29 protein-coding genes and 1 other RNA gene are annotated in these 44,155 nt (G+C 44.8%); 13 read left to right on the forward strand and 17 right to left on the reverse strand.

Translation table 11 applies throughout. The features are described from left to right. Positions 1-100: 100 nt before the first annotated feature. The gene (gene istB / locus ACYVAA_RS13095) at positions 101-757 is read left to right on the forward strand and encodes an ATP-binding protein (protein ID WP_460542380.1); all 657 of its coding nucleotides are present in this window, start codon (positions 101-103) and stop codon (positions 755-757) included. A 675-nt stretch (positions 758-1,432) separates the two neighbouring features. Here istB and ACYVAA_RS13100 read toward each other — a convergent pair. Then, positions 1,433-1,690 (reverse strand): helix-turn-helix domain-containing protein, encoded by a 258-nt coding sequence (locus tag ACYVAA_RS13100; RefSeq protein WP_460542382.1) that lies wholly within the window; start codon positions 1,688-1,690, stop codon positions 1,433-1,435. 361 nt (positions 1,691-2,051) lie between these two features. On the opposite strand from ACYVAA_RS13100, the gene ACYVAA_RS13105 reads away from it, so the two are divergent. The 4 genes from ACYVAA_RS13105 to ACYVAA_RS13120 all read left to right on the forward strand — a co-directional run bounded on the left by ACYVAA_RS13105 (position 2,052) and on the right by ACYVAA_RS13120 (position 10,377). Continuing rightward, complete coding sequence (locus tag ACYVAA_RS13105) at positions 2,052-2,204, forward strand: hypothetical protein (RefSeq protein WP_460542384.1); 153 nt, start codon at positions 2,052-2,054, stop codon at positions 2,202-2,204. A 634-nt stretch (positions 2,205-2,838) separates the two neighbouring features. Beyond that, a complete protein-coding gene (locus ACYVAA_RS13110) occupies positions 2,839-4,428 on the forward strand; it encodes a TlpA family protein disulfide reductase (protein WP_460542386.1) in 1,590 nt (529 codons plus the stop codon). Beyond that, on the forward strand, positions 4,425-7,598 hold the full coding sequence (locus ACYVAA_RS13115; protein ID WP_460542388.1) for a SusC/RagA family TonB-linked outer membrane protein: 3,174 nt from the start codon (positions 4,425-4,427) through the stop codon (positions 7,596-7,598). The genes ACYVAA_RS13110 and ACYVAA_RS13115 overlap by 4 nt, the downstream gene beginning before the upstream one ends. A gap of 1,393 nt (positions 7,599-8,991) precedes the next feature. Then, the gene (locus ACYVAA_RS13120) at positions 8,992-10,377 is read left to right on the forward strand and encodes a RagB/SusD family nutrient uptake outer membrane protein (protein WP_460542390.1); all 1,386 of its coding nucleotides are present in this window, start codon (positions 8,992-8,994) and stop codon (positions 10,375-10,377) included. Between the two features lie 817 nt (positions 10,378-11,194). Here the strand turns inward: ACYVAA_RS13120 and ACYVAA_RS13125 are convergent. Beyond that, positions 11,195-11,479: a DUF6520 family protein gene (locus ACYVAA_RS13125; RefSeq protein ID WP_460542392.1), complete on the reverse strand. Its 285-nt coding sequence runs from the start codon at positions 11,477-11,479 to the stop codon at positions 11,195-11,197. Positions 11,480-11,685: 206 nt separating this feature from the next. Next, a complete protein-coding gene (locus ACYVAA_RS13130; RefSeq protein WP_460542394.1) occupies positions 11,686-12,156 on the reverse strand; it encodes a MauE/DoxX family redox-associated membrane protein in 471 nt (156 codons plus the stop codon). 615 nt (positions 12,157-12,771) lie between these two features. Between ACYVAA_RS13130 and ACYVAA_RS13135 the strand changes: the two genes are divergently transcribed. The 6 genes from ACYVAA_RS13135 (at position 12,772) to ACYVAA_RS13160 (ending at position 16,892) form a co-directional block, all read left to right on the forward strand. Beyond that, positions 12,772-13,524 (forward strand): hypothetical protein, encoded by a 753-nt coding sequence (locus tag ACYVAA_RS13135; RefSeq protein WP_460542396.1) that lies wholly within the window; start codon positions 12,772-12,774, stop codon positions 13,522-13,524. After that, a complete protein-coding gene (locus tag ACYVAA_RS13140) occupies positions 13,521-13,970 on the forward strand; it encodes a DUF5675 family protein (RefSeq protein ID WP_460542398.1) in 450 nt (149 codons plus the stop codon). The genes ACYVAA_RS13135 and ACYVAA_RS13140 overlap by 4 nt, the downstream gene beginning before the upstream one ends. Continuing rightward, positions 13,958-14,173: a hypothetical protein gene (locus ACYVAA_RS13145; RefSeq protein WP_460542400.1), complete on the forward strand. Its 216-nt coding sequence runs from the start codon at positions 13,958-13,960 to the stop codon at positions 14,171-14,173. The genes ACYVAA_RS13140 and ACYVAA_RS13145 overlap by 13 nt, the downstream gene beginning before the upstream one ends. Before the next feature lie 343 nt (positions 14,174-14,516). Continuing rightward, a complete protein-coding gene (locus ACYVAA_RS13150; protein WP_460542402.1) occupies positions 14,517-14,714 on the forward strand; it encodes a hypothetical protein in 198 nt (65 codons plus the stop codon). A 371-nt stretch (positions 14,715-15,085) separates the two neighbouring features. Further along, positions 15,086-16,162, forward strand: a complete 1,077-nt coding sequence (locus ACYVAA_RS13155) for a LytS family sensor histidine kinase (protein WP_460542404.1) — start codon at positions 15,086-15,088, stop codon at positions 16,160-16,162. Continuing rightward, positions 16,152-16,892 (forward strand): LytR/AlgR family response regulator transcription factor, encoded by a 741-nt coding sequence (locus ACYVAA_RS13160; RefSeq protein ID WP_460542406.1) that lies wholly within the window; start codon positions 16,152-16,154, stop codon positions 16,890-16,892. The genes ACYVAA_RS13155 and ACYVAA_RS13160 overlap by 11 nt, the downstream gene beginning before the upstream one ends. A gap of 810 nt (positions 16,893-17,702) precedes the next feature. On the opposite strand, the gene ACYVAA_RS13165 is transcribed toward ACYVAA_RS13160, so the two are convergent. Both ACYVAA_RS13165 and ACYVAA_RS13170 read right to left on the reverse strand, forming a co-directional pair. Next, positions 17,703-20,342 carry a thiopeptide-type bacteriocin biosynthesis protein gene (locus ACYVAA_RS13165; protein ID WP_460542408.1) on the reverse strand — a complete coding sequence of 880 codons (2,640 nt, stop codon included), beginning with the start codon at positions 20,340-20,342 and terminating at the stop codon, positions 17,703-17,705. Between the two features lie 236 nt (positions 20,343-20,578). Beyond that, positions 20,579-21,406, reverse strand: coding sequence for an AraC family transcriptional regulator (locus ACYVAA_RS13170; protein ID WP_460542411.1), 828 nt, complete (start codon positions 21,404-21,406; stop codon positions 20,579-20,581). Between the two features lie 400 nt (positions 21,407-21,806). Here ACYVAA_RS13170 and ACYVAA_RS13175 point away from each other — a divergent pair, with 400 nt between their 5' ends. Both ACYVAA_RS13175 and xylA read left to right on the forward strand, forming a co-directional pair. Continuing rightward, complete coding sequence (locus ACYVAA_RS13175) at positions 21,807-23,297, forward strand: xylulokinase (protein WP_460542413.1); 1,491 nt, start codon at positions 21,807-21,809, stop codon at positions 23,295-23,297. A gap of 521 nt (positions 23,298-23,818) precedes the next feature. Then, a complete protein-coding gene (xylA, locus tag ACYVAA_RS13180; RefSeq protein WP_460542415.1) occupies positions 23,819-25,132 on the forward strand; it encodes a xylose isomerase in 1,314 nt (437 codons plus the stop codon). Positions 25,133-25,227: 95 nt separating this feature from the next. Here xylA and ACYVAA_RS13185 read toward each other — a convergent pair whose 3' ends face one another. From ACYVAA_RS13185 to gatA, 12 genes are all read right to left on the reverse strand, one after another. Further along, complete coding sequence (locus tag ACYVAA_RS13185; protein WP_460542417.1) at positions 25,228-25,926, reverse strand: terpene synthase family protein; 699 nt, start codon at positions 25,924-25,926, stop codon at positions 25,228-25,230. Positions 25,927-26,089: 163 nt separating this feature from the next. After that, positions 26,090-26,497, reverse strand: a transfer-messenger RNA (tmRNA) gene (ssrA, locus tag ACYVAA_RS13190). Between the two features lie 122 nt (positions 26,498-26,619). Further along, positions 26,620-27,297 (reverse strand): energy transducer TonB, encoded by a 678-nt coding sequence (locus tag ACYVAA_RS13195; protein ID WP_460542419.1) that lies wholly within the window; start codon positions 27,295-27,297, stop codon positions 26,620-26,622. Positions 27,298-28,526: 1,229 nt separating this feature from the next. Then, positions 28,527-29,201, reverse strand: a complete 675-nt coding sequence (locus tag ACYVAA_RS13200; RefSeq protein WP_460542421.1) for an energy transducer TonB — start codon at positions 29,199-29,201, stop codon at positions 28,527-28,529. 77 nt (positions 29,202-29,278) lie between these two features. Continuing rightward, positions 29,279-29,671: a VanZ family protein gene (locus ACYVAA_RS13205; RefSeq protein WP_460542423.1), complete on the reverse strand. Its 393-nt coding sequence runs from the start codon at positions 29,669-29,671 to the stop codon at positions 29,279-29,281. Then, positions 29,664-30,038, reverse strand: coding sequence for a glycine cleavage system protein H (gene gcvH, locus ACYVAA_RS13210; RefSeq protein ID WP_460542425.1), 375 nt, complete (start codon positions 30,036-30,038; stop codon positions 29,664-29,666). Before gcvH ends, ACYVAA_RS13205 begins: the two co-directional genes overlap by 8 nt. 59 nt (positions 30,039-30,097) lie before the next feature. Beyond that, on the reverse strand, positions 30,098-37,162 hold the full coding sequence (sov, locus tag ACYVAA_RS13215) for a T9SS outer membrane translocon Sov/SprA (protein ID WP_460542427.1): 7,065 nt from the start codon (positions 37,160-37,162) through the stop codon (positions 30,098-30,100). Positions 37,163-37,243: 81 nt separating this feature from the next. Then, positions 37,244-37,843: a Holliday junction branch migration protein RuvA gene (gene ruvA, locus ACYVAA_RS13220; protein ID WP_460542429.1), complete on the reverse strand. Its 600-nt coding sequence runs from the start codon at positions 37,841-37,843 to the stop codon at positions 37,244-37,246. Further along, a complete protein-coding gene (locus tag ACYVAA_RS13225) occupies positions 37,836-40,112 on the reverse strand; it encodes an NADP-dependent malic enzyme (RefSeq protein ID WP_460542431.1) in 2,277 nt (758 codons plus the stop codon). Before ACYVAA_RS13225 ends, ruvA begins: the two co-directional genes overlap by 8 nt. A gap of 34 nt (positions 40,113-40,146) precedes the next feature. Then, complete coding sequence (locus ACYVAA_RS13230) at positions 40,147-41,229, reverse strand: DUF4837 family protein (protein ID WP_460542433.1); 1,083 nt, start codon at positions 41,227-41,229, stop codon at positions 40,147-40,149. A 94-nt stretch (positions 41,230-41,323) separates the two neighbouring features. After that, positions 41,324-42,715, reverse strand: a complete 1,392-nt coding sequence (locus tag ACYVAA_RS13235; RefSeq protein WP_460542435.1) for a lytic transglycosylase domain-containing protein — start codon at positions 42,713-42,715, stop codon at positions 41,324-41,326. A gap of 12 nt (positions 42,716-42,727) precedes the next feature. Beyond that, positions 42,728-44,128, reverse strand: a complete 1,401-nt coding sequence (gene gatA, locus ACYVAA_RS13240) for an Asp-tRNA(Asn)/Glu-tRNA(Gln) amidotransferase subunit GatA (RefSeq protein ID WP_460542437.1) — start codon at positions 44,126-44,128, stop codon at positions 42,728-42,730. Positions 44,129-44,155: the final 27 nt, after the last annotated feature.

Raw genomic sequence — 44,155 nt, forward strand, 5'->3', positions numbered from 1 at the left:
TTAAACTTGATCTTTCAAAGGTGGCACGGTTCGAACCGAAATCCGAACTGGAAATGGCACGGTTTAAACCGAAAGGCCTGGCACAGTTTGACCGAAAAGGGTGGCACAATTCAAACCGTTATATCCAGACGAACTGTTGGCCTTTCTGGTGGACAGCGAATGGGAGTACAGGCAGAACAAAAGCATAGACAACCTCATACGGCAGGCCGGCTTTAAACAGGCCGCTGCGGCCACCGATATTGATTACCATACCTCCCGTAACCTGGACAGGGGACTGTTTGAGAGGTTGCTCGGACTGGCCTTCATCAAAAACCGGACGAACATCATCCTTACCGGGGCCACCGGATCCGGAAAAAGTTACCTGGCCCAGTGCATCGGGGTCAGGGCCTGCCAGCACAGGTATAGGACGCTTTATTACAATACGGCCAGGTTTTTTGATGCGGTAAGACTGGCCAAGCTGGAAGGCTCCTACCATAAACTGCTCAAAAAGCTCGAAAAAACCCATGTGCTCATCTTGGACGACTTTGGCCTGGCCCCGATGGATGGACAGGCCAGGATGGCCCTTATGGACATCATGGAAGACCGCTATGAGAAAAGTTCAACGATCATTGCATCACAGATACCGGTCAGCCAATGGCATGGAACCATTGGTGATGACAGCATTGCAGATGCCGTGCTCGACCGGCTCGTGTACTCCTCACATAGGATAGAACTGGAGGGAGAATCCATGAGAAGCAAAAAGAAGTTGGACAATTAAATTTTAACCCTATTATTGCACTTGGAAAGTGGCCCAATGATTCCCGGAATCCGTGGCCCAGTATGCGCCGGAAACACTGGCCCAGCATCGCCGGAATAGACATTAGGACATGTGAAGCGAATACTAACATGAACAACCGATTGCACAATCCTTTAGGAACATAAAATTTGAACTTCATTCCCTTGAATTAACACATTAAGCGGCTAGTACGATGGAACTTCTAAAATTATGCCCCGCCTAAAAACTTTTTTATGCAGGCCAACAACCCAATTTAAAGATAATCCCACTTTTTCCTTTAATTTATCGAATGAGTGTTTAATGATCAATAGTTTATTGTTGTTATTATGTCATTAGCTGTCGTTATTATACCATTTATTGTTCTGCTTTGGCAAAGGTGCTTTTCATCCCGTCGTGTAGTTCTTATCATTAGCCTTCCGGAATAATTTTCTCAATACCGATTGGGGTATTATTTAACAAAACCAAATAAAGAAGCCCTCTAATCGGAGGGCTTTCTTAATTTGTTGAATAGGGTTTAAACAACTTATCTTAATTTCTTAGCTTCCTTAATTTAAGAAATTTGAAAGATTAAATCCACTGTCTATACAAATTTGGTCGGTTTAAAAGGGGATTAAGTGATCTTTCAAGAAGTAATGATTGCATTACACATTTTTAAGTCTATCTTTCTATATCTCCAAAATCAATCCCAAAATCAATATCAATGATTTTTTTTGGGTTTACTCCATATGCTTTAGATAATTCAATAATTGTAGAGAATTGAATATCCTTTTTTCCTTCTTCATATTTTTTTATGTCAGCAAAATCAAGATCACATCTGAGAGCTAGTTCTCTGTAGCTTCTTTTAGATTCTTTTTTTAGAACACTTAATCTTTCTCCCAATAATTTTAACAACCGCTCCTTTTCTTCAGGTTTCATTTTTTCTTAACTGATGAAAAAGAAATATGTGAGAAAAAAGAATAAATTTTGTTGGTCTAAAAACCAACAATTCAATATTTATTTCTATATTTGTAATAAGTGAAATTTCAAAATTAGAAATGGACCTATAATTTTGCGAATGAAATAAAATCATTTTTGATGCATTCGCACTTTGCGTCTCTTAACTGAAAACCGCCAAATTCTTTTAGGAACGAGACAATAAGTGGGGAAATGCTCACGCCTTTGGCGTGGGCTACTCGCTTGCTCGTTCCAAGGTGCTTGGCGGTACCTCAGTTAGAGTGGGAAAGAGGGCCTGCGCCTTGTTTTTTACCTTGAGACGTTCCATGAAAACTTAAATGCTATGGAACAGAAAACAAAACATTTTTCAGCGTTTGACCATTCGATGGTGAAACCGATCAGTAAGGAACAGAAATCATCCATTTTTGTCCCCTACCAATCCGGTATCACCATCTTCGACCTGGTCTTCCGCCGCAAACCGAAGAATCCTATATAATAGTATTTAGTATTGAGTCGTGAGCATTGAGCTTTTGATTACAGAAGCTATAGGGATACTTGCTACTGAATACGGACTATATACCGATACCGAATTTCCTAAAATACTATCGAACCTAAAATCGGTATCCATTTTTACGAAAAGCTGTAGTTAGATCAAACGAGCTCATTACTCATGACTAGCTACTCAAGACTTCAAAATTCGGAGGCTGCATTCGCCTGGGGGACGCCGCTCGCGTCTGGTAGGGCAGCCTGGCCTGGGGCTTTAAGCACTGGGGTTTAATCAATTTCTTATAAATGTAGAAGGAGAAGGAGTAGCTAGTATTGAGTCGTGAGCCTGCCTGGCGTCAGACAGGTATTGAGACTTGATTTCGTTTACGAGGCCGAAAGTCCTCCGGTTGCTGAGCTTGTCGAAGCATTAGGAGGTAAATAACGGCTTCGGAAAGCGGGATTGCTTCACATCTGGCCCTTTGGCCCTTCGACAGGCTCAGGGACCGACGGGACCAAATGTTCGCTATGACGGAGAATAGGACGTTCTCGTCTCCGTAAACCAGTCTTTAATCTAGCGTCTTTAGTCTCTTCGGTTGCTGAGCCTGTCGAAGCACCGAAAACTCTCTACAAAGACCTTAATAACTATGAAAGCGTTAACAAAAAACTGCTTCCTGGCACTGCTATGCCTTTTCGGAAGCGAAACCCATTCCCAAGTTGCTTCACCTCCTGCCACGGAGGGGCCGGAAAATGCTCCGGCCCCCGTGGTGGTGTATTTCGAGGTGAACTCACCTGCGCCCATCGACACCTTTACGGTAAGCTTCGGTGCCCATTACCTGGACGGCTTTGCCCGGCTGCCAGAACCGGACACAGAGAAAATAGTTTCCCAGAGTGGTTCCGTCTATGGCGGCAATGCAGGCAAGGAATACATTACCTACCGCAGTCCTGCCTTTTCGGATGTCGGCTACCTGACCATCAATGGGGGCAAAGGCACCTTTATGGAAAGGGCACTGGTCTCCCCGGGGGACAGCGTCGCCATCAGGGTGGACCTGGAAAACGGCCATACCTTCTTTTCGGGCCCGGATGCACGGAAGTACCGCTGCCAGTACGAACTGCATTTGGCCCATAGGGCATACATGGCACAGGTGCCCCCCGTGATGTATACCGGCGATACCACAGCCCATTTTGAAGAGGGAAACAACCGTCAGGATTACCGCATGGCCATGGAAAACAGCATCCCCATGTTGCTGCCCATGCAGGTGGTGTCCTATGGTGACGGCTCCATCCCCTATATCCGCTCGGTCCTTGGGCTGGAGGTAAAAGACCATCCCGGATACCAGGTGCTGCGTGCCTATTCGGAGGTACTGGACAGGGATTTTATGGCCAGCATGGAAAAGGAACTGGAAGGGAGGATCTATGGGGAAAAGGTACAGGCTTTTATGCGCTCCTTTCGGCATACGGAGGCATTCAGGGCCCTCTATCAGGAGACCATTGCTTCCCTTCCCCTTGACCGGAACGGGGACGTTTTACGGAGTTCCCCCCATTACCTCGATTACCTCTTTGACCGCTGTACGCTCAGGGCCATTCTGGAAGGCATTCCCATCTATCAGGTCTATGGGGAATACAGTGCAGCGGTACGGGACCGGCTGATCGGAAAATACCTGGTCAGGTTCTACCGGCAGCTGTCCTCCCCGGAAGAGAAATTCACCCAGGGCCTGGCCACGGTGGAGACCCCATGGGTATTGGAGACGATTTCGGGGCTCTATCAGGCGCAAAAGGTGGGCGCCCCTTTTCTGGAAACCGGGTTTATCGGCACTGACGGCAAACCGGTAGCTTCCGAAAGCTTCAAAGGAAAAGTGGTACTGCTGGACTTCTGGTTTACCGGCTGCAGTGCCAGCTCCAAGATGCACCACAATTACCTCCGGCCAGCCACAGAGGCCATCGGCAGGACAGGGGATTTTGAACTGGTCTCCATCTCCAGGGACAGGGACAAGGCCAAGTGGCTCCAGAGTATCCGTGAAGGGAAATATACCGATGAGGCATACACCAACCTGTGGACGGGAGGTCCCGACCACGAGGTGCTGGAATTTTACAATATCCATGCCTTCCCCACCCTGATGCTGCTGGACCGGGAGGGTAAAATCCGCAAAGTCGGCAACTTCCCCGAGGATCCCCAAGAGCTTGCAGAGCTCATCGACCAACTTATTGCAGAACCCTATCAGACCACAACACCATGAAACAACTTCTACTGATTATTATAGTATACTATGGGCTTTTCAGTTCCCTGTATGCCCAGACAGCCTATCCGGTAAAGGGGCAGGTGCTGGAAGCCATCAGGGAAGTGCCCCTGGCCGGGGCCCTCGTCAGGGTGGCCGGTACCGAAACCGCTACCGTGACCGATGAAAACGGAAACTACCGCTTGCAGTTGCTCGGAGGCAAGCATCGCCTGGAGATCAGTTACCTGGGCTTCCGCCCGCAGACCGTGGATATTTCCGTTCCCATGGATAAAGAACCTGTCACCATATTGGTGGAGGAAGGCCTTTCCATGGCTGCCGTGGAGGTGGTGTCCACCGGATACCGGCAGCTGCCCCGGGAGCGCTCCACGGGGTCCTTTGTACAGCTCGACGAAAAGCTCCTGAACCGCAGGGTGAGTACCGACCTGATGGACAGGATAGAGGACCTTGCGCCGGGCGTACTCTTTAACCGTGATGCCCGCTCGGGGAGTGATCCCATCAGTATCCGGGGAAGGAGCACCCTGTTTGCCAATACCCAGCCCCTGGTGGTGGTCGACGGCTTTCCCTATGATGGACCTTTGCAGCATATAAACCCAAATGATGTGGAAAGCATCACCCTCCTAAAAGATGCCGCGGCCGCCTCCATCTGGGGTGCCCGTGCCGGAAACGGGGTCATCGTGGTCACTACAAAAAAAGGAGCTTATGGAAGGGCTATTGCCGTCAGCCTGACCAGCAATGTGGCCCTGATTGAAAAGCCCGACCTTTTCTATGAACCCCAGATGGACATCGGGGAATTCATCGGGGTGGAGAGGGCCCTCTATGACAAGGGCTTTTACCATTCCCGCATCAACAGCGCTTCGAAACCTCCCCTTTCCCCGGTGGTGGAAGCCTTGTATGCCGCTGAGACAGGGGTGATCAGCCAACAGGAAGCCGAAACACGGATGGCCGGGTATAAAAACAGTGACATCCGAAGGGACATGGAAAGGTACTTTCTCCGTCCGGCCCTCCATCAGCAGTACAGCCTGGGTCTCTCCGGAGGGGACCGGGCCCACCGCTATGCCTTTTCGGTGGGCTGGGACAAAAACAGCGCCCCGGTCAGGGAAAACGGCAATGAACGCTTTACAATGAAGGGGGATATGGGCTGGAAACTCTGGAAAGACAGGCTGGAGGTCAGTACAGGCATGTACTTAACGGGATCGTCCGGGCAGAACGGAACGGGACTGCCTTCCGGCTCCCCTTATGAGAGCCTGGTCGATGGTCAGGGAAGGCCCATGGCCCTGATCAGGGATTACAGTCTCCGTTTTGTGGAAGAGGCAGAAGCAGCCGGGCTGCCCAACTGGCAATATGTTCCCTTGGATGAAATCGGCCTGGTTGCTGATCTGTCCCGGGCCACTGACCTAAGGCTGAATACGGATACCAAAGTGACCATTGCCCGGAATTGGAAAGCGTCCCTCTCCTACCAGTACTGGCAGAACCGCAGCGAAGCGAGGACCGGCTATCCGCTGGAATCTTATTTTGCCCGCAACCTGATCAACCGCTACGCACAGCTCAATGGGGAGGGCAACTGGGAGTACCCCGTGCCGGTGGGCGGCATACTGGACCTTGGTAATGGCCGGGATGACAGCCATACCTTCCGTGCCAGGACGGATTATAATAATGCCTGGGGCAAACACCGGCTGGATGCCCTGGCAGGTTTCGAATTACGGGACTGGGAAGGCATCGCCGATCAGAGACGCTACTATGGCTACGATGATGATAGGGGGCTGAGCGTTCCGGTAAACCTGGTGGACCGCTTCCGGCTGTACCATAACAATTCGCTGAATACCATCCCCGGCAATGACGGGCACAGCGGCCTGACCGACCGTTTTGTTTCCAGTTTTGCCAATGCCGCCTATTCCTTTGACAATAGGCTGTACCTGACGGGAAGTGTGCGTAAGGACGCCTCCAATCTCTTTGGCGTGGACGCCAACCTCAAGGGAGTTCCCCTGTGGTCTGGGGGAGCAGGCTGGACCATCAGTGAAGAAGGTTTTTACGGGGCAGCCTGGATGCCCTACCTCAAGCTGAGGACGACCTTCGGGTACAATGGCAACGTGGACAAGTCCCTGAGTTCACTGACCACGGCTTCCTATTTTATTTCAAGGAGCTCGGCCCCCGTCCCGGGAATCCGTAATGCCACCATCATCAATCCCCCCAACCCTTCCCTTAAATGGGAAAGGATAGGTATCTGGAACACAGGCCTTGATTTCAGTTCCAAACACGACCGGATAGCAGGAAGCCTGGAATATTACATCAAACACGGCAAAGACCTGATCGGGGAGACACAGTTTCCGCCTTCCTCGGGAGTGACTTCCTTTACCGGTAATTTTGCCGAAACCCGGACCTCGGGCATCGACCTGACCCTTTCTTCCCTGAACCTGGACGGGTCCTTGACCTGGCGGACCAACCTTGTCTTCAGTCACCTGAAAGAAGAGGTCACCGCTTATGGCATTCCCTCCACCACGGGACAGTACCTGGGGCTGGGAACCGCCCCTATGGAGGGAAAGCCCCTGTTTTCCATTTACAGCATGCGCTGGGGAGGCCTTGATCCGGATACCGGGGATCCCCTGGGCTATGTGGACGGCGAACTGAGCGACAATTACAATTCCCTGCGGACGGGCACCGTTCCGGAGGAACTGGTATACCATGGCCCTGCCCGGCCCACCACCTTTGGTGCCCTGAGGAATGATCTGGAATGGAACGGTTTTTCCCTGTCCCTGAACATGAGCTTTAGGATGGGCTATTATTACCGCAGGCAGTCTGTCAACTACTTCGACCTGCTAAACGGCAGGATTACCCACAGCGACTATGCCCTGAGGTGGCAACAGCCCGGTGACGAACGCCATACGGATATTCCTTCTATACCTACCTCTTCCAATTCCTCGAGGAATTACTTCTACCAGTTTTCCGAACCGTTGGTGGAGAAAGGAGACCATATCAGGCTGCAGGATATCCGTCTGGGCTACCGGCTGGATAAGGGGAAATACCCGTCCCTACCTTTCCGGACGGCGGAACTCTATACCTATATCAACAATGTCGGCATGATCTGGAAGGCCAGCGATGATCCATTGGATCCCGATTACAGAACAGGCAGGCCTTTGGGGAGCATTGCAGCAGGAGTAAGGGTGGACTTCTGATGATGGAAAAATGCCGTTTTATCCTTTTCCCCGTCACGGTTCGGGCGACCACAGGGAGTCCGTGGAAGTCTCACCTTTTACAGGTGAAATTGCCCCCTACTACCCTCCCCCTTGCCTTTTGACAGGCTCAAGGACCAAGGGTGAGGAATGGATTGCGATTACAAGATCATAAAGTCCTCTCCGTTGCTGAGCTTGTCGAAGTATAAGGAGGATTTAGGAGGTGAAAAAACACTTTCGGAAAGGGAGAGTGCTTTGCCCGGCTTACCGGGATCTCCTGCCTGCTACAGGTAGGCAATGACGGACAAAGTTTAATTTCGATTCGGTAAACAAGTCTAGTGTCCAGTGTCTTACGTCTAAAATCTTTACAAAGTATCGAAGACCATGACATTCTCGCCTGTCAGGCTGAGCGGAGGCGAAGCCCCTGTGACCAAGTCTCAATACTAACTACTCAATACATAATACTAAAGAAAACAGCTTCGTCCATCAAATCAATTTATGTTCAACTTAAATCAATTATTCAAACTCGGTTATCTATAAGGTGATGGGCGGAGCTTGTTTTTGAGGGTATTAAGTATCAAGAAAAAGATGAAAGAACAAAGATCAAAGGTATTCCGTTACTGCGATTCTCGGGATATAGAGGTCCCTGAGCTCCGGTTGCCGAACTTGTCGAGGTATCAAAGGGGCGACCTGCACCAAGAAGAAGCAGTCTCTTATTCAGAAACCGGGAATGACTTTCCTCCGGAAGGTGGCCGCTTAGGTTGACATTCGTTCTCAAATCTGTAATCCAGTCTTTTGTCTAGAGTCTAGTGTCTAAACAGAGAAAGAAGACCAAACATTCTCGCCTGTCAGGCTGAGCGGAGTCGAAGCCTCTGTGACCAAGTCTCAATACTAACTACTAACTACTCAATACTATCAACAAGTCCCTTACCGCACACTTTCTTCATATGTAATCATACATCATTTCAAGCCGCGGGAAATGTTTCCAGACGGGAAACCGGGACTTTTTTAGTAGCACGTAGCACGATGACAGTATCAAGATAGAATAAAGGCCTGCTCCGAGGTATCTCGGAGAGAAAAGAACAAAGACTGGAGTTCGAAGACGAAAATACCTATTTCTACGTCATACGATCCGCCCTGTCGGATGCTGGGCAGGCTTGGCGGAGAAGTAATCTTACCTTCAACAGGCGAGATTACATCATTTTGACCATTTGGCACTTCGATGCTTCGACCCTTCGACCCTTCGACAGGCTCAGGGACCGAAGCTCAGGGACCGAGGCTCAGGGACCGAAGCCCAGCAACCAAATTGGCCTTCATTCACAATGACGGATTCGAGGGCGGTTTCGCTCCCGAAACCAGTCTTTTGTCTAATGTCTAACATCTAAAATCTAAAAAAATGAAACATAACCTCAAACCCACTCTTACCATCATGATCATTTCCCTATCCTTTTTGGCCTCCTCCTGCCAGGAGTTTTTGGATGTCAAGCCCCGTAAAGATATAGTGGTCCCCAGGACCCTGGAAGATGTTCAGGCCCTGCTGGACAATACCAATACCTTTAATAACAGCCCTTCTATAGGGCTTTGGGCTTCAGATGATCTGGTGACCAATGACCAGGGCTTTATGGGGTTCAGGGAAGATTGGGTACGCATGGCCCATACCTGGGACAACCAGATCTTTTCCAATCCTGAAGACGGACAGGCCTGGAACAAGCCCTATCAGCAGATTTTATATGCCAATATCGCTTTGGAGACCTTGGCCGGTATGGAGATAAGCGAGGCTGAAGAAGAACAGGCTGCGCGGATAAGAGGCACAGCCCTCTATTATAGGGCCAGTGCCTATTTTGTATTGTGTCAGCTGTTTGCTCCTGCCTATGGGACAGAAAATGCCTTGGGCGTCCCCTTAAAACGGGAGACGGATGTAAATCGATGGGAGAAAAGACCGGGACTGGAGGAGAATTATCAACAGATGCTGGCAGACCTGGAGGAGTCCCTAAGCCTCCTCCCTGATAATACCATCTACTGGACGCGCCCATCCCTTCAGGCCGCGCATGGGCTGTTGTCCCGTATTTACCTGGCAATGGGAGATTATACAGCAGCCGAAACCCATGCCTCCACCGCATTGGACTTGGGCGGGGAACTGTTGCTATTGGCAGAGGTCAAAAAAAGTCTGGATATGCCCTTGCCTCCCTATTTCTATCCCATTCCCAGGGGAAACCGTGAAGTACTCTTTTACGAGGCTATATTTTCAGTTTCAGACTTATATTCCCCCAATTTGATGGTGGCGAGTGAGCTGATAAGCCTGTATGAGGAGGGAGACTTAAGAAAGGAGCTTTACTTTTACCCCAATGAACAAACCGGAGGATATAATTTTATTGGAAACTATACCGGAGATTACCTCTTTTTCTCCGGGCTGACTGTTTCAGAATTACTCTTGACCAAAATGGAGTGCTTGGCTCGAAGAGGAGCGCTCGAAGAGGGGCAGGGGATTTTTAACAGCTGGCTGCTTACCAGGTATGAAGAAGGGAGCTTTCAGCCCAGGAATGTTCCAGGTGCCGATGAGTTTCTGGAAGCCGTATTGAGAGAGAGAAGGAAGGAAATGGTAGGAAGGGGTCTCAACAGATGGATGGACCTAAGGCGGTTAAATTCCGACCCCAGATTCGCCAAGACCATCATCAGGAAGGTCAATGACAAAGAATATCGGTTAGTACCCAATGATGCCCGTTATACCTTTCCTATTCCCGCCAATGAGCTCCAGTTAAACGATTTGGTTCAAAACCCTTAACCCATAATGCAGTCCCGTCAGCTGAGCTGCGGGACTAATAACTAATTATTAAATGCCTGCTGAGCTTCGGCGGTTTAGTCTAGATGGTTGGTTATTATGGGTTGTATTCGGTGTCCGACCTTCCGTGCCTGAACCTTGGTGGCTGAGTCTCGGTGACTGAGCCTTGGTGGCTGAGTCTTGGTGGCTGAGCCTCGGTGACTGAGCCTTGGTGGCTGAGCTTGTCGAAGCCCCAAGCCCGAAGCCGAAGAGCCTGCTGAGCGAAGTCGAAGCAGAGACTTGGGACTAGTCTTCTCCCAGTTATTGGACTCCGCTTATTGACCGTTATCCATAAGATTGAAAATGATCTAAAAGTAATCAATACCCTAATACTTATAATGAGCGAGGAGAGTTGGTCAATCTGGAACAGACAGCCGGTAATACCAGTATCGATTATACCCATGATGGCGGAAAAAAAATAGCCCATGTACAAAACAAGAGGCTGTCACATAAGTAGATTTCTCGTATGACTACACAAATAGGATGTTTTTGTAATCTGTGAGCCAATGGAGTAAGAATCCGCCCCAACGGGCAAACTTATAATAGCCTGGGGTGTAGCCCCAGGCAAAAGTAATCCACATATGTCATCAGTTTTGGTCGGATAAATATCAGGAGAGTATCCTCCTTGTCGCCAAAACCCCTAGATTTCATTTGAGAAGTCTACCCAAGACAATGTAGATAATTTCATAATCGCCAGCTATCAGAAATCCTATTTCCATCCAATACTTGGCGACCAGATTCTAATCACGACCTATGAGACAGCCTCTATTTTCCTAACTGATTATTCTGGAATCAGTGAAGACCCTGGAACAAATTCCCCCTCTTCTGAAGTAATCGGATGGTTGAGATCCTTTTCAGAATAGAGACAGGTCTCAGTGGCTGAGTTACACTGATATTGATCGGGACCTGGACCCATACTGACATTGGTCACATCGTACCAGGTTTGCCCACTATCAGGTGTGCCAAACTCCGAGGAGAATTCTCGCTCTGGCATATTGAATGCGAATGCTCCTACCATGGCAAATATCAATGCCAAAAGAGGGATGTTTTTAATTAACTTTTTCATTGTTTTATGCTGACTTTTAACTATCAAAGCCGCGAACGTTTAAAAGTGTTTGCCTACTCTATTCAGGATTTTCGGCATACTCCTGTTACTGCCAGAAGCCTGTACTGATTCCACCTAGTATACCGGCCTCATGGAATCGGGCAGTGTATTTCTTTTTCTTTGACCGCAGTATTCCATAGACAAATGAGAGGAAGCAATCTCCCTTCTCAAGTATTAAACCTCACTATTCCATACACCCCAATCACAATAAACACCCCATTGAAAGCCAAATGTTCTTCCCAACTCATGGCCTCCATAAAGCCTGCACAAGAACAGGGAATTCGCTCAAATGCTCCGGTCCACACCAATCCGATATAGGTGGTAAAAACCGTCATTAACAGAGTTGAAAAAATCAGTCCCAATTTTCTGGTGGTTTTTAAAACCAGCATAACAGCGAATCCCAATTCAGCAATAATGATAATTGGAGCTAAGACTTTAGCCCATTCTTGGGGGAGGGGTTGATTCATCATTGCCTGCTGGAATTCCCCAAATTCCATGAGTTTTTCCATTCCTGTAAAAGACCACAATAGAATGAATAGTAGTGTGGGACCTTGACCCAGCAATAATGTGTGATGATGGTTTAACTTCATCTTAAAACCTAATAAGGTATTTGGTGGTAAAAGTGACTTATTTCCCATGATCTGGTTTTAAATATTTCTATAGCAAGTTGTGAGATCCTTCTTTTTTAAAAAAGCAGAAATGGATGAACGTTATTTCAGCAAAGGTGAAGCGCTCTCCTAAATGGGTGAACAAAAATTGCCCCTCTCTAATTACCAAATCATTCCTTGCTGGTTTCAAGGGAGGAATGCTCAGTTAAACCCGGATCATGCATTAGCAATCGTAATAGCCTGTCCCGACTGTTTTCTAATCTTTCAATTTATCAGCAGTAAGCCTATATCAAAGCTGGGGCAAAGCTGCATCAAAGCTGGGGTAAAGCTGGGTATACCTTGACTGTAGGGTAAATAATTTTAGCGAAAAGTACAATTTTTATAGTTTGATTCTTGAAAAAATCAATTTTTCACTCTCCGGTTATCATCAATCTGCAGGGACAATTAGGCCGATAATCAAATAAATGATCAAACAATCCCCAATCCTGCAGTTCAGCAATTCACTCCCTTAAATATTTCATTCATTGACATAATACCACCTGTTATTCCTTATTTTCCGTATTTTCCATATCGTCCACTTTGAGTTTCAAGGCATTTTATAAAAGCTCAAATTGTCCCCATGTTCAACCAAAAAAATCAAATAATATGGCTAGACAATCAAGTTTTATCAAGCTGGAAGGGACCATCGGGGATGTTACCTTCTACAAGGGGAAAAACGGCTACAAAGCACGGCAAAAAGGAGGGGTCTCAAAGGAGCGGATCCTAAAGGATGAAAAATTTAGGCGAACAAGAGAAAATTTGGCGGAGTTTGCCCGTGCAGCCACTGCGGCAAAACTCCTTAAAAGGGCATTTCAGGAAATTGTGGCCAGGGCAAGGGATACCAGGACGCACAACCGACTGTACAGGCAAACGCTAAAAGTATTAAAATCTGATCTCGTTTCTGATAGGGGGGAGCGTAAAGTAGAAGAGGGGGATATCTCTTTATTTACTGGTTTCCAGTTCAGTTCTGCGGCGGTATTTGAGTCGTTAGTCTTTGCTGATCACACTACCCAAGATAATGGGACACAGCTTACGGTGACCATGCAGCCCTTTGTCCCAACCAGGTATTTGGCCAAACCTGAGGGGGCGACCCATTTTAGAATGTTTCTGGTAGCGGCCAGTGCCAATTTCTTAGAGCAGACCAAAGCATCCAAAGTAGCTTCCAGTACCGAATATGAAATAGGAGAACAAGAGGTGGCGGACTTAGAGCTTACCGTGGACAAAAACCAGTTGACTGGAGGAGATCATTTTTATGCCCTTGGAATTGAATTCTTTCAGCAAACCAACGGCAAGATTTATACCCTCAACAATGGTGCGCACAACGGTGCAGTGGTCATTTTAAGCGAGGAGGGGCTATGATACTTCATCTGGAAAGGGAATACTGGCCAGGAGGGACACAAGGCACCCTCACAATCGAAGGGTTTAAGATTAGCCGGAGCATAGAGTGGCCTTGGCACAGGAACAATCCCAAAACTTCCTGTATCCCTGAAGGGATTTACCCCCTTGAAAAGGTATATTCGGATTGCCATCAATGGCACCTTGATTTAAAAAATGTCCCGGGGAGAATGAACATCAGCATTCTTCCAGCCACGGACATCATCGGTCTATTACCAGGGAATATAGCACCAGTAAGCAGGGTGATGGGAGAATCAAGAGGGAAACAGTCTAGGCAAACCTTTGAAAAGCTGAAGGAGATACTTTTTCAGGCCATGGCCAGAGAAGAAGTTTTGTTGGAAATCCGTAGCTCTCCTGACAAGGCACTCAACTTGGCCCAATATCAAAGGAAAGTGGCATGGATAATTTGAATATGCCAGAATTGTCCGAGGCGGTGGTTTCCTTCTTATTATCGGTGATCACTTATTTGCTCAAGCTGTTGGTCCAGGAAATCAGACAAATGAAACGGGACCAACTGGAACTCCGGGACATGTTTTTGTGGCTCAAATCAGAGCAACAGAATCTTAAGGAATGGTTCGAATCCCACCTTCATCATATCAAGTCCAATAAATAAGGGGTGTTTTATAAAGCGGAGGATTACCCCTCTGCTTTATATCCATATCCCAAAATTTGGGGTACAGGGTGAAAAAACAGGCGGTTTGTTGGATTATAGTGAAGCTGGGCTTTATCCTCAGTTTATTAATTACAATTTTTTGTCATTAATAAATTATTATCCTTATATTATTACAGAGAAATTCCCAATTGAGAATTTTTTGGATGAAGAAAGTGTAAAAATTAACTGTTTTAGTTATGGAAATGATGATGCTCCCCATAGTAAACAGTCCACCATGGACTTTTTGCCAGTAGAAGCTTACAGGTATGAACGAATAACTACTTCCAAGTGAGAATCATTTTTTATGAGAAAGACCGAGCGTAGCGTAATCTATGCCCAGGATATCATGTTTATTACCGGTAGAAGCAAAAGTTATGCTTACAGCCTTCTTGCCAAGATTAAAGATTACTTTAATAAGAACAGACATCAAGTGGTAACATTTGATGAATATGCTAAGTTTCATGGTATTCCTGTGGAGAAAGTCATGGAGTACATTCAGTAAACCAGTATAAAAAATTAATGCAGGAAGATTTGTTCTATCTGTCCTGCATTAGGTTTATTGGGTGTTGTCTTGACCCAGCCGGAATGACGATCCGGTTTTACAAAAAATGATTGGGGAGATAGGTTGTTATAAGATACTCTTTTTTGACCTTTCCCAAATAAAGAGTAATAGCTTTCGTCAGTTTAAGATCCCGGTCCTATTATAATGGTGGTCCTACACTCACTGAAAATACTTTGGTAGAGAATTTTATTTTCAGTAAGAGGTTTTTTAAACTTGGAAGCTTTAGGGAATCTTTTCGTTTTCTTGATGTCGAATCCCATAACATCTTCAATTTTTATCATAGGCGTATTTTTTCTTGAAATCTATGATTTATGAAATACTCAATAAACATCAAATGGGTAAATACCCTCCAGACCAAGGTCAACGACCTGAGTACTATGGTTTCTGTAAAAATTATAAAATGGCATTTAGGGGCGTGGCTTACTTATGTGGCGATTGATTTTTTATCGGCGGTGGTTTTCGATAGTCCTCAAATCATGTGGTGGTATGCTATTTCCAACCTGGCTTTTGCTATCAGTTTGTTTTATGGGGTCTTTTTTATCTTTTTTTTAAGCTGGGAGGAGGATAGATACAATCCATTGTGCCTGGTGACATTGTTGCTTTATTTAATACTGCTTACCTCTCTCAAAATTCTAATTACCAAAGGGGTGGGACAGATGGGCTATTCGATTCATCAATATTTTATAGTGGAATTTTGGAGACTCCTGTATTTCGGGTTGTTAGCTTCGGGGTTTTGGTTTGTGGTCTTAGGCCTAATTAGAAAGAATCAGCAATTAAAGACTAAGGAAGAAGTACTCAAGGCCAGATTGGATTTGACCAAAAGTAAACTGAACCCACATTTTTTGTTCAATTCATTGAATGCAGTTAGGGGAGCTTTGTTCCACAAAGATAAGGAAGTTGCTGACTGGGTAGTGGATTTAGCAGAGCTCTTGAAACATGGAATAATTCCTACTCATGGGACCCTTTCCGAAGAGATTAAGATCGTAGAAAATTATATCAGTCTGGAAAAAAGAAGGTTTAAAGGTCAATGTCATATTAAAATCCAGAATACAGTAGATATGAATAAAGCAACAGAATTAATGATGCCCAGGATGGCCATACTTACAATTGTTGAAAACCTATTTAAACATGGAGAGATGATGGATAGAAATCATCCCGCTCGGCTCCGGCTTTCGCTTGAACAGAACAAAAAGGAAAATATGGAAGGGCTTTACTTTAAATTATTGATTGAAAACAGGGTGAAAAGTAGCAGCAGGACCAGTTTGGGGGTGGGCCTTTCCAGTATAGAAGAAATCTTCGGTTTCTATTTCTCAGACAGCTATGAGTTAATCACTCAATATGAAAATAATATCTTTGACTTGTATTTATCAATTAAATATGATGGTTGATTTAATTAGAATAGGCTTGGTTGACGATGAAGAATATGCTTTGGATATCCTTTCGGAAATGATTAAGGATATTCCAGGATTTGAAGTGATGTTTTCAGTTTCTGACCCCGAAAAAGTAGCAAAATGCTGTTCAAATAGGCAGCCCGATGCTATAATCGTTGATGTTAATATTCCAGGACATAGCGGAATAGTTCTTTCCAAATGGGCTGCTGAAAAGAAGATTCCCATAATACTGACCAGTGGTTATCCTGTCGATGCCAGGGAGGCATACGGAGTCAGGGCCTTAGATTTCTTATCTAAACCGGTTACGGTATCCAAACTTCTTACTGCTCTTTCAAAAGTTCCGAAAAGAGATATGCAGCAAAGAACCGGTAGATTAGGAATGTCCAATTCATTTATTCCATCAAAACTATTTGTAAGAGCAAATAGGGGTGATTCTTATATTAAGTTGAGAATAGAAGAGATATGGTATATCAAGGGTGCGGACAATTTTTCAGATATCATTACAGAAAAAGGCAAGTTTCTTTCTTCATCATTTCTAAGTGAATTGGCTAGGATGTTGATAGGGACTCCTATTCAAAGAGTACATAAATCTTACTTGGTAAATATGGATAAAGTGCATCGCATTAGCCCTAGATACATGGAGCTAATAGACAAGGGATTCCAAATTCCAATCGGAAAAACTTACTGGCCAACGATTCAGGAGTATACCAAGAGCAATTTATTGTAATATGGAAAAATACAGGAAAATGATAAAATGCCTGCAGATACTGAAAAGGAAAGAGTCTGGGAAAGATGCCCCCTAAATTTAATTTTTCTTTCTTCATCCATCGTCTGCCTTGAAGAATTTCGTGCGAAAAAAAGAATACCCTCCCTTCTAGGTGTAGATATGCTAATGCATATTCCATCTAACTTATGTCATAATCTCAGTTCAACCCGGATTATTCATTAGTGATCGTAGTAGCCTGTCCCGACTACTGTCGGGAAGGGCTGAAAATGCAAGAAAATCAGGCTGTTTGGAGACTGAGGCATAGCACCTCTATGGTGAACCTGTCTAGCCGCCAGGTAGAGTCGAAAACAGCAGCAAAGCGACTGATTTTAAAGCATTTTAAGTCCGTAATACTTGTGCGCCGTGGCGTAGATAAGCTAATGAATATTTTTGGTTTAAGTTTTAAAGACGTCATTCCGAGCTCGTCTGGAACCAAACAGGGCTTGGCGTAGGATTGCGAGAAGGAAACCGTGGGAATCTCATAATAAGAAGATTGCCACACCCTTTCCTCCCACACCTACCTAAGCACAAAAGGGTTACCATTGACAGAGAGCTGTCGGTGCGCAGGAGTTCCCTTCGGTTGCTGAGCCTGTCGAAGCATAAGGGGGTAGGGGGTAGACAAGGCGGCCTGAAATCTGTCATTCAGCTCTTTTACATTTTGAAAATGTTGACCTCTTGCAATGACGCAGCGATCCTGTTTCATCGAACTCGGGTTCATACGTTATATTGTACGTTACTTTTTCCAAGTCTTTGAATTCGGGTTTAATGAGTCTAAAGCTCGTTGGTTGCTACATAAACCTCCCTGAATATTTCCCTGTATATTCCGTACCTGACCACTTCTTCGACTTCACTACTGTAATTTTCTGGAAACAGTCGGTTGATAAATAAATGAAGGTGATTGTTCATGAGCGGAATTGCAGTATGCTTATCTTGATAATATTGGTGCTCTTTCAGGGTTTTAGAATATCGAAACAGGAAATTTTGGTCTATACGGTAGTGTGAAATTTCTTTTTTTAACTCAGAATACCATTTCTGTAATAGTTTTCTTTTAGACAGTTCTTTTGCTTTATATTCTTTTTTAAATCCGGATTGCCATTGAATATAACAATGATTGGTTTTTATGATTACTTTGCCTATCTGAATAGCCAAGGCTATTTTATTATGTTCCGGTGCAAGAAGGGGACAGTCAGGGAAGGAATTTAGAACAAAATCGGATTCTTGGTGGAATAATGATTCAGATAAGGACATGTCTTTTCTACTATACTTTTTCCATTCCTGTGAATAGGGCACCGTTTTAAAGTATTGTACCTCCTCACATTTATTAAGGTAAAAGTAAAGCTCTTTTTCCACTATTTTCTTTCGGCTTTTTGGTACTTTTATCCTTAATCTCAGGTGGTATTTCGAGTCATTATAGTGGATATAGAACCATTTTTTGATGCCAAAGTAGCAGTTTGTTTTCTGTATATAGGGCATCACTTTATTAGCCAGAAAACTACATGCTTGATAGGGTTCAAGGTAGATGTGGACACTTATCCATTCTTTTCCCCCTTGCTCAATGGGATTGAAATAGAATGGCTTACTTAATGGCTTTAGGGTAGAAGTTACGGTGGCAAAGAATTGTGGGTAAATAGAATGTCCTTTAAAGGTATAGGATCGGTTATTGATCCAAAGACATTCTTTTAACCAAAGGCAGTGGTGCCGCTTTAATCCTTCAATTATGATATGGAGACTTAGTAAGTTCTTAGTGTCTATCACGATCTCCTTATCCTGTTCCCCTATCAGTAAAAATTGAGGAACTTTATGATTTTCAAGTTCCTTTAGTAAGCTATCAATGTCCTTGCACTGATCTAAACTAATCTTCCATTGGCCTGGTAGTAAAACTATTTCTTTCCATACTATTCGAGGAATTCTTTGGATGTTTGGATTCGCTTTTATCCCATTAAGCTCAATAGTTTTGGTGTCTTGATGGCTTATTTCCCATAGTAGTCGGCATAATGGATGGGTGATCAGTTTTTTGTTGAGAGCATGTTGGATTACAGGAATGATTTGTTGTTTTACCTTATTGTGATACAGTATTATGCCTGATTTCCCAAGACCTATATAGATGTCGTTAATGTCAATGTCATTATGACCTCTGGATTCTTCCCAAAAACTAATTCGGTACGGAAGCACATTTTTATGTCCGCAGACCCGGTTACTAGACTTGTCCTCATACATCGCTACATCTGCATAACATACTGTATTTTTGTCAGGGTAAGTCATGAATATAGATCGAGAATACTGATAAAAATCTTCTATGTAGGTAAATCTCCCATTTAATGCCAATGACCGATCCGTGACCGCCTTGTCAAGAATGATACTTCCATCATGCCCTAATCGGTATAAGACTGAAACATGATGGGAGCATGGACATCTTTGGGGTTTAATGGATCTGCTTAAATCAATTTGGTGAGGTGACCCGATCACAGATTTTTGAATAACATAAGATGTAATGACGTTATGATAACCTGAGCTTGTAAGTCTGTTTTCGGAATCAGGCTTTATTAGAAATGAGTAGAGAGGAGTGTTGGGATCAAGTAGTTGTTTTAAGGGAACATACCTGTCATCGTACATAGAATAAAAGAGCTCCTTAAAGGTGGAAAGGTAGGATGGGGCTATAGGCGTAAATAGCCCTCCCATTTCTTTTAAAATGGTTTGAAGCTCGTTTTTTATCATAGCCTTCTGATAAAAAAAACCTTCTATAAATGTATCAGGGATGCAGTAAGGACTCTTTGCTTCCAGTTGAAATGTAGGTTTTTCATTAAGAGTAGCGGATGAACAGGGAATCAAAAAACCTGATTGGATTATTTTATCCCAAGCTTCTATTAATGGTTTGACCTCGAATGAATCAGGAAATAAAGACTGGAATTGACCAAAATCGATGACATTATTACTGGAAGAAAATTTATAAATAAGATTTAGCACCTTATTTCTGGCAACTGTAACCTCTTCCCATGTATTTTCCTCTTTATTGTAATCAAAATAGACAAATGACTGATTGATAACTCTTAGAAGTGGGTTGATTTTCCATTTTAGACTGTGGTCATTTTTTGGAGCGAGTTGGACTGAATGATGATAGCTTGAAGAAAGAGATAATGCCAAGGGTTTCTTTTCATCCTTCCAATACCCAATACCTACTCCTGCCCATTTTCCAAAGGGAGTAGCGCGGTATCTTCCTCTCAATAAGTACCTTTGGAGACTTAGCCTTTCTTTCTTGGATAATTCATTAGGGTGTTTGTGTTTTATCTTGGAATACAATGAGGGAGAAGAATACCGAAGATGATTAAGAACCAATGAATAGTTTTTGATAATTTCACTTTCATCAAAGACATCAAAAAACAGCAGGGGCATACGGTAAATGAATTGATCCATAGCTTTTTTTCTTCTATACTAGGATCATCATTTGTATTTTTCAATAGTGACATTAGCGAATTGGGTGAACGTAAAAGTAGCTAGGGGCAGTGCATGATTTTGAAGGGTGAAAAAATAATGAACAGCTTCTTTTGGATTAAAGACTAATGTCTTGAGCGGAAGGCCACAAAAAAAACGATCCGATATTATTAAACTCTATTCTTCGGCGTATATCTACAATATCTGCAGGAGCTTCTTTACAAAAACTGCTTCCTATACTCGGTTGGCGTAATTCCCTTTACATCTTTGAACTGTCGGTTAAAGTGGCTGATGTTTTGGTAGCCGCATTCATGGAAGATCTGGGAGACATAGAGATGGTCGCGTTTGAGCAGTTTACAGGCATGGGCGATACGGATTTCTTTTAGGAACTGGGTGTAGGTTTTTTTGGTGTTGAGCTTGAAGAAGCGGCCAAAATTGGAAATGCTGGTCTGGGCGATCTGGGCCACCGTTTCCAGCTTGATGTTTTCATGGAAGTGATTAAAGGTATAATCGTAGATCTTACCAATGACATTGTTGTTTTGATGGGCCTGAAAACTCTGGGTCAACACTTTGTTTTGGTTATTGTGGATCAGTTCCAAGCTTTCCATCAACAGGGAAATATGAAGATAGCCTTCAGCATGTTCCAGTAGCTGGATGTTTTGAAGCAGCCGGGGCCTGTTTTGTGGACCGATCCATAGTCCTAGGTCAGTGTCCAGCAGTCCCTTGATCCCTTTGAGCTCGGGCAGCTGCAAAAAGCTGTGCCCAAAGATTTTTTTGTCAAACTGAATGACCAATACTTCACAGATCTGCTCTTCTTCGTGTTTTCTGAACCAATGGGGGATGTTGGAACCGATAAAAAAAATATCCCCATCCTTGTAATTCCCCACATAGTCCCCGATAAGTGCGGTTCCTGTTCCTTCCTTGATTAAAAGTATTTCATGTTCCACATGTCTGTGCCAAGGGGTTTCAAAATAAGGTGTTTTGAAAGACCTGCAAACAAAGGACTTGGAGTCGGCTAAGGGGAGTTTTTGGATCAGGGTTTTCATGGAATGGATTAAATTTTATGGTCCACTAATTACACGGATTGGCACGGATCTACCTGTCGTCAGCCAGGTTTTCTCGGAAATAATAAAACTCTTCCGTGGATTTCTGTGAAATCAGTGAAAGACTATTTTTACAAACCGGGTTTCTTACATAATGGCGTATACACAGGTAACTTCATCAAAGCTAATGGTTTTTGCTCTTAAAAACCGTTGTTTTTGTTAAAGAGTGTAATATTTTGGCTAAATAGTGTAAGTGATCAAGGCTTATCTCCACCAAATTTGTAGTACATGTTTCGATTGATTTGCCCCTGATTCACCTTGGCCTTCCTGCTGAGATGAATTTCCGTAGGCTTTGGCCTTGTGTATAAGATAACAGATATAATGCAATAACTCAAAATAAACCATGAGACGATTACTGGTAGGATATGATATAGGAAGTTCATCCGTCAAGACCACCTTACTGGATGCCGATACGGGCAGGGGAGTGGCGTCAGCAGGCTTGCCCAAAGTAGAGATGTCCATTTATGCCCCACAGAAGGATTGGGCCGAACAGGACCCGATGATGTGGTGGCGATATGTGGTAGAAACCACCAAGTCGGTGGTGCAAAAAGGAGAGGTGAGGTCCAATGAACTCAAAGGCATAGGGATTTCCTATCAAATGCATGGATTGGTAATGGTGGATCACAACCAAGAAGTGATCAGGCCGGCAATAATCTGGTGCGACAGTAGGGCTGTTGGTATCGGAAATAAGGCCTTTACAGATTTGGGGGCGGATTTTTGTCTATCCAATTTATTGAATTCTCCTGGTAATTTTACTGCTTCTAAGCTGAAGTGGGTGAAGGAAAACGAGCCGGAGAATTATGAGAAGATCCATAAGGTGATGTTGCCCGGTGATTTTATAGCGATGAAATTGACCGGAGAAATTTTTACTTCGGAAACCGGTTTGTCTGAGGGGGTCTTTTGGGATTTTAAGAAAAACGGTTTAAGTACAGAACTCTTAAGATATTACGGAATTGATCAAAGCCTATTGGCTGATAGCAGGCCATCTTTTTCAGTTTCAGGAGAGGTCAGTGCCCAGGTAGCTTCACTTTTGGGTATTGATGCGGGGGTGCCAATCACCTATCGTGCAGGAGACCAACCTAACAATGCCTTTTCCCTTAATGTACTTGAAACCGGGGAATTGGCTACTACCGCAGGGACTTCAGGGACTGTTTATGGTGTAAGTAACAGGCCCGTCTATGATCCCCAATCCAGGGTAAATACTTTTCTCCACGTCAATCATCAGGCGAGTGACCCGCATTATGGGGTGTTACTTTGTGTAAATGGTACGGGGATTCTGAACAGTTGGTTGAGAAAACTGCTTGATGGGCAGTCTTTGGGCTATGAAGAGATGAATAGCCTGGGGGCTGAAGTACCGGTAGGAGCAGAAGACTTGAGTTTTATCCCGTTTGGGAATGGTGTGGAAAGGATCATGGAAAACAAGCCTGTGGGGGCTCACCTAAGCGGCTTGAATCTGTTGAAGCACGACAAAAGGCATGTGATCAGGGCAGCTCAGGAAGGGATTGTCAGTGCCCTGACTTTTGGGTTTAACGTGATGAAAAACATGGGACTGCAGCTGAATACGGTGAAAGCAGGTAGGGCCAACATGTTTTTAAGCCCGTTATTCAGAGAAGCCTTTGTGAACATGAATGAAGTCAATCTTGAATTTTATGATACTGACGGTTCCCAAGGAGCAGCAAGAGGAGCTGGAGTGGGAGCGGGAATTTATGCCCATCCAGGCGAGGCCTTTGTAGGCCTGGAAAAAGTAGCTTCCTTCGAACCTGATCCACAACTGGTGACAGCCTATAAGGAGGTTTACAGTGCTTGGTTGGATAGTTTGGAGAAGATTAAATGAGGGCGTTTAAAGGATATTTTCCACGGATTTCCGCAGGTCGTGCAGATGAGATTGCGGTGTGCAAAATGTTAAACTGGAGAATTGAAAGGAAATAATATGAGAAAAAAAGCTCCATAAGTAACTATGATTTCTGGCGGAGAAATTATAATTACCGAGTATCATCGAGGAATTACCTAGGGACTATTTGCAGAATATGTTATAGATTGGTTTGGATGGCCCTTGGTGAGGCTGGTTTTAAGGAAATTGAGCAGGCCGTTTAGAAAATGAGCTAGCTCGCGTTGTGGAACAGCGAGATCCGCTCATTTTTAGGCCGGAACAATTTTCTTAAAATTAAATTGGGATAAAAGATTTCTATGCTAAAGATAAATTGACATTCCCAATTTAAAAGCCGTACCACAGGCCTAGATTTTTGGTCCTTTTCATCAATGGAAAAGGACAGAAGAAACAATCAAAAACAAAATATAGCTAAATGCAAAATAACGAATAGTCATATTCTAAATAACCAAAATCAATACAAAAAAATGTCAAAGACCTATTTCCCAAGCGTAGATAAAGTGAAGTACGAAGGCCGTGATTCCAAGAATCCTTTTGCCTTTAAATTTTATGATGAAAACCGAGTGGTGGCCGGTAAAACGATGAAAGATCATTTCAAGTTTGCCATTGCTTATTGGCATTCCTTTAATGGTTCCGGGGATGATCCATTTGGTCCAGGTACCCGCAATTATGAATGGGACAAGTCAGCTGATGCCCTGCAGCGTGCCAAGGACAAGATGGATGCTGCCTTTGAATTCATTACCAAAATAGGAGCTCCATACTATTGTTTTCACGATGTGGACTTGATCGATGAGGGAGCCTCTATCGAAGAGTACGAAAGCAGAATGAAGGCCATTACCGCTTATGCAAAACAAAAGCAGGAAGAGACCGGAGTGAAGTTGCTTTGGGGAACGGCCAATGTTTTCAGCAATCCACGCTATATGAACGGGGCTTCTACCAATCCTGATTTTAACGTGGTTTCCTGGGCTGCTACCCAAGTGAAAAATTCCATCGATGCGACCATTGCTTTAGGCGGGGAAAATTATGTGTTCTGGGGTGGCCGAGAAGGCTACATGTCCCTGTTGAATACCGATATGAAGCGGGAAACGGAGCATCTAGCCCAATTTCTGACCATGGCCAGGGACTATGCGCGTAAGAATGGCTTTAAAGGTAACTTCCTGATTGAACCTAAGCCGATGGAACCTACCAAACACCAGTATGATTATGACGCGGCTACGGTGGTAGGCTTTCTTCGGCACTATGGCTTGGACAAGGATTTCAAGTTAAACATTGAAGTAAACCACGCTACGCTTGCCGGCCATACTTTCCAGCATGAGCTGCAGGTAGCAGCAGATGCGGGAATGTTGGGAAGTATTGATGCCAACAGAGGAGATTACCAAAACGGTTGGGATACGGATCAGTTTGCCCTTAACCTCCAGGAATTGACCGAGTCACTGTTGGTGATCCTGGAAGCAGGAGGAATCCAAGGTGGAGGAGTGAACTTTGATGCGAAGGTGCGCAGGAATTCAACGGACCTCGATGACCTGTTCCATGCCCATATCGGAAGTATGGATGCATTTGCAAGGGCATTATTGATTGCCAACGATATTTTGGAAAAATCGGAGTACAAGGCGTTGAGAAAAGCCCGCTATGCTTCATTTGATGAAGGAAAAGGACAGGAGTTTGAAGCAGGAAAGCTGACCTTAGAGGATTTGAGGGCCCATGCACTGTCCAATGGCGAGCCAAGCTTGACCAGCGGCAAACAGGAAATGTATGAGAATATCCTTAACCAGTATATTTAAGGTAAACGACATATCTTTACGAAGTTAAACAAAAAACGAGGTGAATCTTCACCTCGTTTTTTGTTTTGGTACTCAAGCCATCTTGAGTTTGTTGCTTACTGCGAAAATAAGGTGACTTTTTCTAATGTTTGGACTGCTTTGATGGCCTGTTTGCGTGGGATGTTGTACTGATATTCCTTCAGCAGGACAAGGTTATGGAAATCGCCGTCCCTTTCTTCCTTTTCGAAAGAGGCAAGGTCATTGGAAAAGCAGATGATCTCGGTAATGGTCTGGTACAGTGGTAAAAGACTTTTATGGTGGAACAGTTCAGGGGGGAAGTCATGTCCATCAAGGTAGCCCAGTAGCTCAACGGCAATTCCTGCGCCCAAACAATGTTTGAGTTGTTGAACGTATTTAAGAATGCTGGGCTGCTTATTTCTTGCCAAATTTTTGGCCTCCCAAAGGCCAGCTTTAAGGAATTTTCCAATATATCGGGCAAGCTTTGTTCCTAGCCTCTTTTCCCTTGACCGGTCCCTAAACCATCCCCAGTGGAGTTGCCTATACGTTTCGGGTATTGCTGTATTCCCAGTTATTATATTGCCTTTCCCTATCTGTTGGTTAAACTGAGTAAGGTATTTCCAGAAGATGATCCGATCCTTCCCTTTATAGGAATCGGCCTTGTCATCAAGATAAAATAGAATGAGAAAAAGCCTCGTAATCTGTTCCAGTTCCTCTTTTCTCGCATTAGGGAAAAGGCGTGCGGCAAACATGTTCTGTTTTTGCAAACGGCATCTCTTTAAATCATTTTTATTCATAAAAAGTCCAGTTTTGTTTGAATACTTACAATTGGTAAATTTTGAGTAAGATTATGGAGTCAAGAAAAATTTTTTTAAGAAAAAATAAATTTTGTGACTTATATGTGACTAGAAAAAGAAAACTCCTTGTAATCAGTTGTAAGTCACTGGTTTACAAGGAGCTAAGTGGAGCTGCAGGGATTCGAACCCTGGTCCAGATAGGGAAACACTGTACCGTCTACATGTTTAGTCACCTGTTAGGTTTTCGTCTCAGGGCTGCTGGATGACACAGCTACCGTAGAGCTTAGCTATTTGAGTTTCGCACCGGATTAATAGCATCTTCGGCACTAGTCCTGGCAAGTCGACACCCCAAGATCAGCTCTGCCAAGTCAGAGAGCTGCGGGATGTGGCCGGGGAATTACTATCGTAACTCAACCCTTTAAGCAGTATCAGTCCCTATTGGGTCTGATTAGGCAGCCATGGCGTAATTAGATTCGCCAATTATAGTTCGCATGAATTATTCACGGACGTACATGCTCCACCCGACATGCGAGCCCAGTCTTCACACCTACTGTCAAAACCGGTCAGCCCCATTTCCTAAAGATGACAAAAGTAATACAAAATTCGTTCCCATTAAAATGATTTTTAGGCTCAAATAGGACAAAGACAGGTGTTTTTTCAAACATCCTGCCTTTGAGAAACATAACCCAAAAATTAATTCAATTGGAACTTGATCGGTAATCTCATTTTTACCCTTACCGGCCGGCCACCTTGGAGTCCGGGCTTCCAGTTGGGGGCTTTCTTTAAGACCCTTATTGCCTCTTCACTACAACCTCCATCCACCCCCCTTAAGATTTCCACATCTTGAATGGACCCGTCGGTATTCACCACAAATACCAGGTATACCGTCCCTTGAATCCCCATCCTTCTGGCCTGGCTGGGATATTTGAGGTTATCGTAGAGAAACTTTCCCCAAGCCTTCAAACCACCGGGGAATTCCGGCATCTTTTCGGCAAAATCTACAATTTCATCAGCCTTGTCCACGATAGGTGGGGTATTATCAAAGGCAATGTCTTCTATTGAGGCGTTTTCAGGAAGGTTTATATCAAAATCAAGGTCCAAATTATCAAGGATTTCTTCTTCATTGGGGACTTCCTCTACTTCTGGTTGCTCTATTTTCGGGGGAGGAGGGAGCTTTTGGACGGTTACGGGGATATCCAATATATCCGGAAAGTCATTGGTGTCCTTTTCAAGATCTTTGGGGACAATAGTCGAATAGGACTTGAATTCAAAGGCTGCCAATACCAGACTTAGGCTGATCAATAGGCCGATGTTCAAGAAAAGCCCATACTTTCGACTCAAGTCAGCTTTCGGTGTTTTTTTAGCTTCCATAAACAGTTAGGTTAGTTGAGGGTAAATTTCTAATGGATTCCTTAAAACCACTTTAAAAACGCTTACATCAAAGGACTGCTACGTGTTATCAGTGGTACCTGCAGTTGATCAGATAATTGACTGCATCTATATCGCTTATTACCATATTACTAATATAGAAAAAATTAGTTATAGAACTAAATAAATAGTTATTTAAATTTAAAGCTTCTATATGATTTGTAGTGGCTAAACCTGCTAAAACTTTCAATTACAGGTTTCTTCTGTTTAATTGATTGGAGGTGGATTTTCGGCAAGGCTTTTCAAGGTGGCAAAAGGCATTAGCGGAAAATGGTTGACATTATGAATAGTTTTGGCGGCTAATGCTTAAAGCGACTGTTGGCAAGGCCCCGGGCAGCGCCTCCTTTGTCGTCTTGCCTGCCTGGGCAGACAGGCCCGGGGTTAACCATATAGCCCCCCCCTTTAGGGTGCTCCTGTGATTGTTTTTAATAATGGTTATAGACCTGTAAGGGCAAAACATTAATAACCCTGGGTGCCAACCCAGGGCCAGAAGTGTCTAAGTTATCCGCTTTAGCTGATTTTCCTGTTAATTGTGAAAAATCTTTACCGCTAAAGCAAGGACCTCTTTGAACATTAAGTCATTTAGATCTTCTTAATAACTTAAATTTGTCTACCCATAGTAATCCATATAGAATCAATTTAAATCTATTGATCAATCGGAGAAATAGGGGAATTGCTTATCTAACAAAAAAAACTTTTGGACTGCTATGGGTGGAAAAAGGCTAAACGGATAAGTGGGGAGGTAAGAAAATTTGGTTCTTTATGATTTGTAGTGGCCAGCATTAATAAGGAATAATATCTTATCCAGGCCCTCAAGGAACTCCTCAATTGTATAGATAGATCCGTCTTGCAGATATTGGGTGTTAAGAAAATAAAGGAGAGGGAAGGCAAAAAGGCAGGCTTGTTTGACGGAATACTTAAAAGGATGGTCACTGGCAGGCACAGGGGAGGAGTTTGCCTGCATGAAAGCAGGCTTTAATTTTAGCTCTCTAGATGCGTACTTGTGCGCCGTGGCGTAGCAGTGGGGTGTTTTTTACCTGTAAGAAAAAAGTAGCAAAGGTGATGAGGTGAAAGCTGAAAGTATATTGAGAGCTGTAAATAAGTTTATAACAAAAAAAAAATAGGCTGCCATGTCTGACAGCCTATGTTGTATTTTACAAATCTAAGTTTTCTTAGCTCAGTTTGAACCTGATCGGCAATCTCATTTTTACCCTTACAGGTCGGCCTCTTTGCTTACCAGGAGTCCATGCAGGAGCATTTTTCACTACCCTCATGGCTTCCTCATCACAACCTCCGCCGATACCTCTCAGGATGTCCACGTCTTGGATACTACCATCCGTGTTTACTACGAAGACGACATAAACCGTACCTTCGATACCCATTCTTCGAGCTTGGGTTGGATACTTAAGGTTTTTGCTCAAGTATTTGTTCCATCCTTCCATTCCACCTGGTGGTTGAGGCATGGTTTCTACCACGTCGAAAATCTCCTCGGCTTTTTCTACCACTGGAGCATCTGCGATCACCACTTCTTTGATCACCGTTTCTTCCTGAACATCCACATCGAAGTTTACTTCAATTTTTTCTTCGATCTCTACTTCATCAGGAATCTCCTCAATGATTGGCTGTTCTACCGGTGGCGGTGGTGGTGGTGGTTGTTCGGTAATGGGAATATCCAATAGTTCCTCAAAATCGTCTTCCACTGTTCCCAAGTCCATCAACTCTCCGGTTTCGTAGGTTTTGTACTCGAAAGCAGCCAGTGTAAGACCAACGCTGATCAATAACCCCAAATTCAGGAACATTCCTGACTTTTTGGTCAAATCAGCTTTTGGTGTCTTTTTAGCTTCCATAGGTTAATACTTCAATATAAAGGTTAATAATTCTTTGCTTCATTTTAGCGATAACAATTCTAACCATTTATTTTTATTTATACAAGCTTACTTTTCTTCTTATATAAAATATAAAAACAAATGGTACCTGCCGCACTTCCCGTCAAATTGCCTAGAATGTCTCCATAGTCAAAGGCCCTGTTGGGAACCATCTGCTGTAATACTTCTACTAATATAGCAAAGATCAATCCAAAAACTAAGTAGTTAGTGATAAATATGTTTTTCTTGGATCTAAATTCTTTGCTATTTACCGCCCTGTTCCATAAGAACAGAAGCCCCGCAAACAGACTGAAATGGCCGATTTTGTCCAATCCGACGATTTTACCCGTATCGGGAAGTTTATCTCCGGGAGACAAGGTCAAGACCAGCAGTAAGACCAACCAGAGGATGGCAGGGAGGTATCTTTCGCTAAAATACCTGCCTTTATTCACCTACCAATTCCGCGTATTCTTCCGCTGAAAGCAGGTCCTCAGGCAGATTTTCAAATTTTACTTTGATCATCCATCCCTCTTCATATGGAGATTCATTGACCAGTTCCGGGGAACCCTCCAATTCTTCGTTAAACTCAATAATCTCTCCTTCCAAGGGCATGAAAAGATCAGAAACAGTCTTTACTGCTTCTACAGTACCAAACACTTCTCCACTCTCAATAGTTTCGCCGACAGTCTCCACTTCTACGTAAACAATGTCGCCCAACTCCCTTTGGGCAAATTCTGTAATGCCAATGGTTGCGGTGTCTCCGTCAATCATGACCCATTCGTGGTCTTTAGTGTACTTTAATTCTTTTGGGAAGTCCATATGCTATATTTAGGATTAAATCAAAGCCAAAAATACAAGCTTTCATGAAATCTAAAAACCTATTGGCCTAAATTAAATCTCAATTGTCCGCCAAATGCAGTGGAACTTCTTCTAAAGGCTGTGGAAATCCTCGGGTCATTCACCATTCGGTCGAAATACATCGTGATTTTGAGGTTTTGGTTGATGATATAGCCTACTGTTGGACGGATTTGCAGGTTCAAATTTCCACTGGTGACCGTGCTGCCTTGCTCTGTTTTCCGCTGCAGGGTTTGGGTGTCCACGATACTTGTGCTGATCCGGATCTCAAGGTCATTGTCCAAGACCTCCTGACGGCCCTGGACCTTAAAGGGGATTTTTACCCCTGACTTGGTATAGCCCAGATCAAACCTGAAATCATGGCTGCTCTGCTCTGTCACTTGGGCATTGGAGAAATTCAGGCCTACATTCCTCTCGGTATTGTATTCGAAGGAAATGCTCATCCTGTTTTTGGTAAGCACATCTATGCCCACCAATGGAGCAAAACGCTCGGATAAGACCACCTGATTAAAGATAAATACGGGGATGTAACTGCCAAATTCATCCGTTATGCTTGCCATAGGATAGTTTTGCAGGGAGTTGTACAGTTCCAGTCCCGACTGATAAAGCAGCGAATTGGAAAAATTACTCACATCATAGGCAGAGGTGTAATTGTGGGTCAGGTTGATCGAACTAAAATGCTCCTGGAATACCGGGATCCTGGATAAGCCCCTGTATTCCAAACGCCAATTGGGCAAAGGGAATTTAGGGAAAGGGCTGAGTTTAACTTCCTCTGCTGATTGGCCAGAGTAAGCTGCAAGGAAGGCCGGAACCAGCACATCCTGTCCATTGAGTTCGTACTCTCCGCCAGGGTTTTGTGCCTCCAATCTCGTTTTTATTATTGATCGGTACCTTTCGAAGTCACGGAACAGTGGAGAGTTATTATCCGCATCATCTTTGGCAAAGGCCGTTTTGATCATGTTATAGCTGATATTGTAGGCACCTAACCTGTTGGGGTTAATGGAAACGTAGTTTTCACTCGTGGCATCTTCTCTTCTGAAGATCTCCGCATACTGGCCCGTTTCCCTCTTTCTCATGTCCAATGTAATCCGCAGGTCTTTTATGGGTTCAATGATCGCATTGATCTGCAGGTTTTTGGATTGGTTCTGACGGAAGGTTTGGGTCAGTTCATTGCTTGGAGCCATTAGCCCTTGGTTGGCCAGGTCATAGCGTATATCGCTGCTTTGACTGCCAAATATAAAACCAAGACCGGGGTTCATAAAGCTCCTGTCCAAACCGAAAAGCCCGGTGTTTTCCATATAACCCGGTAGGAATGTGCCCTCGGTGATATTGTACCTACCGGTGATTTCCTTCACCATCATGGCAAATTTGAGCAGCCCGTTGAAAACCCCATCTGTATTGATGGAATCCTGGGCATCACTTGACCTTCTTCCCGGTATTGTCGGACGTTTCGGTGCATTTAGGGCTTTGAGTTTGTTGACTTTATTATAAAGTTTGATCAGGTCAAGTTTTCCGTTGAAAGCACGGTCCCGGGTATTTTGGAGTACATTTCCCAAAGTGTCTTTTTGCCCAATGGAACCGGTCAGCCAGCTGTAGGTGGCCTCGTACCTTATATCGGCACTGACCCAATCCAAGAAAGGGATTTTATCTGTAGGGATGCGGTAATTGGCGACCAAGGAATGGTTATAATTGGTGGTCCGTCCAAAGTCTTTAAAGTTATTTCTTACGGAATCCTGCTTGGCCTCAGTGTCCAGATCCCCTTCAGGTTCGTCCACTATGGCGTTTACCCGGGCGGTATAATCCACACTGAGGTTTTTGGTGAGGTCCCAATTAAGGCTGTAGAACCTGTTGATATAAAAACTTTTCTGGAAAAGCGGATCCACCCCGTTTGTGCCCAGTTGGTCATTTCTGTATTGGGTCCTCATAAAGCGCCTATCCACATCCACCCTGGCGGTTACCAGGCTAGGGGCAAGGTTAAGGTTGAAGTCCTTGATCAGTTGTAAATAGGGGCTCTCCAAAAGTTCCCAGTTTTTGAAAGGTTCCACCACCATAGGGCTGGGTTGATAGCTATAAGTGATGTTTCCTTTATAGGTTTCAAAAGTATAGTCTTCGGTATTGATATTACTTTGTTTTACCAATCCATAAGCGTAAGAGAAGGAAAAGTTGGACAGGTCATACAGCCTGTTTTTCTCATTATCCTCTTTTTTTATCTTCTTGACATTGGTAAAGCTGATATTTCTTCGTTTTACTTGGTCGAGCACCAAGTCCTTATAAGCTTCCCGTTCGGCATCGGTCCTGAATTTGGAAAGGGCCAGATCAAAAGGAACGTCCGGGTTTAGTGGATCAAACTGAGGTTTGGTCTGGGCATTTTCCATGCTCACATACATAGGAATGCTTACCCTGAGCCCTTCAGGGAGCAATCTGTCCAGCTGGACATTGGCAGAAATATCGTATTGGGTGGTGGATTCTCTGGACCGCTGTGACAGCCTGGTTTCCAATCCTCCAAAACCAAAAGTATTGTGCCTTATGGTGGAGGAAATGGTCGCCACATCGGCTATTTGAGCATTAAGGCGGGCATTTGCAGCCCATCCAGATGACTTGTTGAAGTCAACTACCCTGAGCTCATTGGCCCATACACAGACCGACCTACTGGCACTTCCGGTGGAGGAGGGATTTCTTACCCCGATCATGAGCCCTTGAATAAAATTCAATTCCGGTCTACCAACCACGGTCACCTTATATTGCCTGACCTGCGCAGTGTAAGGGAGGTTTTGGGGAGACTGGCTATTGTCCCTTTCGGATTTGACCCCTACGATTTCATCGATGGCAATGTCAATCTCATTGGCTTCTGGCCAGATTTGACGCGGATCCCTGGTGCCTGGAGGGGTGATGTTAAGCGGAACTTCTATTTCGTAATAGTTGTCCGTATAGTCGGTGCCCAGCCTCAAAAATGCTGAGAGCTCCCCATCAGTAGCGTCTTCGCTGTCTGCATGGAAAAACATCTTAAGCCTTCCGTACTGTACCAGATCGAGGTTGGCGTTTTTAAAGACAGCCCTGGCATCACGGCTTTGCAAGTTATCGATACATAGCCGAAGCGATTGTTCATTCAGCCTTCTCTCTACGGTGGAAGTATTGTCCCGGTCCCGGATAATGCCGGGAGGAAGCACATAGGGGCTTTGGTCGGTGTCTCCTTGGCTGTTTTCCTCAATATTTACCACCCCTACGGTGAGATTGGACAGGTCAGGCTCCGGAACTTCAAAAAGCCCCCTTTCATAAAGCGATTCCTGGAAAGTCCTCCATTGACTGCCGACCATTTGGAACTTGGCCATCCTCAGGACCACCGGCTGCTCAAAATCCGTCAGATAGGTTCTGATAAACCTTAATGACTTGAAGCCAGAAATATCCCCCTGTACATTGTCCGGCTGCCGAACTGGAATTCTAAAAAGGTACCAATTGACTTCATCCCCGTTTTCATTATGGGTGACCTTGTCGACGATATTGTTTTGTCCCACCACCAAATTGTCAGGTCGTAGATCTATTTCATATTCATAATAGTTCTCTGTTTCATTGATGGTATTGTCATTGTTCAGGTCTTCATTGTCCGGCTTGTTTGATCCGGAGGCGGTATAGGGCAGGCTGGAGTCAGTATTGATCGGGGTATTGTTTTCCAGGCCGTTAAATCGCTTATACCTTTCCAGAATTTTGATGTTGTTTTGGTCCAGGTCACTTCCCAGATAGTATTGGAATTTGTCTGCCGAAGGATCGCTTTCAATGTCCTCATAAACATCCGCATCCACATTCAATCGGTTAAGGAAGCGGTCTGCAAAATAAGTTGCCTCTTGCGCACTGCTAAGGCCGTCCAAGCCGACATCTTGGTTGGGACGCGCTTCAGGCGAATTGTCAAAGCCCGGTGTAAGGTACTGCTGCTGGGTCACCCGTCCCCATTCATTTTCGGAGGTACCGCTTAAATCCCCATCTGCAGGTAGACCGTTTTCAAAGGCGTGCCGACTGTCTTTCATCAGATCCTCCGACACTTCCCCCAAATTGATCATTAGCTTCCCACCAGTGGTGTTGTTCTCGTTGAAAACACCGTCCAAAACACGCCCGTTTTCTCCTGAAATAAACGGATCCATCAACCAGAATTCAATGTATTCGATGTTCGTCCGGTCAAAGTCAACGTCAGAGGTAATTGCCCGGGTAATGCCCCCGTAATTTTCTTTAGGGTTGGGGAGCAGGCCTCTCCGGTCAAGGTTTGGGTTGTAATTGTACATGCCCCTTTCATGGGGGAAATAGGCCATTTCAAACAAAGGCTCAGGGGTGATGATCACATCCCTGTCCCGCTGAGGGAAGATTTCCTGAGGAATGACCCTTCTTACATAGTGGTTACGTCGGTCTTCGGCCGTGATATTGTCAGGGACTCCCTGTCCGCTTTCCCGATAAAAGACGTTGTCAATATTGTACCATGCCAATCGCGCCCTTCTGTAGGCATTTCCCAGGCGGTCTTCCGTCTGCATGCTTAGGTCAAAACGGTTATCATCTGTTCGGGGAGTGGCCGAAAGCTTCCAGTTTTGGGGAGATCCTCCCAGACTAAAAGGCGTAACGGCCGTTTCGAAATCGTCAATATAGGAAGCCCCTTCACCGTTCACTTTATTGGATGTCCCGGGAATAAGATGGGCAAATTCACCGTTGAAGGTGATCAGGGATTTTTCTTTGGTGTCCGTGAAAGGCAGCGCATCGGCTAATTTGGTCAGCCACCTGGATTCGTCGCTATAATTGAGGTCCAGTCCCCAGAGGCTGTTCTTGATGGTTTCACTTCCTGTACTGATGCGGGTAATGTTGGGCCGCTCATTCAAGTAGAGAAATGTACCGCCAAGGCTGAGGTTATCGTTGAACAGGTAATCAAAACGGGTGCCCAGCAGGCTTCGGGTCTGGAAGGAGACCAAATCCGCCTTTTCAAAACTGATGGAGATCCGTTTGCCGGAGGATAGGATGCCCTCATTGATAATCACCACCCGGCCAATATTGTAATCCACCGTATAATCCACACCTTCGGTCAAAGGGATATTGCCAGCGGTGACCAGCACCGATCCTTCAGAAATGTTTAGCCCTGGCAGCATGATCTCAGAAGCGGATCCTGCTGTCAGACTTCCTTTCAGGTAGTACTTGTTCAGCCTGGTGACCAGTTCCGCATCGGCTTTTGTGGTGCGGTAAAGGGTGTCGTAAACAAACTTGTTTTTCAGGCTTTCTTCATTGGGAAGAAACTTGTTTTCCAGTGTCTGCCCAAAGGGCTCCAGCACAGGAAAAATCAGCATGCCCTTTTCGGGAAGTATGGTCAAGCCTGAGACAAAATCAAAGTTCCCATCTGGCTGAGGGTCATTTTGGGGGTTAAGCTTATCCAGCCCCATCAGCCTGATCAGAGGGACATCTTTGACCTGCTCACCCTCCAAAAGGCTGGGGTTGTCCAATCCGGTGCGGTCGTCCCGGTAAATTACCTGTAGTTGAAAACCTTCTTTCTGGATCTGGTTAGCATTAAAATTATAGACGTTTTTCATCATCAGGTCCCAAGTAGGAACCCGGACATTGATCCTGGCAGGTCTAAGTAATTTGAGGAACAGCACCTCGGATTCAGGACGGTCCTGGTAGTCCTCGGACATTTCACCGACCTTGTAGGATTGCCCGTTATAAGTATATTCAAAGGAGACGGCGACCACTTCATCGTTCTGCAATTTCCTGTTGAGGCTCAGGTAACCTAATTCTTTGTGGAAGGTATATTCATTTGGTGCCAGTTTTCTGGCTCCATTGACCTGTTCGAAATCGGTGCCTTTGACCAGGTTCAGATCCTGTTCCAAAGCAGTGGAGGCATTGTCGTAAGGCCTGAAAGAGGGGTTGGAGGTAATACTTTGATAGAGTAAATTGGCTCCGTTGGCAGCTGGACTTCCTGTTACTCCACTACCAATATTGGGGTTTTCGGGACGGTAAATCCGCTGGCCTTCACCAAGGTCCATAAAGGCCACAAAGTTCCGCAGGGTCTCGGTATTGTTCGCCCTGTTCATGATATATACTTCCACCCGAGTGATATTCACTCCTGAAAGCACCTGTGGCAATCCCCTTAACCATCTTTCGTAGTTTTCCCTGAAAAAATGCGACAGGAAGAAGTGCCGGTTATCATCATATTCTGAAGCCCTTATTTCAAAAGGCCTTCCTTGTCCTCCTCCTTCAATGACTATTTCATCCCTTCTGCCACGTTGGGTAGAGGCCACAGCGGTCATAAAGAGCTTTCCAAACTGCATTTGGGTTTTGACGCCGAAGAGATTTTGGGCTCCCTGGATCAGGCTGTTTTGTACCGGCATGCTCACATTGCCGATTTCCACACTTTTGACAATGTCTTCTTCAAAGCCTCTGTACTCCACTTTCAACTGGTTTTCAAAGTCAAAGGAGTTATTGCTGTCAAAGTTGGCATTGATCTGCATTTTCTGACCAAGACTTCCGTTGACGCTCATCTGGATTTGCTGGTCAAAGTTAAATCCTCCATTACGCTGCTGTCGAATGGGAATAGAAGGGTTGTCTATTCTTCTGAATATCCCTCCGAAGTCCAGGTTGACATAGCCCGTAGGAATGATGTTGATCTCACTTCCTCCAAAGAGCCTGTCGAATGTAGGGCTCATCGTAATCGGTGGTATCAAGCTCCTACTGCTGACCGCACTTTCTCCATAAAGGCCTCTGGACCGGTTTCTCCAATATTCCTGTCTCATTTTCAACTCCTGGATCCTGGAAAAATCCTCAAAGTTATAGAAGTACCCGGGTGAGGTATCGGTAGAATCCAATTGGTCATATACCTTATACTGGATGGTGGTGTCTATCTGAACCTTCACCTGCCTTTCTTGCGGGCCCTCATAATAAAAAGGAGACCTTTTCTGGATCAGCGGATTTTGTCTCGGATACAGGGGGGAAGTGCGGTAGCTGTCCCAAAGCAAAAAGGAAGGCAGCTTCCTCCTTTTTTCCAATGAATCCAGCTCATTGGGAATGGTATCGTTGGAGGCAGTTTGTCCAATTGCTTCTGTGGAGAGAAAAAAAAAGGGTACTAACAACAAAACTGTTGTTATATAAAAGAGAGCTGGTTTATTGTTCGAAAAAAAATGTGAATTCGTTATAGTCAAGCTGCCTATAAATTAAGTTGACCTTAAAGATGCTTTAATTAATTCTTCCAACGAAATTTCCGTACTGCTTTTTTTCAAAATGGCAGTTATATTTTTCTCTGCTACGGCCTTTGTAAAACCGAGTGTGATAAGAGCCTGAATGGCTTCGTCCTTGATGGCATGGTGCTGGTTTAAAAAGCCTGTTTGGCTTGTCGCCCCGCTGATTAAATTGTCTTTTTGGATTTTGTCTTTGAGTTCCAAAACAATCCTTTGGGCAGTTTTTGCACCGATTCCTTTTACGCGCTGAATGGTTTTGTGGTCCTCTTGAACTATGGAAGCCTGGATTTCTTCCACATTCAATGAGGAGAGGATCATTAAGGCCGTATTGGGGCCAACGCCACTTATAGAAATCAACTGGAGAAACAGTTTTTTTTCTGTGTCCTCCCTGAAACCGTACAAGGTGTGCGCATCCTCTTTGATATGAAGATGGGTGAGGAGCGTGACCAGCTCCTCATCCTTTATTTTGGAAAATGTACCCAGTGATATCTTGACATGGTAACCGATGCCATTTACTTCGATGATCACATAAGTAGGGTCCTTAAATACCAGTTTTCCTTTTAGGTAATCAATCATGTTTTTTGTGATTTTGAGCATCCACCACCGCTATGGCGACCATGTTGACGATTTCTCGGATGGAACTTCCCAATTGTAGAATATGGACGGGTTTGTTCATGCCAAGCAACACAGGGCCGATGGCTTCCGAATTTCCTATACCGGCCACCAATTTGTAGGCGATATTTCCTGAACTCAAGTTAGGGAAAATAAGGGTATTGGCTTTTTTGTCTGCCAGTGCACTGAACGGATAGGTTTCCTTTTGAATCACCTCGCTCAAGGCAACATTACCCTGCATTTCCCCTTCTATGACCAGCTCAGGGAATTTTGCTTTGGCTTTAGCAGTGGCCAGAGCGGTTTTGGTAGGGGTATTTCCTTTGGCAGAACCGAAATTGGAGTAGGAGAGGACTGCTATCCTTGGTTCCAGGTCAAAGAAACGTACAGCCTCGGCAGTCAGTCCTATGATCTCGACAAGCTGATCTGCTGTTGGATTGACGTTGACGGTGGTATCTGCGAAGAAAAATGGACCTTTATCGGAATTCATGATATACATACCGGCGACCCTGTCCACGTCCTTTTTGACCCCAATCACATGCAGTGCGGGTAAAATCGTCTTGGGATAATCCTTGGTCAATCCGGAAATCAGGGCATCTGCCTCACCAAGGTGTACCATCATGGCTCCGAAGTAGTTTCGGTCGCGCATGAGCTTTTGGCCTTCCTGCGGGGTCATGCCTTTTCTTTTCCGCTTGTCATAGAGAATGCTGCCGTACCTCTCCAGTCTTTCTTGATCCTCATAAGGGTCAATGATGGACACGTTGCCCAGTTCCAGTGAGTTTTCGGCGATCAAAGACAAGATGGTTTCCCGGTTACCTAGTAGAATAGGCTCACCGATTTTTTCATCCAAAATGATTTGGGCGGCCTTGAGTATTTTACGGTTGTCCGCTTCTGCAAAGACCACTTTCTTAGGATTCTTTTTGGCCCTGGAGATTACCCTTGACATCAGGCGCTGATCAATACCGATCCTTTCCTGCAGTTCAAGTTCATAAGCATCCCAGTCCAGTATGGGGTTTTGGGCCACCCCGGACTCCATGGCCGCTCTGGCCACCGCAGGAGCAATAGTAGTAATCAGTCGTGGATCCAAAGGCTTAGGAATAAGGTACTTCCTTCCGAATCCCAGCTGATCATCGCCATAGGCTTTGTTGACAATGTCCGGAACAGGTTCTTTGGCCAATTTGGCAATGGCTTGGGCTGCGGCAAGTTTCATTTCCTCATTGATGGCTGTAGCCCTAACATCCAAGGCTCCTCTGAAAATATAGGGGAAACCCAGTACATTATTGACCTGGTTAGGGTAGTCTGATCTGCCGGTGGCCATGATCAGGTCTTCGCGTGCCTCGGTGGCCAGTTCATAGGGGATTTCCGGGTTGGGATTGGCCAAGGCAAAAACAATGGGGTTGGGGGCCATTTTTTTGATCATTTCAGGAGTGACCACGTTGCCGGCTGAAAGTCCTAAAAAGACATCCGCACCATCCAGAGCTTCTGTCAGCGTGGATTTGTCGGTACCCCTGTAGACAAATTCATTTTTGATATCATCCAGGTCATCGCGGTCTGCCCGGATGATCCCTTCTTTGTCACACATGATCAGGTTTTCCCGCTTTACGCCTAAAGACATGTAAAAGCGTGTACAGGAAACCGCAGAGGCGCCGGCACCATTGACTACCAGGCGGATATCTTCTATGTTTTTTTCTACAATTTCCAGGGCATTGAGTAGAGCTGCCCCCGAAATGATGGCAGTGCCATGCTGGTCATCGTGCATGACCGGTATTTTCATTTCTTTCTTCAGGGTCTGCTCGATGACAAAGCACTCCGGAGCTTTTATATCCTCCAGGTTAACCCCGCCAAAAGTAGGCTCCAGTGATTTGATGATCTGGATCAGTTTTTCAGGGTCTTTTTCATCTATTTCAATGTCAAAGACATCGATGCCTGCAAACTTTTTAAACAATACTCCCTTGCCCTCCATGACCGGCTTGCCGGCTTCAGGTCCAATATCTCCTAAACCTAGGACAGCTGTTCCGTTAGAAATTACGGCAACTAAGTTCCCTTTTGCAGTATACTTATAGACATTCTCCTTTTGGGCTGCAATTTCCAAGCATGGTTCCGCCACACCGGGGGAATAGGCTAGGGCCAGATCGAGCTGACTGGATAAAGGCTTGGTGGGGACAACTTCAATTTTTCCGGGACTCCCTTGGGTATGGTATCCCAATGCGTCCTCTTTTCTGATTTTAATTGCCATATAAAGTTATAATTTGGATATGATGTGTTTGCCCTTAAGGAAGCTCGGTGGCAAGCAAAATGGCTTCGATTTCCCTTAAGGCTGATTTGTGGGTTTCATTGGGGTAATACAGAAAACCTTCCAAATAATATAGTTTCCCTTCTTTTTCGTTGACGACCACATAGGATATAAAAGAGCCACCCATGCTGATGTTATTGGTCTTCCATTGCCCGCGCATCTCCACGGCATAGTGGTCGTCCACTTTGATATCCCTAAATGAAGGAGGCAGTTGGGTTTCCGTTTTTATAAAAGAGTTGGGATTGGAAGGATCTCCGAATATCCTGGATTTAAGAATGGAGTCCCTGAGTGAAATGATGTTTTCCGGAAATACCTGTTCCTCGGATACATAATCCGTCTCATAAAAGAAAAGGCTGATGTCAGCTCTTTGGGTACTCGGGGTAGGTTGGCGCGCCCAAAGGAAATTGTCTTCCTCCTTGACAAACTGGTAGGAGGCAGGCACTTTAAGGTTGATGTTCAGCAGTTCTTTGGCCTTGGTTTCGATGGCTCCGTTTCTCCTGTTAAACAGTACTTCTGCAAGCCGGTTTCTTTCCCTGACTTCAAACAGGTTTTGTAACCTTTCCTTGTTATTCCTTAAGTTGGAGATAAGCTCCTGCTCATTATTGCCAAAGAGGTAAATGACCTCTTGGCCCTGGGCAAACTCATCCTCATTTCTGAGCATAAAAAGTGACTTGTCTTCTTTGGCTTTTTCTTTGGACTGGGAGCTGAACAGGGCACTGATCTGCCTGCTGCCCGGTTTCTTGTCATCAAAGGTGGTGACATAAATGATATTATAGGCCATTTTTAAAATACGGGTCATGGCCCTGGGATCCACTTTGCGGATATCAAAAATAGCCTCATCTCTGACCAGGCCCTTGATATTTTCTTCAAAGACGCCTTGCAAGGCTTCGCCTACAGGACCTTGGTACTTTAGGGAGTCAATGACCAGAAGGATTTCCCCTCGGCCGCCCCTTGCTTTGGGTTTGTTGGAACCAGATCCCTTTGTAAGGCTGTCACAGCCCATAATGATGCCGGCAAATAATATGATCAGGCAAAAGGATAAAATGCTTTTCGTTGACATGTTTTGAAAGGGTTTTGTTAAAGCTGATTACAATTTATAAAAATTGCACGGGGCAGAAAAAAAATCAATTAAATTTTTAGTTGAAAAAACGGTTTTATCCAATAATCAATTTTTGACCTGGTTTGATTTTATTGTTGTTCAGCTTATTGAGTCGTTTGATTTGTTCGATACTGACTCCTTCTAATTTTCTTGCAATCAGCCATAAAGAGTCTCCTGGTTGGACAATATAGGTTTTGGGATTTTCCTTAATGTAGGTGGCATCTCGCTGTGCTTGATTGTTATCCGCAATACTTTGATTGAACTGCTTAGCATCCTGGTAAATGGTCAAATACTGGCCGATTTTAATATTGTTGGAGTAAAGACCGTTCCAGTTTTTGATTTCTGTAACTGTAGTACCGTAGCGGCTGGCTATTTTACCTAGTGCATCTCCTCTTCTTACCTTGTAGATAAGCTTCTCGGGGGCATTGGGCTGGGAAACTTCTTCTTCTTTTTGACTGGCCAGCAGTTTTTCATCCCTGATCTGCAGGGAGTCTATGATCCAACCTTTATTAGCCGCCAGATATTCTGCATTGGCTTTAGGCACTCTCAGTGCATGGTTTCCGTGAGGAATTCTTTTGTTGAGAATGGAAGGGTTCAGAAACTCTAGGTCTTCAAGGCACACACCGCTGATGTCGGCGAGCTGTTGGAGGTCCACTTCATGGCCGAATTTAATCTTTTCATGCGCTACAGGGAAGGTACCCTCTTCCAATATCAAATTGTGCTCATCGGCATAGTTGAAAACATACATGATGGCCTGGAACTGAGGGATATATCCCCTGGTTTCCCTTGGGAGCCAATTATAAATGCCCCAAAAAGAATGTTTTCCTCCGGATCTCCGGATGGCTTTCCTTACATTTCCGGGGCCGCAATTATAGGCCGCAAGGGCAAGCTCCCAGTCACCAAACATCCGGTGAAGGGATTTAAGGTATTTGCAGGCCGCTTCGGTGGCCAGTTCTGGATCCATCCTGTCGTCTACATCCCTGGACACATGGAGGTCATAGACCCTGCCGGTGGCTGGCATAAATTGCCAAAGGCCCATGGCACCTACGCGTGATTTGGCCTTGGGATTCAGTCCTGATTCGATGATTGCCAGGTATTTGATTTCTTCGGGCATACCATGACGTCTCAAAGCGTCCTCGAACAGAGGGAAATAGATTTCTTTACGCTCCAAAGTCATTTTGGCGTACTCCCTGTTCCTGACAGTGAAGTAATTGATAAAAGCAAAAATGGTTTCATTCAGCTCAAAAGGCATTCCCGTATCCATGGTATTCACCCTGTCCTTGATTTCACTGTAAGTGAAGTCAGGAATGAATTCATAGTTGTATACAGGTTCTACTAGCTCTTCTTCGGCTGGAATGAAACCACTTTCTTGTTGACCATGAGTGAGGGTAATCAGGACACAGTTTATCAGCAGTGATAAGAGTGTATATAATTTCCAGGTTCTCATGGTTGTATAATATTATTGTTCTTTGATCTTCATTAAATAATCGGCGAAGGCAAACAGCTCCGCTTCTTTAAAGGAGTTGGTGATAACCTGCAGGCCGATAGGTAGGCCTTTGTCATCGCTTCCGTTTGGAACTGAAATAGCCGGAACTCCCGATACAGAGGCCTGTACAGTAAACAGATCCTCCAGATACATTGCTACTGGGTCATCACTATGCTCCCCAAACTTAAACGCTGTAGAGGGGGTAGTTGGCATAACGATGTAATCAAATTTGTTCAAAAGATCTTCTGTGAACTCTTTGATCAGTCTTCTGACCTTCTGTGCTTTGGTAAAATAAGCATCGTAATAGCTGGCGCTCAATACAAAAGTCCCCAACATAATCCTTCGCTTAACCTCTTCTCCAAATCCTTCCGAACGGGTGAGTTTGTACATGCTCTCAAGGTTGTGCGCGTTGGGAGACCTGTACCCATATTTAACGCCATCAAAGCGGGAAAGGTTAGAACTGGCCTCCGCTGTGGTAAGGATATAATAGGTAGGGAGAACGTATTCCAAAAGAGGGAAATCTACCTGTTCTACCTGATGACCTTCTTCCTTAAGTTTATTGAGCACGTCCAAGGTGTGTGCCTTGATTTCCGGCTGAAGGGCTTCAGATTCAATGGTTTCCTTCAGGTAAGCCACCTTGACCGGTTTTTTCAGGTCCAATAACTGGCTATACTGAGGTACCTCTTTCTGGGAAACGGTACTGTCATTTTCATCAGCTCCTGCGATGACTTCCATCACCAGGGCATTGTCTTTGACGTTTCTGGAAAATACACCGATGGTGTCAAAAGAAGAAGCATAGGCAATCAGGCCAAACCTGGATACCCTGGAGTAGGTAGGCTTGATACCCACCAGTCCTGTAAATGCTGCAGGCTGCCTAACCGACCCACCTGTGTCTGTCCCCAGAGAGGTAGTACAAAGGTTTGCCTGTACGGCTACTGCAGATCCTCCTGATGATCCACCAGGCACTCTTTCTTCATCCAGTGCATTGAGCACTTTTCCATGCACGGTATTCTCATTGGAAGACCCCATTCCGAATTCATCGCAATTTAACCTACCGATGATAATGGCATCTTCTTCCAGCAGCTTTTGTACGGCTGTAGCGGTGAATTGGGACTGAAATCCTTCTAAAATTTTACTGGAAGCGTTTACTTCATGGTCGGTATAGCACAAAACATCTTTGATGCCGATGACCATACCTGCCAGTTTTCCCGCTGTTCCTTCCTGTAATTTTTGATCCACTTTTTCGGCTTGCTCCAAAGCAGATTGCTCATAAACTTCAACGAAGGCGTTGAGATGCGCCTTCGTTTCAATGTTTTTAGGAATGAAATAGTGTGCTTTATCGCTTAGATATTTAAGATATTCATCCCTGAAAATTCGTACTCCTTCAAAGTCAAAATCACC

The sequence above is a fragment of the Echinicola sediminis genome (assembly GCF_054777495.1).

Bases quoted from the DNA above. Each gene is read 5' to 3' on its own strand.
- ACYVAA_RS13230 (WP_460542433.1), bottom strand. From the start codon at position 41,229: ATGTCAACGAAAAGCATTTTATCCTTTTGCCTGATCATATTATTTGCC.
- ACYVAA_RS13120 (WP_460542390.1), top strand. From the start codon at position 8,992: ATGAAACATAACCTCAAACCCACTCTTACCATCATGATCATTTCCCTA.
- ACYVAA_RS13170 (WP_460542411.1), bottom strand. From the start codon at position 21,406: ATGAAAACCCTGATCCAAAAACTCCCCTTAGCCGACTCCAAGTCCTTT.
- ACYVAA_RS13200 (WP_460542421.1), bottom strand. From the start codon at position 29,201: ATGGAAGCTAAAAAGACACCAAAAGCTGATTTGACCAAAAAGTCAGGA.
- ACYVAA_RS13140 (WP_460542398.1), top strand. From the start codon at position 13,521: ATGATACTTCATCTGGAAAGGGAATACTGGCCAGGAGGGACACAAGGC.
- ACYVAA_RS13195 (WP_460542419.1), bottom strand. From the start codon at position 27,297: ATGGAAGCTAAAAAAACACCGAAAGCTGACTTGAGTCGAAAGTATGGG.
- ACYVAA_RS13165 (WP_460542408.1), bottom strand. From the start codon at position 20,342: ATGGATCAATTCATTTACCGTATGCCCCTGCTGTTTTTTGATGTCTTT.
- ACYVAA_RS13235 (WP_460542435.1), bottom strand. From the start codon at position 42,715: ATGAGAACCTGGAAATTATATACACTCTTATCACTGCTGATAAACTGT.
- ACYVAA_RS13185 (WP_460542417.1), bottom strand. From the start codon at position 25,926: ATGAATAAAAATGATTTAAAGAGATGCCGTTTGCAAAAACAGAACATG.
- gcvH (WP_460542425.1), bottom strand. From the start codon at position 30,038: ATGGACTTCCCAAAAGAATTAAAGTACACTAAAGACCACGAATGGGTC.
- ACYVAA_RS13155 (WP_460542404.1), top strand. From the start codon at position 15,086: ATGAAATACTCAATAAACATCAAATGGGTAAATACCCTCCAGACCAAG.
- ACYVAA_RS13150 (WP_460542402.1), top strand. From the start codon at position 14,517: ATGAGAAAGACCGAGCGTAGCGTAATCTATGCCCAGGATATCATGTTT.
- ACYVAA_RS13145 (WP_460542400.1), top strand. From the start codon at position 13,958: ATGGATAATTTGAATATGCCAGAATTGTCCGAGGCGGTGGTTTCCTTC.
- ACYVAA_RS13225 (WP_460542431.1), bottom strand. From the start codon at position 40,112: ATGGCAATTAAAATCAGAAAAGAGGACGCATTGGGATACCATACCCAA.
- ACYVAA_RS13100 (WP_460542382.1), bottom strand. From the start codon at position 1,690: ATGAAACCTGAAGAAAAGGAGCGGTTGTTAAAATTATTGGGAGAAAGA.
- ruvA (WP_460542429.1), bottom strand. From the start codon at position 37,843: ATGATTGATTACCTAAAAGGAAAACTGGTATTTAAGGACCCTACTTAT.
- ACYVAA_RS13160 (WP_460542406.1), top strand. From the start codon at position 16,152: ATGATGGTTGATTTAATTAGAATAGGCTTGGTTGACGATGAAGAATAT.
- ACYVAA_RS13135 (WP_460542396.1), top strand. From the start codon at position 12,772: ATGGCTAGACAATCAAGTTTTATCAAGCTGGAAGGGACCATCGGGGAT.
- ACYVAA_RS13125 (WP_460542392.1), bottom strand. From the start codon at position 11,479: ATGAAAAAGTTAATTAAAAACATCCCTCTTTTGGCATTGATATTTGCC.
- xylA (WP_460542415.1), top strand. From the start codon at position 23,819: ATGTCAAAGACCTATTTCCCAAGCGTAGATAAAGTGAAGTACGAAGGC.
- ACYVAA_RS13115 (WP_460542388.1), top strand. From the start codon at position 4,425: ATGAAACAACTTCTACTGATTATTATAGTATACTATGGGCTTTTCAGT.
- ACYVAA_RS13105 (WP_460542384.1), top strand. From the start codon at position 2,052: ATGGAACAGAAAACAAAACATTTTTCAGCGTTTGACCATTCGATGGTG.
- ACYVAA_RS13130 (WP_460542394.1), bottom strand. From the start codon at position 12,156: ATGGGAAATAAGTCACTTTTACCACCAAATACCTTATTAGGTTTTAAG.
- ACYVAA_RS13175 (WP_460542413.1), top strand. From the start codon at position 21,807: ATGAGACGATTACTGGTAGGATATGATATAGGAAGTTCATCCGTCAAG.
- ACYVAA_RS13110 (WP_460542386.1), top strand. From the start codon at position 2,839: ATGAAAGCGTTAACAAAAAACTGCTTCCTGGCACTGCTATGCCTTTTC.